Raw genomic sequence first — 42781 nt, 5'->3', positions numbered from 1 at the left:
AAACGGTGATGTGAAGAATCACGTTACTGGCTGCGAGGATGACACCTCAGAAAAAGCGGCAGACAATTTAGCGCAAGCTAACCGAATGCGGAGCGGTAGTTCAGTCGGTTAGAATACCGGCCTGTCACGCCGGGGGTCGCGGGTTCGAGTCCCGTCCGCTCCGCCACTAATTTGAAGGCCTTCCCTGATGGGAAGGCCTTTTTGCTATGGGCGTTTTTGCCCATTGACCTCCAGATTTGCACACAGGAACCAACACAAAGCCCAGTCTCTCGACAGGGCTTTGGTGTTTTTAGCATGTTAAACCGTCAACGTTTGGTTTTTACCTGTCAAGAGAGTGCCAGATAGCCGGTTATTTCCACCATTTTTTGGCTATATCCGAGCCTTATCAGCCATTTGAGCGAGTTTACAGGCGGCTAAATCAGCCTTCTGCCGCCTGCAGGGAAGTTCCATATTGACCACCCCCTCTTCCATCTGGACATCGATCTTGAAGCCAAGCCGTTTGGCGAGGTTGACCATGCCGCGATTGCTGGGCATGGTCATGCCGGATAGCTGGCCAATCCCTTGCTCTTTGGCGTAGCGGATGATCTTCTCCATCATCAATTTGCCGAGACCCACCCCTTTCAGGTCAGATCGCACCAGAATGGCAAACTCGGCATCGCTGAGGTCCGGGGTCGAGATAGCGCGTACCACGCCGAGGATTTGATCCTGCAGCTCGCCATCTTGCCCCACCGCTACGAAGGCCATCTCCCGGTCGTAATCGATCTGGGTCATGCGAGCCAGCTCTTCATGGCCCAGTTCGCCTACATCGGCGAAGAAGCGTTTGTACCTGTCCTCATCGGAAACCTGCAGCACGAACTGTTTGTGGGCCGGCTCATCTTCCGGCCGGATCGGGCGCAGCAGGATATGGCGCTGATCTTTAAGCCAGGCACCCTCCTCCAGTTCGGTAGGATAGGGACGGATCGCCAGTCGGTTGCTGGTCGGGATGGTGGGGTCAGCCAGCATGAGGCTGGCATCCAGCACCACCATTTCGGCACCGCACGCTTGCAGCGGGTGCAGGTCCAGTTCCTGAATCTCAGGAAAGGCGAGTAATAGTTCGGATAGTTGGCAGAGCACTTGACCAAGGGCATCGATATCCAGTCGCTCCGGTGTGGCCTGCTCACGGATCTTGCGACTCTTGAGTGCCCCGATGATCTGGTAACGGGCCAGCGCCTGATTGAGCGGGGGTAGCGCCGCGACCATCTCCTGCGGTTCCGCACCAGATTCACCCAACAGAATGACGGGGCCAAAGATGGCGTCTTGCTGGATACGTACCCGCAGTTCGAGGCCGCCGCTACGGCGAGCCATGCGCTGTACCAGCAGCCCTTCGATACGGGCGCTCGGATCATGCTGTTTGACCCTGTCCAGAATGGCATCTGCAGCTTGCGCCACTTCGGTCGAGGTGCGCAGATTGAGCACCACCCCGTGTACGGCAGACTTGTGCAGGATATCGGGCGAGCGCAGTTTTACCGCTACCGGATAGCCGATCTGCTCGGCGGTCAGGGTCGCCTCGATGGCGTCGGTGACGATCCAGGTTGGCAGGGTCGAGAGACCGGCGGCTTGTAAAATTGGGTGCACCAGATGAATATCCAATCTTAGCTGTTTGCGCTCCTGCGCTTGGCGGATCAGCTGCTGGCACAGCTCGACATTGAGCTGGTTGCCATGTAGTGACGCCGGTGTCTCCATCAACTGCTTCTGGTTGCGGCGGTATTCCACCATGTGCATGAAGGCGGCCATGGCGCTTTCCGGTGTGCGGTAGGTCGGGAAGCCCGCTTCGGTAAAGAGTTTGCGTCCCTCCTGCGCCGAGTATTCACCCGCCCAGTTGGTGAGGATGTTGAAACGGCGCGCTCTGGGGTGCTGTTTCAGATGGGCAATAAGATGGCTGGCCAGCGGCGCGCTCGGTGCCGTGAGCGAGGGGGCGTGGATGATCAGGATGGCGTCGATGCCATCTTCCTGCAACACGTTGTCCAGCGCCTCCTGATAGGTGGTGATGGTAGCATCGCTGCCGATATCGAGCGGCGGGCGAGCCAGCTTGCCGCCTCGCTCCAGCAACACATCCACCGCCATATTGGCCAGCCCGCGGCCGTTGGAGATGATGGCGAGTCGCTCTCCCTTGAGGGTCATGGAGTGGCTCAGGGTTTCCACTGCGGCAAACAGCTCGTGGGTATCCCGCACCCGCAGCATACCGGCGCGGCGGATGGCGGCGTCATAGACATTGTCGAGGCCGTGGGCCGGTTCGTGGCGCCCGCTTTTTAGCACCAGGATTGGCTTGTTGCGCGAGGCCGCCCGCGCCGCCGAGAGAAAGTGGCGGGCGTCGTGCAGCTTGTCCATGTAGATCAAGATGGCGCGGGTGACGCTGTCGCGGGAAAGCTGATCCAGCAGCTGGCCGAAGTCGATGTCGCAGTGATCGCCAAGGGAGATGAAGGCGGAGAAGCCCAGTTCATGCTGCTTGGCCCAATCCAGAATGGTGGTGCTGACGGCGGCGGATTGCGACAGAAAGGCGACCTGCCCCGGCTTTGCGGCAATCGGTGAAAAGCTGGCATTGATCCCCTGGCCGGGCAGCAGCATTCCCATGCTGTTGGGGCCGAGCAGTCGAATGCCATATTGTTGGCAGACCCGTTTCAGCTCCAGCCGCTCCTCGGTGGAAAAGTCGGCGGCCAGTATGATGGCCGCGCCCGTACCCTTTTGGCCGAGCGCCTCCAGCAATGGCAAGACCCGCTCCCGCCGAGTGCAGATGATGGCGAGATCCGGGGTCAGCGGCAGGCTGGCAATATCGGGATAGGCCAGCACGCCGGCGATGGACTTGTTGCGCGGGGTGACGGGGAGGATGGGCCCTTTGAACTGGCCCGCCAGCAGGTGGCGTACGATCACATGACCCGCCTTGAGCGGGTCGGTCGAGGCGCCGATCACGGCGATTGAGTGGGGTTTGAACAGCCGATCCAGACCGCTTGCTTTCATGGGCACTCCCGACAAAAGGGGGAAGATACCAGTCTAATACGCCTTTGTTGCGGGTTCTGTGACCGGATCCTGATCACCGTTTGTTCAGGGCATTGGCACGTAGATAAAAGCGCAGTTCGCCTTGCACCCGGCGAATGGCGCCCAGGTGGCGTTCCTGCAGATAGATATCCTGCTCCCGGTCCAGTGCCGTGCTGGGCACGCCCATGCTCTGCAGATACTCGTCAAACAGGGTTGAACCCTTGATCTCTACCAGATGCTGTTTCATGGCTCTCCTCCCTGCGCCTTGGCGTTTGTTGATGAACGCCCAGTCTGCGATGACCTGCCGGGTTTGCCTATTGTCACTTTTGACACGAGATTTGACACGAGAGTGCTCACACATCTTTCAGAGAGAGCGCCGTTGAGGCGCTGGCTGGCGTTATAGTATGGCGAGGAGTATGAAGCACGGATGGTGCACGGGATGATCAGAGTCTGGTGGTGGTGCATGGCTTTGTGGGCGGTTGGCGTATCGGCAACCGAGCAGCCTATCCGTGCCTGGAATCTGCTGCTGGATCATCCCAATCCCGCCGTCGCCCAGTTGCTACGGCTCTCTCTCGATCTCACCGTGCCCGAGTATGGCCCCTACCAGCTGGTCTCCAGTCCGCAGATGGAGCAGGGGCGGGCGGTGAAAGAGCTGCGTAGTGGCGAGCTGGTTCAGGTCGGTGTCTTTGCCCCGGATGGTGAGCGAGAGCGGGATCTGCTGGCAGTACACATTCCGCTGGCCAAGGGGCTGCTGGGCTGGCGGGTGTGTCTGGTTCGGCAGGGGGATGAGGGGCGATTTGCCGCGATCGGGTCGTTGGCAGACTGGCATCGCGCCGGGCTCTCCATCGGTCAGCACAGATCCTGGCCAGACACCCAGTTGCTGCGGGCTAACGGCCTCAAGGTGACGGTTGGCAATCTTTATGAGGCGCTCTTCAACATGCTGCGTAAGAAGCGTTTTGACTGCTTCCTGCGCTCGGTCATCGAGGTCGAGGATGAGCTAAGGCAGCATCCGAATCTCGCCATCGAGCCCCGTCTGGTGTTTCGCTATCCGCTGGCGCTGCTCTTCTTTGTCTCGCCAAAATATCCGGAGCTGGCGCAGCGCATCGAGCTCGGTCTGCAGCGGGCACGGCAATCGGGCGCTTTTGACCGGGTCTTTGAAGAGGAATTTGGCAGCACCATTCGGCGGCTGAAACTGGATGAACGGGTGCGCCTCGAGCTGCACAATCCCGATCTGCCGTTGTCGAGTCGCAAGATGCTGGCCGACCCGATGCTCATCTACCAGCCCGTCTCAGCGCAGTGAGCTCTGATTCTGTGCGGTATCCCAGAAGGCGCGGATCAGCGGCTCCTCCAGTCGCTTCTTGAGCACCCCGATCCCCACATCAAATGGCTTGAAGGCGGGCTTGAGGTCGATGATCCGCACCTTGTCGCCGAGCGGGCTATGGTCGATCACCGCCGCCGGCACCAACCCCACGCCACAACCGAGCGCCACCATGGCGACGATCCCCTCGTTACCCGCCACTTCGGCATAGATGTTGGGCGCTATCCCTTTGTTGCGAAACCACTGATCGCTGCGTTTGCGGGCCAAGCCCTGCTCGGAGAGGATGACCGGCAGCTGCTCCCAGTCCGGTTCGCCCTGACGGAACCACTGGTTCAGCTGGGGCGCGTTGCGCGGCGCGATAAAGACCAGCGGCACCAGTTGCAGGCTGGCGAACTCCAGCTTGGCGGGCAGGGCATCGGGGCGGGCGGCGATGGCGAGATCGGCCTCATCGGCCAGGATCTTGTCCACCGCCAGCGCCGGGTCGCCGGTCTCCAGCTTGATCTCCAGCTGGGGATAGCGGCGGCGAAAGCGCTCCAGTACCTCGGGCAACAGAAAGTAACTGGCGGTGACCGAACAGAAGACCCGCAGACGACCTTGCAGCGGCTCATCGCTGCGTTTGAGCTCCTGCTTGAGCTGACGCCACTCCTGCAACAGGCCGCCGCCGAATTCGCGCAGCTTCTCGCCGGCGGGGGTGAGCCGTACCGAGCGGTTGTCCCGTTCGAACAGGATGCAGCCGGTCTCCTGCTCCAGTCGCTGGATGGCGCGGCTCAGGGTGGAGGGGCTGACCGCCATTGCATCGGCGCTCTTGCCAAAATGAAGGGAGTCGGCGAGGTGGAGAAACAGCTCGAGATTGCGAAGGTCCATCTTTCAGCTCCTGGCGCGGCTTGTGTGCCCGATATCCAGCGGTTGGCGGCTTGTTTCTGCCATCTCGCGGTACATTCAGCAGGCAATTATGAAGGGTGAGCGTTTCAGTTATTGCAACGTACTGTTTCGAATATATCAGTTCAGGCAATAAGTGTCCCGCGCTATAGTGGTTCAGACAACGCCGCTACCCGGCATGGAATCAATCGAACGGAGCAATCACCATGGCTAACTATTTCAACACCTTGAACCTGCGTCAGCAGTTGGCCCAATTGGGCAAGTGTCGTTTCATGCAGCGCGAAGAGTTCGCGGACGGCTGCAACGTGCTGAAGGGCAAGAAGGTGGTGATTGTGGGCTGTGGTGCCCAGGGTCTGAACCAGGGTCTGAACATGCGTGACTCCGGGCTGGATATCTCCTACGCCCTGCGCAAGGCCGCCATCACCGAGAAGCGTGCCTCCTGGCAGAAAGCCACCGACAACGGCTTCGCGGTCGGTACCTATGAAGAGCTGATCCCGACCGCCGATCTGGTGCTGAACCTGACCCCGGACAAGCAGCACTCCGACGTGGTGAAAACAGTGATGCCGCTGATGAAGCAGGGCGCCGCGCTGGGTTACTCCCACGGCTTCAACGTGGTGGAAGAGGGTCAGCAGATCCGCTCCGACATCACAGTCGTGATGGTTGCGCCCAAGTGCCCGGGTACCGAAGTGCGTGAAGAGTACAAGCGCGGCTTCGGCGTACCGACCCTGATCGCCGTTCACCCGGAAAATGACCCGAAAGGCGAAGGCATGGCCATCGCCAAGGCGTGGGCCTCTGCCACCGGTGGCGACCGTGCCGGCGTGCTGGAGTCCTCCTTCGTAGCGGAAGTGAAATCTGACCTGATGGGCGAGCAGACCATCCTCTGCGGCATGCTGCAGGCCGGTTCCCTGCTCTGCTACGACAAGCTGGTTGCCGAAGGCACAGACCCGGCCTACGCCGGCAAGCTGATCCAGTTCGGCTGGGAGACCATCACCGAAGCCCTGAAACAGGGTGGCATCAGCCTGATGATGGACCGCTTGTCCAACCCGGCCAAGCTGCGCGCCTTCGAGCTCTCCGAGCAGCTCAAGACCCTGATGCGCCCGCTGTTCGAGAAGCACATGGACGACATCATCGCCGGTGAGTTCTCCCGCGGCATGATGGCCGACTGGGCCGAAGACGATGCCAAGCTGTTCGGCTGGCGCGAAGAGACCGGCAAGTCCGCCTTCGAAAACGCCCCGGCGTTTGCAGGCAAGATTGCCGAGCAGGAGTACTTCGACAATGGCGTGGTGATGGTGGCCATGGTCAAGGCGGGTGTCGAGCTGGCGTTCGAGACCATGGTGGCTTCCGGTATCTACGAGGAGTCTGCCTACTACGAATCCCTGCACGAGCTGCCGCTGATCGCCAACACAGTTGCCCGCAAGCGTCTGTACGAGATGAACGTGGTCATCTCCGACACCGCCGAGTACGGCAACTACCTGTTCGCCAACGCCGCCGTGCCCTTGCTGCGCGAGCACTTCATGCCGACCCTGAAAGCGGGCGATCTGGGTGCCAGCAAGGCGGAAGGGCAGAGCGTGGATAACCTGGCGCTGCTGGCGGCCAACGAAGCGACTCGCAACCACCCGATCGAGAAAATCGGTCAGGTACTGCGCGGTTATATGAAAGACATGAAACGCATCGCCGTTGGCGGTTAAGCCTGCATCGGGCTGGATGATGAAGGGGCGGGGATGACGATCCCCGTCGCCGGTCGGACTGGACACCCGCTCGGCCAGCCAGAACAATCAGCCTGACAGTCATAAAAAAGCCCCGCTCATCGAGCGGGGCTTTTGCATTCAGAAAGGCTCGATAAATCAGGCTTTCCACGCTTTCCAGGTGTTGATCAGACCGTTGGTGGAGCAGTCGTGGCTGGTGACAGCCTCGTTGTTGCCCAGCTCCGGCAGGATCTTGTTGGCCAGCTGTTTGCCCAGCTCCACGCCCCACTGGTCGAAGCTGAAGATGTTCCAGATTGCGCCCTGTACGAAGATCTTGTGCTCGTACATGGCGATCAGGGCTCCCAGGGTTTTCGGGGTCAGGCTCTTGAACAGGATGGAGTTGGTCGGGCGGTTGCCTTCGAACACCTTGAACGGCACCAGATCCTTGACCTGCTCCAGGGTTTTGCCAGCCGCCAGGAACTCGGCTTCAACCTCTTCCTTGCTCTTGCCGAAGGCCAGCGCCTCGGTCTGGGCGAAGAAGTTGGCCAGCAGTTTCGGGTGATGGTCACCGATCGGGTTGTGGCTGATGGCCGGCGCCAGGAAGTCACAGGGGATCAGCTTGGTGCCCTGGTGGATCAGCTGGTAGAAGGCGTGCTGGCCATTGGTGCCCGGCTCACCCCAGATGATGGGGCCGGTCTGGTAGTCAACCGGCTTGCCGTTGCGATCCACGTACTTGCCATTGGACTCCATGTTGCCCTGCTGGAAGTAGGCTGGGAAGCGGTGCATGTACTGGTCGTACGGCAGGATGGCTTCGGACTCGGCACCGTAGAAGTTGTTGTACCACAGGCCAATCAGCGCCAGCAGCACCGGCACGTTCTGCTCATAGGAGGCAGTGGCGAAGTGCATATCCATTTCGAAGGCGCCTTGCAGCAGGGCTTCGAAGTTCTCGAAACCGACAGACAGGGCGATGGGCATGCCGATGGCAGACCAGGAGGAGTAGCGGCCGCCAACCCAGTCCCAGAACTCGAACATGTTATTGGTGTCGATACCGAACTCGGCCACGGCCTTGCCGTTGGTGGAGAGCGCAGCGAAGTGCTTGGCAACGTGGGCCTTGTCACCGGCGATGTTGATGAACCAGTCGCGGGCGGTCAGGGCGTTGGTCATGGTCTCCTGAGTGGTGAAGGTCTTGGAGGCCACCAGGAACAGGGTGGTTTCCGGATCGATCTTCTTCAGGGTCTCGGCGATGTGGGTGCCATCGACGTTGGAGACGAAGTGCATCTGCAGGTGGTTTTTGTAGGGGCGCAGTGCCTCGGTGATCATCACCGGGCCCAGATCAGAGCCACCGATACCGATGTTGACCACGTGCTGGATCGCCTTGCCGGTGTAGCCTTTCCACTCGCCGGAGATGATCTTCTCGCAGAAGCCCTTCATCTTGGCCAGTACGGCATTCACTTCCGGCATCACATCCTTGCCGTCGCACTCGATGGGGCGGTCGGAGCGGTTGCGCAGGGCCACGTGCAGCACCGAGCGGCCTTCGGTCATGTTGATCTTGTCGCCATTGAACATGGCATCGATCGCGCTGCGAAGATCGGTCTCTTTGGCCAGATCAACCAGCAACTTGAGGGTTTCTTCGGTGATCAGGTTCTTCGAGTAATCAACCAGGATGTCGCCGCCGAAGGTAAGGGAAAACTTGTCAAAGCGCTTCGGGTCCTGCGCGAACAGATCCTTGAGTCGGGTCTCTTTGTTTGCTGCAAAGTGGGCTTCCAGTGCCTGCCAGGCCTGGGTTTGGGTTGGATTGATATTTTTCATAGGATTCCTGAAATGCCAAGTTGTGTTTGAACCTTGCAGGCAAGGTCCCGCCAAACCTTATTATCCGAGCATTATAGCGAGCCGAACGGGCGGCCCGTGTAACAGATTTTTACCGATTGTCTTTTACCGCAATGGGTCACTGTCGGGAGCATACAACCAGAACATTGGGATTATGTGTCACGAAAGCAAGGCGGATCTTGCGCTTGCTCATGATTGGGGCCACCCCGATAGCCTGAAATTGTTTTCATCCGGTTGGCGTGGTTATGCACCGACATGGCCATGGGCTGGGGCCAGAAACGACAATGCCAGCCCGAAGGCTGGCATTGTCTGTTGCAGCAGAACCGCGATCACGCCTGCGTTTTTTGCATGTGCATCACCATCTGCGGGAAGGGGATCTCGATGCCTTCGGCATCAAAGGTCAGTTTCACCTTCTCGTGGAAGTCGAACCAGACACCCCAGTAGTCGCCGGTCTTGACCCACGGGCGCACCACGATATTGACCGAGGAGTCGGCCAGCGCGGCGACGGCGATGGTAGCGGCCGGATCTTTCAGGATGCGCGGCTCTTCATTCACCAGACGCTCGAGGATCTGCTTGGCCTTGCGCAGGTCGGAGCCGTAGCCGATACCGAAGGTCATATCGACGCGGCGGGTATCCATGCGGGAGTAGTTGACGATGGTGCCGTTGAGGATGGCGGAGTTCGGTACTACCACCATCTTGTTGTCACCGGAGGTGAGGGTGGTGGTGAAGAGCTGAACGGATTGCACCACGCCAGACGTGCCTGCCACTTCGATAAACTCGCCCGCCTTGATGGGGCGGAAGATGATCAGCAGGAAGCCGGCAGCGAAGTTGGAGAGCGAGCCTTGCAGCGCCAGACCGATGGCCAGACCGGCGGCACCGATAATGGCGACGAAGGAGGCGGTCTGCACGCCGACCCGGCCCAGCGCGGCGATTACCACGAACACCAGAATGGCGTATTTGAGAATGCTGCCGACGAAGTGAGTGACGGTGATGTCCAGCTTGCGGGCCTGCATCACCTTGACCACGCCACCGCTGATGAGGTTGGCGGCGATATAGCCGACCAGCAGGGTCAGCAGGGCGGCGGCGATATTGACGCCATATTCGATCAGCAGGCCTTGGTTATTGACCAGCCAGGTCTGCGCTTCGGTAATGATTTCGGGTTCCATAGGATGTCCTGTCAGGTTCTAAAAGGTTCATGGTGGATAAATCTAACACCGCAGCGCGACAGTACGGGTCGCATCTGGTACTTCTTTTCTGCCATAAAAACCTGACACAAAAAAGAAGGGAGGCCAAAGCCTCCCTTCTTTTTGCTGAATGATGCGAAAAAACCATCAGCTCTGCAGCAGCTGGCTGCGGATAAATTGCCACTGATCTTCGAAACCTGCGGTCGGCTTGAGCTTGAACTCGGAGCGCACGAACTGGCTGATGCGACCTTCGGTGTAGGCCAGCAGCAGATTAGCCAGCATGGTCTCGTCTAGCTGGAAGCCTTGACCCTCGCGCAGCCGCTTCTCGCGCAGCACCTGTTTGATCTGGGTCTCCAGCTTGTCGAACAGGATGCTGATGCGATCCCGCAGCCGATCGTGCTCACCCAGCAGGGCGTCGCCATTGAGGATGCGGGTAATGCCGGGATTGCGCTCGGCGAACACCAGCAGCAGCTGCAGGATATGGTGGCAACGCGCCATGGTGTCCTTCTCTTCCGCCATGATCAGATTGACCCGTGACAGCAGGGAATCCTCGATAAAGTCGATCAGCCCCTCGAACATCCGCGCCTTGCTGGGAAAATGTCGATAGAGGGCTGCTTCAGAGACGCCGACCTCGGCCGCCAGACGGGCCGTGGTGATACGCTGACCCGGACTGGTTTCCAGCATATGGGCGAGCGCCTGCAGGATCTGATCGCGCCGACTCTGTTTCTGATTACTGCTTGCCATGGATTCCCCTAAAAAAACAATGGCTTGATTCTATTATTAAGCACCGCCCATCGGGCTGGTGTGGTCTGTTATTGGCGACCAGAAGAACCAAAACCGCCTTCACCCCGTTCGCTCTGATTGAACTCATCGACCAGTTGGAAGCTGGCCTGAACTACCGGCATGATCACCAGCTGGGCGATGCGCTCGCCGGGTTGCATGGTGAACTCATCCTTGCCGCGGTTCCAGACCGATACCATCAGCTGACCCTGGTAATCGGAATCGATGAGACCGACCAGGTTGCCCAGCACGATGCCGTGCTTATGGCCGAGGCCGGAGCGGGGCAGGATGGTGGCACACAGACCCGGATCCTGGATGTGAATGGCCAGACCGGTCGGCACCAGGGTGGTATCACCCGGAGCCAGAGTCAGCGGCGCATCCAGCAGTGCGCGCAGATCCATGCCGGCAGAGCCCGGTGTGGCGTAGGCGGGCAGCGGGTACTCGGTACCGATACGGGCATCCAGAATCTTCAGTTCAATTTGTGTAGTCATGAATCGCTTTTTCAGTTGGATCTTGTATTGGCGCCCCTCTTGGCAAGGCGGGGCGCCGTGAGTCTTGTTCTTTCGGGACGCTCAGTGCCGGTAGTGGCGCGCAATCAGGGCGATCAGGTGACGGGCCAGCGTCAGCTTGTCGGCCAGCGGCAGCGGGGCCTGGCCCCCTTGCCAGAACACGGTCAGGGCGTTGTCATCGGCGTTGAAGCCTTGCCCCTCGCGGGACACATCGTTGGCGGCGATCATGTCCAGCCGCTTACGCTGCAACTTGTCGAGGGCGTATTGTTCCACATCCACGGTTTCGGCGGCAAATCCGACGGTGAAGGGTTTGTCTGAAAGGGCACCGACGGCCGCGATGATGTCGGGGTTTTTCACCAGCTTCACCACCATCTGGTCGTTGTCGCCGCTCTTCTTGATCTTCTGGCTGGCTACCTGCTCAGGACGGTAGTCGGCCACGGCCGCGCAACCGATGAAGAGGTCGCACTCGCCCACCCGGCTCATCACAGCCTGATGCATTTGCTCCGCGCTCTCCACATCGACACGGGTCACGCCAGCAGGCGTAGCCAGCGTCACCGGGCCGCTCACCAGCGTCACTTCGGCGCCCGCTTCGCGGGCCGCGCGGGCGATGGCATAGCCCATCTTGCCGGAGCTGTGATTACTGATGTAGCGCACCGGATCGAGCGCCTCGCGGGTTGGACCTGCGGTGAGCAGCAGCTTGACGTCTGCCAGCAAGGGCTCGGCGGCCAGCTGCTGGCAGCAGCGATCCACCAGTTCGAGGGGATCCAGCATCCGGCCCGGGCCCACATCGCCACAGGCCTGGCTGCCGGCATCCGGCCCCCACAGCAGAATGCCGCGGCTGGCCAGGGTCTTGAGGTTGGCCTGGGTGGCAGCGTTGAGATACATCTGTTGGTTCATGGCGGGCGCCAGCGCGATGGGCGCCGGAGTGGCCAGACAGAGGGTGGTGAGCAGTTCGTCGGCCATGCCGGCGGCCATGCGCGCCATCAGGTTGGCGCTGGCGGGGGCGATCAGTACCAGATCGGCCCACTTGGCCAGCTCGATATGGCCCATGCCTGCCTCGGCAGAGGGATCCAGCAGGCTGTAGGCCACCGGATTACCGGAGACCGCCTGCAGGGTCAGCGGGGTGATGAACTCCTTGGCGGAGCGGGTCATCACCACCCGCACTTCGGCGCCCTGATCTTTCAGGCGGCGTACCAGCTCGGCACTCTTGTAGGCGGCGATCCCGCCACTGACACCCAACAGGATGCGTTTATCGGCCAATCTCATCTGCTGTTTCTCTATCCGGCTCATTCTGACTGGTCGGCTAAGATACCACAGGCAATGGATGACGACAGGGGTTGGCATCAAGGGGTGTGGTCAGGCGCGCGCAATTTTTTGCTATGTTTTTTCTCAACAGGGATGAGGGAGAGACAAATGAGCATCAAAGAGTGGCCGGAAGATGAACGCCCCAGAGAGAAGCTGCTGCGTCAGGGGCCCGCGGCGCTCTCCGATGCCGAGCTGCTCGCCATCTTTCTGCGCACCGGCGTCAATGGCCTGAGTGCAGTGGATCTTTCACGTAATCTATTGAATCAATTCGGCTCTTTGCGCAGCTTGCTGGGGGCGGATCAACGGGCATTCTGCGAGGCGCACGGCCTTGGCCCGGCCAAATATGCCCAGTTGCAGGCGGTGCTTGAGATGGCCAGACGCCATCTGGCCGAGCAGTTGCAACGGGGCGATGCCCTCACCTCGCCCCAGCTGACCCGGGACTATCTGCAGGCCCAGCTGCGGGATCGGCCACGCGAGGTGTTTGCCCTGCTGTTGCTCGACAATCAGCACAGAGTCATTCAATTTGTTGAGCTTTTTTTCGGCACAATCGATTCGGCGAGCGTCTGGCCAAGAGAAATCGTGCAGATCGCGCTCAAACATAATGCAGCCGCGGTGATTCTGGCGCATAATCACCCGTCCGGCGTCGCCGAGCCCAGTAGGGCCGACCGCCAGATCACGGATCGGATCACGGCCGCTTTGGCCCTGATCGATATCAGAGTGCTGGATCACTTGGTGATCGGTGATGGCATCACGGTTTCTTTTGCCGAGCGCGGTTGGCTATAACTGTGCTCTGGCACCGTATTAGTTGATCTTTGATCACGGATGCTGTATAAAATGCCGCCTTCTGTTTGCCCCGCAATCGAAGGCCAGCGGGGCAGATATTTGCTCGAGCAATGAAGTAAGATTTGGAGAGACTGACATGTCTAGAGTATGCCAAGTAACCGGCAAGCGCCCGGCAGTTGGTAACAACCGTTCGCACGCTAACAACGCCACCAAGCGTCGTTTCCTGCCGAACCTGCACACTCACCGTTTCTGGGTTGAGAGTGAAAAACGCTTCGTAAGCCTGCGCGTATCCGCAAAAGGCATGCGTATCATCGACAAGCGTGGCGTTGAAGTGGTTCTGGCTGAACTGCGCGCCAGCGGTGTTAAGGTATAAGGAATTAGATCATGGCTAAAGGTATTCGCGAGAAAATTCGCCTGAACTCCAGCGCCGGTACTGGTCACTTCTATACCACTACCAAAAACAAGCGCACCATGCCCGAAAAAATGGAGATCAAAAAGTTTGATCCCGTTGTTCGTCAGCATGTGATCTACAAGGAAGGCAAAATCAAGTAATTACTTGATGCTGCATTCCCAAAAACCCGGCTTCGTGCCGGGTTTTTTTATGCGCCGAATTCAGTACACTGCCGGTTCAAAGGGAGGCTTGCCATGTTCAAATTGAGCCGCAAAGGCTGGAATAACGTGATCATTGTGGTGGTGCTGATCGTGATCACCCTGTTGCATCGTATGGAGACTGCCCAGCAGGAGAACAGCGCCAAGCGGGCTCGCCCCTTGTTGCCGGATGCGTCCGTAGTGCTCACTTGGCAGGGGCCGAGCTGGCAGATTGAGCGGATCGGTCAGGGCTGGCGCAGTATGCCGGATCTGGGGCTCGACACGGCTCAGCTGGATGCCCGTCTGGCACGCTGGCAGAGCTGGTTGCTGCTCCCCGGCGAGGTGGTGCGCGGTACCCCGGTGACCATCAAGGTGTGGATTGCCGGCCAGAGCGATCCGGTCGAGATCGGCCTCTATCAGAACAGCGGCCAATATGGCGCTCAGCTGCCCTCCGGTCTCTGGCTCGCCCTCACTGCCGAGCAGTATCGCGATCTGCTGCGTCCTGCCCCCTGAGTTCCTTTTCCTTGCGAGGTGCCCATGCCTGAATTGCCAGAAGTTGAAGTCAGTCGTCAGGGGATCTCCCCCTGGCTCACCGGTATCAAGGTGACGCGTGTAGTGGTGCGGGATGGCCGCCTGCGCTGGCCGATCCCCGGTGAGATTCAGGAGCTGGTGGACCTCACCATCCATCGGGTGCGTCGCCGTGCCAAATACCTGCTGCTGGAGACCGATTTCGGCACTGCCATCCTTCATCTGGGGATGTCCGGCAGCCTGCGGGTGCTGGATATCGGCACGCCAGCCGAGAAGCACGACCACGTGGATATCGAGCTGGAGAATGGCAAGCTGCTGCGGCTCAACGATCCGCGCCGCTTCGGCGCCCTGCTCTGGACCCGGGAACCGGCCGAAGCCCATGCGCTGCTCGCCAAGCTGGGGCCCGAGCCGCTCACCGATGCCTTCAGTGCTGATTACCTGCAGGGGCGCGCCAAGGGACGCAGCACCGCCATCAAACAGTTCCTGATGGACAATCAGGTGGTGGTCGGGGTGGGCAACATCTACGCCAACGAGGCGCTCTATGCCGCCGGCATTCACCCCAAGCGGGCGGCAGGCAATATCAGCGCAGAGCGGCTGGGAACCCTGGTGGCCGAGATCAAGCGGGTGTTGGCCGAGGCGATTCGCCAGGGCGGCACTACTCTCAAGGATTTCACCAGCGCCGATGGCAAGCCGGGCTATTTCGTGCAGCAGTTGCAGGTTTATGGCCGTGGCGGTCAGCCCTGTTTCCACTGTCACACCCTGCTGACCGAGACAAGAATGGGCCAGCGCACCACGGTTTTTTGCAGTCATTGCCAGCGCTGAGCGCACTTTTTGCCCCGATCCGAGGGAAGTTGTAACAGCGTATTTCCACTCTGTTGAAGATTTGCACAGCTGTCACTAGTATCCCGACCGTTCAGGCGGTTTGAGAATATAAAAATGACAGTTAAATCAATAGACTGGGAAGATTTATCCCGGCAGGAGCGCTATTGCGCAAAATCCATGGCCCGCTTCCTCTACCCCGAAGGATGTGACCGGAAAACCTTCAATCGCGGCAAGTTCGTGCTGCGCAGCCTGCTCTATCGCAAGTCGCTGAGCCGGGTCTTCAGCCTATTTCAGTGCGACTCGCTCAAGGCGCTGCCAGCGGTCTATCCCGAGCTGCTCGACAAGCCGATGCGCCCCTATCGCTTCGCCTGTGCCAGCGCCCGTGAGCGTGCCGAGATGCTGGAAAATCACTATCGGTTGCTGCTGGAGTGCTACCCGCAGCTGATCGACTCGCTCTATCTGGGCGAGGGGATCGAACTTGGGCACTATCCCCAGAGCGGCTGCCGCATTCTGTTGCGTCACGATGGCACCTTCCGCCGCGAGGCCGAGCTGGCGCTCTCCATCGTCAACGGCGAGGGACAGCGCCTCTACAGCTGCGCCTTTTCGCTGGCGGGTAGCGTGGATCGTTTGATGCTGATGATCGGCTCCATGCAGGGGCCGGAGCCTGCGGTCGACAATGCCCAGGATCGGGTGCGCGAGCTGACCAAAGAGGGGCACGGCCTGCGGCCCAAATCCCTGCTTGTGCAGCTGGTGCTGCAACTGGCGCAGGCCATGGGGGCGGCGGAGGTGCTGGCGGTGCGCAAGCGGGCCCACGTGTTTCAGGCCAGGCGTTACAGCAGCAAGCAGAAAGCCAACCTACAGGCCGATTACGACGAGCTGTGGCAGGAGTTCGACGCGCAGGATGTGGATGCTAACTTCGTCGCTCTGCAAGCCCAGCCGCGCAAGCCGCTGGAGGAGATCGCCTCCAAGAAGCGGGCCATGTATCGGCGCCGCTACGAGTGGCTCGATCTGCTGGTGCAGGAGATGAATGAGCGGTTTGCCCGTCAGTAACCGGCAAGCAGGCTGACCTCTCTATAACGAGAGAGATACAACAAGGGCTACCCGTGGGTAGCCCTTGTTCGTTGTTGCCGTTGGGAATGGCGAGTGTGGAATGTGGAAGGGGATCACCCTTTCTGTTTGGCTGCGATGGCTTGGGCCACCACGGGATCGACAAACTGACGAATGTCGCCACCGTGCAGCGCCACCTCTTTCACCAGAGTGGAGGAGATAAAGGAGTTCTCCTCCGCCGGGGTGAGGAAGACGCTCTCCAGCTCCGGCATCAGGCGGCGGTTCATGTTGGCCAGCTGGAACTCGTACTCGAAGTCGGAGACGGCGCGCAGGCCGCGGATCAGCACGTTGGCCTGATGCTCTTTGGCGAAATCGACCAGCAGACCGGAGAAGCCCACCACCTTGACGTTGGGAAGCGTGCTGGTCACTTGCTGGACAAGCTGGACACGTTCTGCCAGATCGAACAGCGGGCGCTTGCTCGGGCTGTTGGCGACCCCGACCACCACCTCGTCAAACAGCTTGGCGGCGCGGCCGATGAGATCGGCGTGGCCATTGGTAACGGGATCAAAAGTCCCGGGATAGATCACCCTAGTAGTCATCTTTGCGGTCCTGCAACCTGGAAATTTGGTCGCATTATAAGGTCGTCGCTTGAGAATAGCAGTGCATCAGGCAAGAATACGCCATCGCGCATCAAGCCTCCTTGCATTGGTGACAGGGAGCAAAGGGATTTTTTATGAAACGTATTCTGGTCGTTCGCAATGACAAGATTGGTGACTTCATGCTGGCGTGGCCTAGCTTCGCCATGCTCAAAGGCTCCATGGAGTGTCATGTGACTGCCCTGGTTCCGGCCTACACGGCGCCGCTGGCCCGGCTCTGCCCCTGGATTGACGAGGTGATCATCGATCCGGGCGTGCGGGCCGACAAGGAGCAACAGCGAGCGCTGCTGGCGCGGATCAAGGCGGCGGCGTTCGACGCGTCCATCTGCCTCTTCTCCAACTCCCGCAACGCCATGCTGGTGTGGAAGGCGCACATCCCTTACCGGCTGGCGCCGGCGACCAAGCTGGCGCAGGTGCTCTACAACCAGCGACTGGTGCAGCGTCGCTCCCGCTCCCAGAAGCCTGAGTCCGAGTACAATCTGGAGCTGATCCGCCGCTTCCTCGCCGATCAGCAGGTGGCGGTGGTGGAGCCCAAGACCCCCTTCCTGCGGTTCGATGACGAGACTCTGCGGCAGGTGCGCGAGCAGCTGGCGGCCAAGCTTAAGCTCGATGCCAGCCGCCCCTGGCTGATGGTACACGCCGGCAGCGGTGGCTCGGCCAACAACCTCTCCATCGAGCAGTATGCCCGCATCATCATCAAGCTCAATCAGGCCTGCCCCGAGTTGCAGTGCGTGCTGACCGCCGGCCCGGGTGAGGAGAAGATGGCCGAACAGCTGGCGGCCGAGTTGCTGGCCCACGGTGGTAACGGCTGGATCTACCGCTCCAGCGATGGTCTGCCGATGTTCTGTCAGGTGTTGGCTAACGCCGCCCTGTTCGTTGCAGGCAGTACCGGCCCGCTCCATATCGCTGGTGCGCTCGATGTGCCGACCATCGGCTTCTTCCCGATGCGCCGCTCCGCCACTCCGCTGCGCTGGAAGCCCCTCAACAGCGAAGGGCGCCACCTCGCCTTTAGCCCGCCTGAGGATAGCGACCATCCTGAGGATATGAGCCAGCTCGATCCCAAGACCATGGTGCCGGTGATGGCCCGCTGGGCGGCGCCTTTCTGGCGCAAATAACGTATGCAGCAATGCAAACAGGGCCCCGCGGGGCCCTGTTTCGTATGACGGTTATTCCGGCTGCTGCGGTTGCTGGCGCACCCAGAGGTCGGCGTATTTGACGAAGGTGGAGTGGGCGGAGAGGATCGCCAGCAGCAGCCCCTGCCTGCCATCGAGGAAGCCCGCTTTGAGCAGGTACATCTTGAGGAAGCAGCCGACCGCGTGGATCAGCCCCTGACTGAGGGAGCCCTTCTTGCCGCGAGCGGTGCGCTGATCGGCCCAAGCGCGGGCATAACCGGCGGATTTCACCAGATAGTGCTCCAGATCCCGATAGGTGAAGTGGAGCAGGTCGCCATGAATATTGACGATCTTCATGTTGGCCCGCACTTCCACCTTTTCGTGCACCAGCGCCTCGTTGTAGCTGGTGAGCGCCTTGGGATAGAGGCGCAGCACCCGATCCGGATACCAGCCACTGTGGCGGATAAAGCGGCCAAACACCCAGGAGAGGCGCGGGATCGAGTAGATGGTATCGCTGGCCGGATTGGCCATCACGTTGGCTATGGCGGTTTTCAGCTCGGGGGTGAGCCGCTCGTCGGCATCCAGCCACAGCACCCAGTCGGATTGCACGTGGGATTGGGCCAGTCGGCGCTGTTTGCCAAAGCCCGGCCACTTGGCGTTGACGAAGAAGCGGGCGCCAAATTCGGCGGCGATGGCCGGGGTCTCGTCCTGACTGCCGGAGTCCAGAATGACGATCTCGTCCACCAGTCCGTCGAGGGAGGCGAGGCACTTGCGCAGGTTGTCGGCTTCATTCTTGACGATCAGAACGGCAGCCAGAGTCGGTTTTTTCACGAATGTGGGCTCACGGTTATTGCCCGGCTGGCGGGTCGAATGCGTATTGATGGGCCATTCTAACGGAAAAACGGGTCAAAGAGAGAGCCGCCATTGCCCGTTTCTATCAGCTGTTTGCCTGTCTCGTCTCGTCCGGTTGGAAGCGGGGCACTGCTGGAAAAATGGGGTGACGGCAGCGTTTGCCAAGGATCTTCTGTTATTTATCCAGCCATTCTTGGGGCATAATCTCGCCCAGTGATGATTAACCGCCGGGCCAGACCCGAGAGAAGACGCGTAATGAAAATATTGGTGATCGGCCCCTCCTGGGTCGGCGACATGGTGATGTCCCAGAGTCTCTACAAGGCGATCAAGGCCAACCATCCCGAGAGCGAGCTGCAAGTGATGGCCCCCGCCTGGTGCTGCGCCCTGCTGGAGCGGATGCCGGAGGTGGACAAGGCGATCACCATGCCCCTCGGCCACGGTGACTTCAAGCTGGTGGCGCGCCGCCGCCTCGGCAAACAGCTGGCGGCCGAGAAGTACGATCAGGCCATCGTCCAGCCCAACTCCATGAAATCGGCGCTGATCCCCTGGTTTGCCCGCATTCCGGTGCGTACCGGCTGGAAAGGGGAGCACCGCTTCGGCCTGCTCAACGATATGCGCAGCAACAAGTCCGCCTTCCCGCTGATGGTGGAGGGCTATCTGGCGCTCGCTTATCCCAAGGCGCAGATGAAGAGCCGGGCCGATATTCCGACCATTCCCCACCCCTCTCTGCACGTCGATCTGGTCAACCAGAGCAAGGCGCTGGAGCGACTGGGGCTGGATCGCGCCCGCCCGGTGCTGGTGCTCTGCCCCGGTGCCGAGTTTGGCCCGGCCAAGCGCTGGCCGGAGGGGCACTACGCCGTGGTGGCCCAGCAGCATCTGGACGAGGGGTGGCAGGTGTGGATCTTCGGCTCCAACAAGGATGTGCCGGTGGCCAACACCATCCGGGATCGGGTCAACCTGCTGACCCGCCCCAACTGCCACGTGCTGGCGGGCAAGACCAGCCTGCACGAGGCGATCGATCTGATGGCGCTGGCCAGCCGGGTCATCTCCAACGACTCCGGCCTGATGCACATCGCCGCCGCCCTCAACCGGCCGCTGGTGGGCGTCTATGGTTCCACCTCGCCGCTCTATACCCCGCCGCTGGCGGATCGGGTCGAGATCGTTCACACCGACATCGAGTGTCGCCCCTGCTTCAAGCGCACCTGCAAGTTCGGCCATCTCAAGTGCCTGATCGACCTGGCGCCGGAGCAGGTGGTCGATGCCTGCAAGAAGCTGGAGCAGAGTCAGTAAGATGCCCTACCGTCTGCTCTACAACCTGCTGATCCATCTGGGATTGCCGCTGGCGCTGCTGGCCCTCTACAAGCCGAAGAAAGGCAAGCCCGGCTTTGGCAAGCGCTGGGCCGAGCATCTCGGGCGGCTGCCCGCCACCGGACAGGAGGCGCCGCTCTGGATCCATGCGGTGAGCGTGGGGGAGACGCTGGCCATCACGCCGCTCATTCGTGCCCTCAAGGCGGAGCGGCCCGATCTGCCGATCCTGCTCACCACCACCACCCGCACCGGCGCCGATCAGGCTGCCAAGCTGGGGGATCTGGTGATCCATCGCTACGCGCCGCTCGACTACCCCTGGGCCATTGCCGCCTTTCTCGACACCTTCAAGCCGCGCGCGCTCTGGGTAATGGAGACCGAGCTGTGGCCGAACTGGCTGGCCGCCTGCGAGGCGCGCCATCTGCCGGTGACCATCATCAATGCCCGCCTCTCCGAGCGATCCTGCCAGCGCTATGCCCGCTTCCACGGCGCCTTCGACGCCCTGAGTCGGCCACTGACCCATCTGCTCTGCCAGCATCAGGATGACGCCGACCGCTTCGCCCGCCTTGGCATCGATCGTTCGCGGCTGGCGGTGACCGGCTCCATCAAGTTCGATATCCAGTTTGGTGACGAGGTGCAGACCAAGGGGCGCGCCCTGCGCCAGCAGCTGGGGGCGGATCGGCCGGTCTGGATCGCCGCCAGTACCCATCTGGGTGAGGATGAGCAGGTGCTGGCCGCCTTCGATCTGCTGCTCAAACGCCATCCCGACGCGCTGCTCATTCTGGTGCCGCGCCACCCCGAGCGGTTCGACCGGGTGGCCGAGCTGTGTGCCCCTTACGGCTGCGTGCGGCGCACCAGTCATGCTGCGGTTGGAGCACAGGATAAGGTCTATCTCGGCGATACCATGGGCGAGCTGCCGCTGATGCTGGCGGCGGCCGATGTGGCCTTCGTTGGCGGCAGTCTGGTGAAGATCGGCGGTCACAACCTGCTGGAGCCGGCAGCCCTCGGCAAGCCTTGCCTTACCGGCCCCGCCTACTTCAACTTCAGCGACATCACCCGCCAGCTGGTGGCTCAGGGGGGCGCCGCCATCGTGGCCGATGCCGCCGAGCTGGGCGAGCAGGTGAGCCAGCTGTTTGCCGACGGTAACGCCCGCCGCGAGATGGGCGAGCAGGCCCGCGCCGTGGTGCTGCGCAATCAGGGAGCGCTGGCGCGCACTCTCTCGCACTGCCTCACTGCGCTGGAGAACGACTGAACCCATAACTAGCATCGCGCTGGCTCTCGATTTTCAACTGCAAAAGCGTCAAAGCAGCTGATCCCCGTTTCACACGTCATCAAAGAGGCAACCATGTTCAAGGCTCTGTTACTGGAAAACCAAGACGGCAAGACTGTACCGACTCTGACCCGGCTGGCCGAGAGCCAGTTGCCGGAAGGTGAGGTTCGGGTGGCCGTTGCCTACAGCTCCATCAACTACAAGGACGGGCTGGCCATCACCGGCAAGGGCAAGATAGTGCGCCAGTGGCCGCTGGTGCCCGGCATCGACTTCGCCGGTACCGTGCTCGAGTCTGCCGACAGCCGCTATCAGCCCGGCGACAAGGTGGTGCTGACCGGTTGGGGCGTGGGCGAAGGCCACTGGGGCGGTATGGCCGAACAGGCGCGGGTCAAGGGGGACTGGCTGGTGCCGTTGCCCGCCGGGCTGGATGAGCGCCAGGCCATGTGCATCGGTACCGCCGGTCTCACCGCCATGCTCTGTGTGCTGGCACTGGAAGAGGCGGGTATTACTCCCGCAAGTGGCGAGGTGCTGGTCACCGGCGCGGCTGGCGGCGTGGGCTCCACCTCGGTTGCCCTGCTGGCAGCCCTTGGCTATCAGGTGGCGGCGCTGACCGGTCGTCCGGAAGAGCAGGGCGCCATGCTCACTGCGTTGGGTGCCAGCCGCATCGTGCCGCGCAGCGAGCTGCTGGTGCCTGCCAAACCGCTGGAGAAGCAGCTGTGGGCCGCTGCCATCGATACCGTCGGCAGTCAGGTGCTGGCCAAGCTGCTGGCTCAGATGAACTATGGCGGCGCCGTGGCGGCCTGTGGGTTAGCGGGCGGCTTTGATCTGCCTACCAGTGTGATGCCCTTCATCCTGCGCAATGTGCGGCTGCAGGGGGTCGATTCGGTGATGTGCCCGTTTGAACGTCGTCAACTGGCGTGGCAGCGACTGGCACGTGATCTTCCTGCCAGCTTCTTCGCTCAGGCGGTCACCGAGATTGGGTTGGAGCAGGTAGTGGAGGCCGCCGAGGCCATCACGCAAGGCCAGATCGCCGGCCGGACTCTGGTCAAACTTTGAACTCTCTCTGACTGGCGAGCCCGACAATTCCGGATAAAATTGGAGTGCGGGTGAACTATCCAAGGAGAGTGAAGATGGGTGGACACAAGCCGGATTACGACTCCTCTGATGATGATTGGGAGCCGGATTCCTGGGAAGAAGAGCTGGATCAGTGGGAAGATGAAAGCTGGCAGGATGATGACACTTTCGATGACCAGTGAACCACGGTATTGAACGAACAGGCGGGCTTTGGGCCCGCCTGATTTTTTTGCCGCGCTCACATGGCTGAGCGTTCGTCCTTGGTCAGGGGCGGGCCGCTGGGTAGAATGAACTGCCCAAATGACGCTCAAGGATGACTATGCGACTCTTCATCATATTGTTGGCTGCCCTGCTGGGTGGCTGTGTCTCCAACGATGATCCCTGCGAGAAGGTATGGAGTGAGGTTGGGGAGGCGGATGGCAAGCTGGGCTTCACCACCGAGCGGATCGAGTTCCATCAGGGCCAGTGTGGCAAGAAGGTGGATGCCGAACTGTGGAAGCAGGGACATCAGAAGGGATTGGCATGGTATTGCCGCCCCGAGCATCTCTATCTGGCTGGCCGCTCAGGCGAGGAGTATCGCGGCGTTTGCCCGAATGATACCCAGGCACGCAGATTGTTCGAACAGGGGCGTCAGGGGTGGACCGATCAATGATATTTGAGATTGGGGAGAATATCGCTATCTCTATCAGTGACGTGATCTCATTGGTTGCGGGATTCATCGCTGTTGTGGCGGTATGGTATGCGCGGAAATCAGCTAAAGAGGCAGAGCGAGCCAATAATATGGGACGCCTGAATGCTTTGTTGTCTTTTCGAGCTCACTATCTCGAACTGATGCAGAATCAAGCACAAATGGCCGAAGTACTCCGCCAAAGTCCCAGTGGGATGGAAGCTGTCTGGGCAAGACAGGTAGACCTAGACTCGAAATTACGTCAGGTGACCACCGAGCTTGAGCAGTACTACGCCAGACTTGTAAAGGATGAAATCTAGCAAGGTCCTCTTTGAACGGCGGTTAGAGTGGAAAATTACTCCTCTTTCAAGCGCAGCGGCTGGCAGAGGTAACCCTTGTCATTGGCACTGCGGGCGCACTTGCTGCAGACAAACTTGGGTTTGCGGACTATCTTGCGCAACGCCTTGAGATCGGTGGGGATCTCGTGACGGCGCCATTCACACAGGGTTTTGCTGCCCATAACGACTACCTCTACGACTTGACGGCCGTATTGTAATCGATTTTCATTTCGAATAAACCGGCAACGCTCGCTTATTGGCCGATATGCCAATAAGCGATTGTTTTGGTAGGGATTACTGGTAGAGGAACTTGGTGAAGATAAGCTCGCGCACCGCTTTCTTGCCGGTCTCTTTCACCAGCAGTTCGTTGACGGTTGTCTCGCACTCCTTGCGCAGCTCTTCTCGGTTGGTCAGGGACTTCACTTGATCGGCATTTTTGCTGCCAATCAGGCGGATGATGGCATCGCGGATCAGCGGGTCATGCTGCTCCAGCAGCTTGAGATCGGCTTCGTTTTCCGCCATCAGCTCCACCGTGACTCGGATATAACCGAGGGTTTTGCTATCACTCAGGTAGTTAGTGATGATGTCGGGATCGAGCGCGTGGTAGGAGAAACCGGGCTTGGCGGCCCCCTCTGCGCCCTCGGCGGGCGGCTCATCTTCAGCCAGAGCTTGCTGCTGCAGGGCGCCACAGCTCAGTAACAACACCAGCAGAATTTTGAAGATCTTCATATAGATGGCTCATCAGCAAGAGATAACCCATTTTTGATGTTGCCATCGGGGCCGTCAAGCACGGATGTTCTTACATTTCGCTATTGATTTACGGATAATAAACCGGATTTTAACCTGAACACGGAAATCTCTGGATGGTGAAGCTGTGAAGTCCGAGTTGACTGTTCCCCTCACGCCGTTAAGCGGGTGGCTGGCCCCCGAATGTTGCGAATTGCCCGCCAGCTTGCGCCCCTGGCTGCTGGAGCCCGGCTCCATGACCCGGCGGCTGCGTCTGCACAATCGCCACTTTTCGGTGGAGTGGCTGGGCAATCACCCGGTCGCCCTTACTGCCGATGAGCAGTGGCTGGTGGATTCGGCCTCGCCGGCCGGCACCTGCCGCGAGGTGATCCTGCACGGGGATCGTGGGCCAGCCGTGCTGGGCTGGACCCTGTTTGCCGATGACGCACTGCAAGGGAGCGGCATTGCCGAGCTTGGCGAGCAGCCGCTGGGTGAGCGGGTATTTGGCCATGAGCCTGCCCGCCGCGATCATCTGCAACTGGCCCGTTTCGATATTGCCGCCAATTCCCGTTGCCCGGCTGCCACTGTCTGGGGGCGTCGTTCCCGTCTGTTTCTGGGGCAGTGGCCACTGCTGGTGCACGAGCTGTTTCTGCCCTCTCTCGTCTGTGACAAGGAGCTGGAGTGAATCTGTTAACCAAGGAGCGGGGACTTGCCTATATGCAGTTGGCCCGTGTCGACAAACCCATAGGCACTCTGCTGCTGCTGTGGCCAACCCTGTGGGCGCTCTGGCTGGCCGCTGGTGGCCTGCCCAATCTCTGGGTGCTGACCGTATTTGTGGTCGGGGTCTTTCTGATGCGCTCGGCCGGGTGCGTCATCAACGACTATGCGGATCGCAACTTCGACGGCCATGTCAAACGCACCGCTGGCCGACCCTTGCCCACGGGCAGAGTCAAGCCGTGGGAGGTGCTGGCGCTCTTCTTCGTGCTGGCGCTCATCTCGTTTGGTCTGGTGCTGACCATGAATCCGCTCACCATCGGCCTGTCGTTTGTCGCCCTGCTGCTGGCGGTGAGCTACCCCTTCATGAAGCGCTTTATCTCCAATCCCCAGCTGGTGCTCGGGATGGCCTTCTCCTGGTCGATTCCGATGGCCTATGCGGCGCAGGCAGATGCCCTGCCGCTGGTGGCCTGGCTGCTCTTCTTCGCCAACCTGCTCTGGACCGTGGCTTACGATACCCAGTACGCCATGGTGGATCGAGATGACGACCTCAAGATCGGCCTCAAATCCAGCGCCATCCTGTTTGGTCGTTACGACAAGCGGATCATCGGCGCACTGCAACTCTCGACCTTGCTGCTGTTGCTGGCGGTCGGGCAACTGATGACGCTGGGGGGCTGGTATTACTGGGGATTGCTGGGAGCGGCGGTGCTGTTTGTCTATCAGCAGCGGCTTATTCGCGAGCGGCAGCGGGAAGCCTGCTTCCAGGCGTTTCTCAACAACAACTATGTGGGGGCGCTGGTGTTTGCCGGTCTGGTGTTTGACTACCTGCTGGCGTGATTGCGCCCCGAGTAAAACTGGATAAAAAGAAGGCCGCATCATGCGGCCTTCTTTGTTTGCGTTGCAGATCAGAGCTGATTGCCCGCCTGAATGGTGCGGCGGATCTTGTTGCTCAGCAGCGGTACTATGTTGTCGGCCAGCGCCTGGAAGCGGCCGAGATCCGGCTTGCACTCGGGAGAGAGGTAACCCTCCTTGCGCAGCGTGTGGATCAGGGTGCTGAACAGCTTCTGGTCGAAGAACTCGGGGGCGTTGATGCCGTGCAGGGTGCCGAGGCGCTCTGCCATCATCAGGCCGTCCGCTTCCAGCTGTTCCGCCTCGATGTGAGGCTGGGCCAGTACCCGGGTCAGCACGATGGCGTAGCGTTGCAGGGTCTCCTGAATGCTCTCCGCCAGCAGCAGCAGGCGCATCTGGTTGGCCGGATTGACCCAGTAGCCGCCATCACGGGTCTCGATCAGTTGCTGGGACTGCAGGGCGTCGAGCAGGCTGTCGACCAGCGCCGGCAGATCCTCCTCTTCATAACGCAGGAACAGCTCGGTCTTGAGCAGTGGATAGATGTCGATGCAGCGGGCCATGATCTCGCTGCGGGAGATCCCCTCGCACCGTTCGATCAGTGCCGCCACCAGAGAGGGCATGGCGAACAGGTGGAGGATGTTGTTGCGGTAGTAGGTCAGCAGGATCGCCTGATAGCGGTCGAGACTGATGATCTGCCCCAGTTTGTCCTCGCTCACCTCGAACTTGTTGAGCTCCATCGCCTGATCCAGCAAGGTCTTGGCATCCTCATCCGGAATGGTGCTCTGCGGGCTGTAGGGCACCGCTTTGAGCAGATCCAGATAGGTGTTGAGCTGGGCCTGCAATTCGTCGCGAGTCAGGGCGTGGCGCTCGGCGGCCAGCAGCGCCAGCGCGCTCAGGGTCAGGCCGTTGACCGCGGCAGCGCCGTTGATGCGGGTCATCAGCAGTTCGGCCAGATTGTTGACGGTGCCCGCCATCCACTCCGGACGCTCCTCTTCCCCGATGTGCTTTTTCCAGTCGGGGATATGTTCGCTCAGGTAGCTGTTGAGGGTCAGCGGCTCGCCGAAGTTGACGAAACCACGGCCGTAGTTGCGCAGCTTGCGCAGGATGCCGAGCACCTGCAGGAAGCTCTCTTTCTCCTTGCGGCTTCCCTTGAGCTCGTTGTGGTAGGTGTTCACCTCCATCACGTGCTCGTAACCCAGATAGACCGGCACCAGAGTGACCGGCCTGTCCAGCCCGCGCATCATCGCCTGCAGGGTCATCGCCAGCATGCCGGTCTTGGGCGGCAGCAGACGGCCGGTACGGGAGCGACCGCCTTCGGTGAAGAACTCTACCGAGTAACCCTTGGCAAACAGCAGGTTGAGGTATTCCCGGAATACCGTGCTGTAGAGCGGGTTGCCCTTGAAGGTGCGGCGAATGAAGAAGGCGCCGCCGTGGCGGAAGATGGGGCCCGCCGGCCAGAAGTTGAGGTTGATGCCTGCCGCGATATGGGGTGGCACCATCCCCTGGTGGTAGATGACGTAGGAGAGCAGCAGGTAGTCCATGTGGCTGCGGTGGCAGGGAACGTAGACGATCTCGTGCCCCTCCTGCGCCAGTTGGCGTACCTTCTCGGCGCCATTGACCGACAAACCGCGGTAGAGCTTGTTCCACAGCCAGCCGAGGAAGCTCTCGCCAAGGCGGATCAGCCGGTAGGAGAAGTTGGAGGCGATCTCGTCCATGTAGCTATGGGCGCGCTTTTGCGCCTTCTCGAGGCTGATCCCCTCACGCTGGGCCTCTTCTTCAATCGCCTGCTGGATCACCGCGGAGTCGAGCAGCTGCTTAAACAGCAGGTTGCGGTTCGGCAGTTTCGGGCCGGTGGCGGCCAGCTGCTGACGGCTGAAGTGGGTACGGGCCACTCGCGCCAGCTTGTGGGCGATGGCCTCGTCGGTGCCGTGCTTGTCGGCCATGTAGCGCAGGGAGAGCGGCGGCGAGAAGCGCACCAGATTCTCGCGCCCCTTGAGGATAACGATAAGTGCCTTCTTCAGCCGGTTCGGCGCCAGGCTGCTGATGATGTTGAGGCCGGAGGCTTCTTCCCCTTCCCGACCCGGAGCGCGGCCCCAGAACAGGGTGACGGGCACCACCTGGATATCCAGCTCGGGATCCTGCTTGTGCAGATCCAGCAGTTGGTGGAACTCCTGCAGGAAGGGGAGCGGTTTGCTGCGTTTGCCAAACAGGGGAGGCGGACGATCCAGACAGACATAGCGCGGCAGCAGCTGGCCGTTCAGTTCCAGCGGCGTGAAGGGACCGGGCAGACCAAGATCCTCGCAGCACTGCTGCAAGGTCATCAGGTCGGTGATCGAACTGGTTTTCAGGGCATAGACGATGGGTCTGGCCGGATCCAGATTGAGTTCTGTGATGGGATTTTCCGGCAGGCTCTTGTGATTGACCAAGCCGCTGACCGGCCATTGCAAGATGGCTCTGGAAATCTTCTGTCCTAGGGACATGTGCGTCTGCTCTCCAAAAAAATGCGGCGTGAGCATAGCAAATCGACAGCCCCTTGTCGCCGAGAGGTACGATGAGTCGGCTGCGCAGGATCAAAACAGCAGTAAATGAGGGGTTGGTTGCGACAAATGTCAGCTGCGCCTTGCCTTGGCCACTGCACTGTATATACTGCCAGTGTGCTGTATAAAAAGACAGGTGCCAATTCTATGAAACCCCTTACCCCCCGCCAGGCCGAAGTGCTGGAGCTGATCAAGGTGAACATGAGCGAGACCGGTATGCCGCCGACTCGTGCCGAGATTGCCCAGAAGCTTGGTTTCAAGTCGGCCAATGCGGCCGAAGAACATCTGAAGGCCCTGGCCAAAAAAGGGGTCATCGAGATCATGCCGGGCACGTCCCGCGGCATTCGCCTGTTGCTCGAAGAGGAAGAGGAGCTGGAAGAGAGCGGCCTGCCGCTCATCGGCAAGGTTGCCGCCGGTGAACCTATCCTGGCTCAGGAGCATATCGAGAGCCACTATCAGGTTGATCCCGCCCTGTTCCATCCGCGCGCAGATTTTCTGCTGCGGGTACAGGGGATGAGCATGAAGAACATCGGCATTCTGGATGGCGATCTGCTGGCGGTGCACAAGACCCAGGAGGTGCGCAACGGTCAGGTGGTGGTCGCCCGTCTCGATGAGGATGTCACCGTCAAGCGCTTCCAGCGCAAGGGCAGTCAGGTATGGCTGCTGCCAGAGAATGAAGAGCTCTCCCCCATCGAGGTGGATCTCTCCTGCCAGCAGCTCACCATCGAAGGGCTGGCGGTCGGGGTGATCCGCAACGCCGACTGGATGTAATCATCTCCGCCAACTGCGTTTGCCACACGGCCTCCTTCGGGAGGCCGTGCTGTTTCTGGCGCACTTTCCCTGTCATATCAAACAGATCATCGGTGGCGGCATTTTTGTCCTGCGCGACCGGCTACCAATCATCCATTTCAGATATATGCTCAGATCAGTGCCCTGTCGCCGAGACAGGGCTTGGCGCCTCCCTCTGACCATCGCAATGCGCCGTGACGGGAGGGCCGGTAACAACGAGAATCAGGCAGTACACCTTCACGGGATATGAAGGGGGAGTGGGGAGATCCCGAGCCTTGTCGGGCAAAGGGGACCACTCGTAATGGTTGCAGATAGTCGTGACGGGCCTGTTCCCAGTTCAGGCCGACGAAGCAACATGACCTGTCGGTCAAGGAGGACTGGTATGGCATCAAGATCGCCATGGGATTCAGAGGCTGGGGCTGCGCCAGCGGAATCGTCAATCACCCGTTTCGTCAAAGGTAGCCGGATGACCTGGTTTTACGGTCTCTGGCTGCACCATCGTGGTTCGCACTGGACGCTCTGGCTGGGATGCCCGAAAGAGAAGGTGGTGCGTCTGGTATTGCTGTTCAAACGGGGTCACGGTGATCGCCAGGGGGAAGAGGGCTGGCTGGCCCCCGTGATTCCCATCGGCGTGCGGGCCATCGGCAAGATGTTGCAGCAGGGACGCAACGCTCGCCCCTGAGCAGAAGAGACAAACAAATCCATCCATAACCGGCACCCGAGGGGGCCGGTTTTTTTATGGCCGCAACTGGCGATTAATTATGCCAAATGGTCGACTCCTGACAGGGCGTTGCACAAGGTTGAACCACCTTGGCGGCTCGCTGGGGTACAATGACCCCTCTTGTCCGGTCACTGCTGGCCATCTGCCTCGAACTGAAAGGGTCTCTTGTTATGATGAAGCTCCGCTATCCCCTGCTCTTTCTGCTGCTGACAGCCTGTCTGATTCTGGTGTTTTACGCCACGCAGCCAGAGCAGCCGGAACAGGCCGATTATTATCCGGCGGGGCGGGACATCAATGATTTTGCCTTTACCGATGCGGACAACCAGCCGTTCACTCCTGCCAACCTGAAGGGGCACTGGACCTTCCTGTTTGTCGGTTACACCTTCTGCCCCGATATCTGCCCCACCACCCTGGCAGATATGCGCTCCGTCTATGACCAGCTGAAGAAGATGGCGCCCGACAGTCAGGTGGTGTTTATCTCGGCGGATCCCCAGCGTGATGATATTCCACGTCTCAAGACCTATACCGCCTTCTTCAATCCCGAGTTCAAGGCGGCCACCGCCCCCCACGACAAACTGTTCCCGTTCGTGCGCAATCTGGGGCTCATCTACTCCATCGCCAATCAGGGGGAGAAGGATTACCTGATCGATCACTCCGCCTCCATCGTGCTCATCAATCCCAAGGGCAAGCTGCAGGCGGTATTCCGCCCGCAGGTGGCGCCGGGTCAGGTGCCCCGGGTGCAGATGGCCACCATGCTCTCTGACTTCGCCCGCATTCTGAAGCTGGCAGGCCACTGAGCGTGACCCCAGCTGTTGCCCCCTGGTGGCGAGATCCCTCTCGCCACCGCGCCGTCTTTGCGCTCGCTCTGCCCATGGTTTTCTCCAATATCACCACCCCCTTGCTGGGGCTGGTGGACACCTGGGTGATCGGTCATCTCGGTCAGGCCTGGTTTCTGGGGGGCGTCTCGGTCGGTGCGACCCTGATCAACCTCATCTTCTGGTTGCTCGGTTTTTTGCGGATGTCGACCACCGGCCTGACGGCGCAGGCGCACGGCGCCGCCGACGGTCGTGCCCAGCTCGATACCCTGATGCGGGCGCTGGGGCTGGCCATTGCTCTCGGCCTGGCGCTGCTGTTGTTGCTTTTTCCCCTGTTGCCACGACTGATCGCCCTGAGTGGCGGCTCGCCCGAGGTGCAGCTTTATGCGGGCCAATACGTGGCGGTGCGGATCTGGAGCGCCCCGGCGGCGCTCTGCAATCTGGTGATCATGGGCTGGCTGCTGGGGATGCAGGATGCCCGCAGCCCCATGGTGATGCTGATCCTCACCAATCTGGTCAACATGGCGCTCGATGCCCTGTTTGTGCTCGGGCTCGGCTGGCAGGTGCGGGGTGTGGCGGCAGCCTCGGTCATGGCGGACTACTGCGCGCTGGCAGTCGGTATCTGGCTGGTACGCCGTCAGCTGCGGCAACTGGCGCCGACGGTGTGGCAGGATGGTTGGCAGCGCTGGCGGCAGCTCGCGCCCATGGTGCGGCTGCTCGGCCTCAACCGCGATATCTTCCTGCGCTCCCTCTGTTTGCAGCTCTGCTTCGCCTTCATGACTCTGCAAGGGGCGCGGCTGGGGGATGTGGCGGTGGCCGCCAATGCGGTGCTGCTCAACTTCCTGATGCTCATCTCCTACGGACTCGATGGTTTTGCCTATGCGGTGGAGGCCATGGTAGGACGAGCCATCGGTCAGCGGGATCGGCAGAAACTGCGGGAGGCCATCGTGCTCAATCTGGGCTGGGCCGCCCTCATTGCCAGTGGTTTTACCCTGCTGTTTGCCCTCTTTGGTGCCCACCTTATCGGCTATATCACCGACATTCCGGCCGTGGTAGCGGAGGCACATCGTCAGCTTCCCTGGCTGATCGCCATGCCCTTGCTGGCGGTCTGGTGCTTCCTGCTGGATGGCGTATTTATCGGGGCGACCCGGGCGCGGGAGATGCGCAACAGCATGTTGCTGGCCGCGTTTGGCGGCTTCTTCCCGATCTGGTGGCTCTGTCAGTCGTGGGGCGTGGCCGCGTTATGGGCGGCGATGGCGGCGCTGATGGTGGGGCGCGGTCTGTCGCTGGGGGTCACTTGCTGGCGGCTGGAGCGCAGCGGGCATCTGCTCGACGCCCGCCACTGAGCGCATCGGTGGCGCTTACATGGCACCGTCGTAGCCGAGCTGGCGCCAGCTCTCGTAGACAAAGACAGACACCGCGTTGGAGAGGTTCATGCTGCGGCTCTGGGGCACCATAGGGATGCGTAGCCGCTGCTCGAATGGCAGACTCTCGATGATCTCGATGGGCAGGCCGCGACTCTCCGGGCCAAACAGCAGGGCGTCGCCAAGTGCATATTGTGCTGCCGAGTGCGCGGTGCGGCCCTTGGTGGTGCAGGCAAACACCCGCTTGGGCGCCACGGCGGCCAGAAAGGCCTCATAGCTCGGCCAGCGCTTCACCTCGGCAAACTCGTGATAGTCGAGTCCCGCCCGTTTTACCCGCTTGTCATCCCACTCAAATCCCAGCGGCTCGATCAGGTGGAGCCGGTAACCGGTATTGGCGCAAAGCCGGATGATATTGCCGGTATTGGGCGGAATTTCCGGCTGGTAGAGGACGATATCGAGCATGACGAGCTCCTGCAAAGAGATGTAAAGCCAAGAAGGGGCGCCAGCATACCCAGCGCCCGTCCGGATGAAAAGGATCAGGCGATGGGCAAGCGGATGGTGATGGTCAGCCCAGTCGGGTGATTGTTGCTGGCCGCAATGGTGCCGCCGTGGCGCTGGATCGCCTCCGAGGCGATGGCCAGCCCCAACCCGGTGCCGCCAGTCTTGGCGTTGCGGGCATCATCGACCCGGAAGAAGGGCTGGAACAGCAGCGCCTGCTGCTCGTCAGGCACGCCAGGGCCATCATCCCGAATAGTCATCACCCACTCCAGTCCCTCCCGATACCAGTCCACCTTGATGAACTCGCGGGCATACTTGAGGGCGTTGCGCAGGGGGTTCTCCACCGCCCGGGCCAGCAGCTCGGGCCACATCTGGATCGACTCTGCGGGCAGCGGCGGCAGTCTGAGCTGCTTGCCGCTCTGATTCGCTTCGAACATGGCATCTTCGAGGATAGGCTCCAGCAGGTCGGCCAGCGGCTGCACGATGGGGGCCTCAACATGCTGCTGCACTCGCGACAGATCCAGCAGATCGCCGATCAGCTTGTCCAGCCGTCCGATCTCCGATTCGATCCGCGCCAGCTCGGCGCTGTCACCCTGCTTGCGGCGGATCAGCGCCTGCGCCAGTTGCATCCTTGTGAGGGGGCTGCGCAGCTCGTGGGAGATATCGGAAAGCAGCTGTTTCTGTTTCTGGATCATGCTCTTGAGCGTCTCCACCATGCGGCTGACGTTGTCCGCCAGCTGGCCGATCTCGTCGCCCCGTCCCAGGTTGGGGATCTGTACCTCCAGATTGCCGGCCGCCAGTTGGGAGACCGATTTCTGCAACTGCAGGATGGGGCGGGTCAGCCGCCAGGCGAGCAGCAGGCAGAGCGGGGTGCTGACCAGCATCGAGATGCCCAGAATGCGGATCGGGTGATCCAGCACCTGAATAAACAGGAACAGGTAGGGATTCTCGGCATTGAGGCCGAAATAGACGTGATAGCGATGACCGTGGTGCTCCATCAGGAAGGGGCCGGCGATCGCCTTGCGATCCTCGTTGCCCAGCATGGGATTGGCCGGGTCATCGGCATCCACCATAAAGCGCACCACGAACTTGCGCGGATGGGTGGTGGACTGGATCTGCCCCTTCTCGTCGCGCAGGTAGACGTTATCCACCGGCAGCATGGCGATCTTGTCCATCGCCTTGGCCAGATCGAAATCCTGATCCGGCTCAGCGGCGTTGAGCAGGGCTTGCACGTTGTTCTGCATCCGCGCGACTTCGTGGGTCGGCAGCGGGATCTGGTTGCGGGGATCCAGGGTCGGCAGGCTGATCACGGCGGCCAGCATCACCAGCAGCATGAACCAGAACCAGAGGAAGATGTGGGTCGAGATCCCGTTGAGGGAGTTGATGCGCTCTATTCTTGCTCTAGCCACAGGTACCCGCGCCCCCGTACGGTTTTGAAGCGGGGCTGGCCATCGGTGCGGTCCGGCAGCTTCTTGCGCAAATTACTCAGGTGCATGTCGATAGCCCGATCGAAGGGCTCCAGCTTCTTGCCCAGCACCTGCTCGGAGAGGTGGCTCTTGCTGACGATCTGGCCGGGATTGCGCAGCAGGCACTCCAGCAGGCCAAACTCGGTGGCGGTCAGCTCCAGCAGTTGTTCGCCGCAGCGGGCCTGCTGCAGGCCGGGTTGCAGCACGATATCCATGAAGTGCACTTCGTCGGAGGAACTGCCGCGCTGGGGCGGGGCGCTCTGAGTACGGCGCAGGATGGCGCGTACCCGGGCCAGCAGCTCCCTGTCATCGAACGGCTTGGCCAGATAGTCGTCGGCACCCGCTTCCAGACCGTTAACCCGATCCTGGCTGTCACCGCGGGCGGTCAGCATCAGCACCGGGGTATCGTGGGTCTTGCGCAGCTTGGTCAGCATGGCAAAGCCGTTGAGCTTGGGCATCATTACGTCCAGCAGCACCAGATCGAAGCTCTGCTCCGCCAGCCGTTGCAGCCCCTCTTCACCATCCTCGGCGACCGTGACCTGAAATCCCTCCAGGGTCAGAATTTCGGTGAGCAGTTGGGTCAATTCAAGATCGTCATCGACCAGGAGTATTCTGTTCATCTGGTGTTATTCCGCAGATTTTCGCGCCAAACTGACGCCGGGGTCAGGGTATAATAAGTTTTTCATCGCCAGAGGAAAGCCGGTTTTGAGCCATCAACAATATTCCCGTTGGGTGACCTTTGCCAGCATAGCGGCGGTCACCACCGCTACCTTGCTGATCATCGGCAAACTGATCGCCTGGCTGATGACCGACTCGTCGACCCTGCTGGCGTCGCTCACCGACTCCTTCATGGATGTGAGTGCCTCCATCATCAACCTGCTGGCCATTCGCTATGCGCTTGCCCCCGCTGATGACGAGCACCGTTTCGGTCACGGCAAGGCGGAGTCGCTGGCTGGCCTCATCCAGTCGGCCTTTATCTCCGGCTCCGCCCTGCTGCTGGTGATGCACGGAATTTCATCCCTGCTCAATCAGGCGCCGATTCTGCGGCTGGAAGCGGGTCTCTGGGTCAGCGGTGGCTCCATCGTGCTGACCCTGCTGCTGGTCAGCTTCCAGAGCTTTGTCATTCGCAAGACCAACAGCGTGGCGATCAAGGCCGACATGCTGCACTACCGTTCCGATCTGCTGCTCAATGCCGGTGTCTTGCTGGCGCTGGTGCTGGCGGGGCAGGGGTGGTACTGGGCCGATGGCCTGTTTGCCATCCTGATCGGGCTATTCCTGTTGTGGGGGGCGGGACACATCGGCTACGAGTCGGTGCAGGCCCTGCTCGATCGTCAGTTGCCAGCGGAAGAACAAGCGAGAATAATGGCGCTCTGCTGTGCCGTAGAAGGTGTACACGGCGTACATGACCTGCGCACCCGTCAATCCGGGCCGACCCGATTCGTACAGTTGCATCTTGAACTGGATGATCAGATCCCCCTGGTCAAGGCCCATCAGATCGCCGATGAAGCCGAACTGGCGGTACGCCAGGCATTCGAGCGGATGGATGTCATCATCCACATGGACCCCATCTCGGTGCTGACAAAAGAACAACAGAGCCCTCACCCAGAACAACAGTAGGCTGCAACATGGATGAACTGGTTGCCAAAACCTGGCACAAAATTCAGCAAGAAGCGGAGTGCATGGCGGCCCAGGAGCCGATGCTGGCCAGCTTCTTCCACTCCACCATTCTCAATCACAAGAATCTGCGTTCGGCCCTCAGCTTCCAGCTGGCCAACAAGCTCGACAGCGCCACCATGCCGGCCATCGCCCTGCGCGAGGTGATCGAGCTGGCCCTGCGCAGCGAGCCCGAGCTGCTGACGGTAGTGGCGGCCGACATCTGCGCCGTGCAGGAGCGCGATCCGGCGGTCGACCTCTTCTCCACCCCGCTGCTTTATCTCAAGGGATTCCATGCCCTGCAGGGTTATCGGGTCGCCAACTGGCTGTGGCGTCAGGGGCGCCGCTCGCTGGCCCTCTATCTGCAAAACCAGATCTCGGTGGTGTTCGGGGTGGATGTGCACCCGGCCGCCCGCATCGGAAAGGGGATCATGTTCGACCACGCCACCGGCATCGTGGTGGGTGAGACGGCAGTGATTGAAGATGATGTCTCCATCCTGCAGAGCGTGACCCTTGGCGGTACCGGCAAGGAGAGCGGCGATCGCCATCCCAAGATCCGCGAAGGGGTGATGATAGGGGCGGGCGCCAAGGTGCTCGGCAATATCGAAGTGGGCGTGGGTGCCAAAATTGGCGCGGGCAGCGTGGTGATCAACCCGGTGCCGCCTCATACCACGGTCGCTGGCGTACCCGCCAAGATCGTCGGCCGTCCGGAGTGCGACAAGCCTTCACTGGATATGGATCAGTGTCTCTGATCTCCCGGCCGGAGTAGTCGATGGCCAAACGCTGGTCGGGTTATCTGATTTTGGGGATGTGGCTGCTCAACTTGCTGCATCTCTATCTGGGACTCTCCCCCTGGCCAGCGGCCATTGCGGCCTGGGGGGCGTCACTGCTCACCTGGCCCTGGTTGGTGGGGGCCGCCAAGCGGCAGGCGCTGGCCTTGTATGGCGCGGCGCTGTTGCTGCTTATCTTTTCCTGGTGGCAGGGCGCGCCCCTCACCGCCGGTGACTGGCTGCTGCCCAACATCAATATGCTCACCATGTTTGCCGCGGTGAGCACCCTCAACCTCGCCACCTCGGGTCTCTTGACCGGCACCACCTCCTGGACCGGGCGAAAGGGGCTGTGGAGCACCATGGCCAGCCTCAATCTGCTGGGGGCGGTCATCAACCTCTCGGTGTTGTTTATCATCGGCGATCGACTGGAGCGCAATGGCACCCTGGAGCGGCGTCAGGTGATGGTGCTGAGCCGGATCTTCTGTGCCGCCGCCTTCTGGTCACCCTTCTTTGTCGCCATGGCGGTGGCGCTTACCTATGCGCCGGGCTTGCAGCTCTCCCATATTCTGCCGTTCGGAATCCTTGCCGCCTTGTTGGCGATGGGGCTGACCGCCTGGCAGGTGGAGCGGATCGGGGTGGCTGACTTTGCCGGTTATCCGCTGCGGTTGCAGACCCTGGGGTTGCCGGTCACGCTGGCGCTGCTGGTACTGCTCATCAAGCAGATCTGGCCCCAGCTCGGCATTCTGGCGGTGATCGCGCTGGTGGCCCCGCTGCTGGCGCTGCTCTTTATGCCGAGGACCGGGCGCAAGGCGGCCCTCAAGCGGCAGGTGGTGGAGCGCTTTCCCGCCATCGGCGGTCAGCTGGTGCTGTTTCTGGGGGCCGGCTTGCTGGCGGCAGGCATCAACAGTGCGTTGTCGGTCATCGATTTCGGCTCCGGTCACGGCTTGCCGCTGTTCAATCACTTTGGCTGGCTCGAAGCATCCCTCACTCTGCTGCTGATCCTGCTGGTAGCCATCGTCGGGGTGCATCCGCTCATCAGTATCTCCGGGCTGGCGCCACTGCTCTGGCCGCTGGCGCCGGATCCCAGCCTGCTCGGCATGTGTTTCCTGCTGGGGTGGGGGCTTGCCACCGGCACCAGTCCGCTCTCCGGATCCAATCTGGCGCTGGCCTCCCGCTACAACCTCAGTGCTGGGCTGATCCTGCGCTGGAACCTGCTCTACGGCCTGCTAATGTATGTCGTCGCCTGTCTGTTGCTGGGGGCTTATATCGCCTTGCATGGATAACGGCGGCGCCGTCAGGAGGGTGCCAATGATGCGCGGGTGGCGGGGCTTTTTACGCACGGTTCAGTGTGTTGTCGCGGCTCGGGCGCAGGATGCGAGAAAAATAGACGCATATTTAGACAATACATCTATGGAAGGCGCATTTTACAGCGCACTGGCTTGTTTGTGCCGATGCGCTCGGGGTATGCTGGCTTCACGCGCTTGAATCGCCCTCTGTGGGGCATCGCAATTGAACAAACAGGTATGCATATGTCACTAGAAGTCCTTGAGCAACTCGAATCCAAAGTACAATCCGCCGTCGACAACATCTCCCTGCTGAAGATGGAGCTGGACGAGCTGAAAGAGCAGAACAGCAAGCTGCAAGACGAGAACCATCAGCTGCGCAACGAGCACACTGCATGGCAGGAGCGTCTGCGTGCCCTGCTGGGCAAAATGGATCAGATGGGCGAAACCATCTAATTCATCGCCTTCAGGCAGAATTGAAAACGGGCCGCTCCATGAGCGGCCCGTCTGTTTTTGGCAGGGCGGGGATTACAGCGCCAGCAGTTGCTTGACTGTCTTCTCGATGCCGTCTGCCGCTTCGACTATGTTGCTGGCCAGCATGTAGGCGGGGGTTGAGATCACCTTGCGCTCCTGATCCACTACGAACTCGTTGACCGGGCAGTTGAGATGGCTGCCGCCCATCGCCTCGATGGCGTTGGCGGTACCCTCGTCATGGCCGATGGTCGCCAGCGTCCCGGCACCATAGATCAGCGGGATCATGGCGGGGGCGATGCAGATATAGGCGGCCGGTTTGTTGGCTTTGGCAAAGCTCTGGCACGCTTTCAGCACATCGGGCTGGATCTGGCACTCCGCCCCTTTGATAGCGAAGTCGCACAGGTTCTTGGCCGCGCCAAAGCCGCCGGGCACCAGCAGCGCGTCGTAATCGGCCGCATCCAGCTCGGCCACATCCTTTATCTGGCCACGGCAGATACGGGCCGCTTCGACCAGCACATTACGGCTCTCCCCCTCGCTCACTTCACCAGTCAGGTGGTTGATGACATGGAGCTGCGCCACGTTCGGGGCGAAGCACTGGACGGCGGCTCCCTGACGGGCCAACGCCAGCAGGCTGATGACGGCCTCGTGGATTTCGGCCCCGTCAAAGACACCGCAGCCACTCAAAATCACGGCCACTTTTTTCATGGCAAACTCCTCGTTGTTGAAAATGTGAGCCAGGATGGATTGTTGTACTTTTGTATGGTTATCGCTCGCCCTCCGCTGGTCAAGTCATCTTGCTGTGCTAGGATTGTTTCGTTTTGGATCCTGCCGTACCTACTCCCTTAAATCTTTTTCCACATTGATCGAGATCATTCTAACTGTCTCGCGATCGGTTTTTGCGATCTCAATGTATTGTTTTTAATGGCTTTTTGTATTTTTGTGCACAGCTTTATCACTGTTCGCTCTGATGCGCCCCATTTTTGAACACAGAGTTATCCACAGATTGAGTCCCTTTATCAGGCGCTGTGTGCTGTTGTTGCGCCCCTTGGTGTGAGGGGGGCCCTGTGGCATCCTAGCGGCTGTTTATCTCTGGCAGGACGATTTCATGGCCCCTAGCAACCCCCTTATTCTGGTCGACGGCTCCTCTTATCTTTACCGCGCCTTCTTCGCCTCCCAGCAGGCTGATCTGCGCACATCGACCGGTTTGCCGAGCGGCGCCGTCCGTGTCATGGCCAACATGATGCGCAGCCTGCGCAAGCAATATCCTGACTGTCATGTGGCCGTGGTGTTTGATGCCAAGGGCAAGACCTTCCGCGACGACATCTATCCCGAGTACAAGGCGACCCGCGCCAGCATGCCGGACGATCTGCGCAGCCAGGTTGCCCCGATCCACCAGATGATCAAGGCGATGGGTTTCCCCTTCCTGATGGTGGAGGGGGTTGAAGCCGACGATGTGATCGGCACCCTGGCCCGCCAGGCGACCGAGAAGCAGCTGCCGGTCCTGATCAGCACCGGTGACAAGGATATGGCACAGCTGGTCTCCGACCATGTCACCCTGATCGACACCATGAAAGATGTGAAGACCGATCGGGAAGGGGTGATCGAGAAGTTCGGCGTGCCGCCCGAGCTCATCATCGACTACCTGGCCCTGATGGGTGACAAGGTCGACAACATTCCCGGCATGACCGGTGTCGGCGAGAAGACCGCACTGGCTCTGCTGCAGGGGATTGGCAGCATCGACGAGATCGCCGCCAACCTCGACAAGGTTGCCGCCCTCGGCTTCCGAGGCTCCAAGGCGTTCGCCGACAAGTTCCGCGAGCAGGAGGAGCAGGTTCGTCTCTCCTATCGACTGGCGACCATCAAGACCGATGTCGAGCTGGAACAGAGTCTGGAAGAGCTGTTGCTCAAACCGGTCGACAAGGAGTCCCTGCTGGCGGTCTATCGCGAATACGAGCTGCGCAACCTGATCAAGGAGCTGGAATCCGGTGGTGAAGAGGGCAGCGAGAGCGCCGGACAAGACGAGGCTGGCGATGAGAGCGCCGCTCCGGTTGCCGCCATCGAAACCGACTACCGCTGCATTCTGGACGAAGCCGAGTTTGACGGCTGGCTGGAACAGCTGAAAGCGGCACCGCTGTTTGCCTTCGATACCGAAACCACCAGTCTCGACTATATGGAGGCGCGGATCGTCGGTGTCTCCTTTGCGGTTGAACCGGGCAAGGCTGCTTATGTACCGTTTGGCCACGACTATCTGGGGGCACCGGTACAGCTGAGTGAGGCCGTGGTGTTGGGCAAGCTCAAGCCGCTGCTGGAAGATCCGACCCGTCTCAAGGTGGGGCAGAACCTCAAGTACGACCGCAACGTGCTGCTCAACCATGACATCGACCTGCAGGGTATCGCCTACGACACCATGCTCGAGTCCTACGTGCTCAACTCCACCGCCAGTCGCCACGACATGGATTCGCTGGCCAAGCGTTACCTCGGGGTTGAGACCACCTCCTTTGAAGATATCGCCGGCAAAGGAGTGAAACAGCTCACCTTCAACCAGATCGAGCTGGAGCAGGCTGCCCCCTATGCGGCGGAAGATGCCGATATCACTTTGCGCCTGCACCAGACCCTGTGGAGTCAGCTGGAGGCCGTACCGGGCCTTGCCAAGGTATTCAGCGAGATCGAGTTGCCGCTGCTGCCGGTATTGGCGCGGATGGAGTTGCTCGGCACCACCATCGATCCCAAGCTGCTGCACCAGCAGAGCCAGGAGATCGAGCTGCGGTTGGCGGAGCTGGAGAAGCAGGCTCACGAGCTGGCCGGGCAGGAGTTCAACCTCTCCTCACCCAAGCAGCTTGGGGAGATCCTCTTCACCAAGCTGGGCCTGCCGATCATCAAAAAGACGCCGAAGGGGGCACCGTCCACCGCAGAAGAGGTGCTGGCCGAGCTGGCGGAGACCTACGAGCTGCCGCAACTGCTGATGGAGCATCGTGGGCTGGCCAAGCTCAAGTCCACTTACACCGACAAGTTGCCGCTGATGATCAAGCCCCGGACCGGTCGGGTACACACCTCCTATCATCAGGCGGTGGCGGCTACGGGCCGTTTGTCATCATCTGATCCCAACCTGCAGAACATTCCGGTGCGCAACGAACAGGGGCGCCGGATCCGTCAGGCCTTTATTCCTAGCGCCGGTTACAAGCTGGTAGCGGCGGACTACTCCCAGATCGAGCTGCGCATCATGGCGCACCTCTCCGGTGACAAGGGGCTGCTGACCGCCTTTGCCGAGGGCAAGGACATCCACAAGGCGACTGCCGCCGAGGTGTTCGGCGTGGCGCTCGATGCGGTCACCACCGACATGCGCCGCAGCGCCAAGGCGATCAACTTCGGCCTTATCTACGGCATGAGTGCCTTCGGTCTGGCCAAGCAGTTGGGGATTGGCCGCGCCGAAGCGCAGAAGTACATGGATCTCTACTTCGAACGCTACCCGGGCGTGCTGGAGTATATGGAGCGCACCCGTCAGCAGGCGGAAGCCCAGGGGTATGTCGAGACCCTGTTTGGTCGTCGCCTCTATCTGCCGGATATCAAGTCCCGCAACGCCGGTCTGCGCAAGGCAGCCGAACGGGCCGCCATCAACGCGCCCATGCAGGGTACGGCTGCCGACATCATCAAGCGCGCAATGATCAACGTGGACAGCTGGATCCGCGGTATCGAGGATGAGTCGATCCGCATGCTGATGCAGGTACACGATGAACTGGTGTTCGAGATCCGCGAAGAGAAGCTGGAGGAGTACATCGCCATCATCAAGGAGAAGATGTCTGCCGCAGCCGAATTAGATGTGCCGCTGCTGGTGGAGGCGGGCACCGGTGACAACTGGGATCAGGCTCACTGATTTCCGGTCAGCCGTTCTGCACGGTTATATAGCTATATAAGAAGCGAAGCCCGGCATTATGCCGGGCTTCCTGTTTCTGCCAGCCCTATCAGGTCTCTTGCAGATACTCATCCTTGAGCAGCACATAGTTGTCGGCCGAGGTCTTGAGGAAGGCGATCTCGGCGGGCTTGAGCGGGCGAGCCTGTTTGACGGGATTCCCTATATATAGAAAGCCCGACTCGAGTCGCTTGCCCGGTGGCACCAGCGAACCTGCGCCGATCATCACATCATCTTCAACCACGACGCCATCAAGCAGAATGGCACCCATGCCGACCAGCACCCGGTTGCCGATGGTGCAGCCGTGCAACATCGCCTTGTGACCCACAGTGACATCTTCACCGATCAGCAGCGGATAGCCGGTCGGGTTGCTGGCGCTCTTGCGAGTCAGGTGCAGCACAGTGCCGTCCTGAATATTGCTGCGGGCGCCGATGCGGATATGGTTCACATCCCCCCGTGCCGCCACCATGGGCCAGATGCTGGCATCATCGGCCAGCTCGATATCGCCCACCAGTGTTGCGCAGGGGTCTACATACACCCGTTTGCCCAGTTGCGGGCATTTTCCCTTATAGGGTCTCAGTCGCAAGTCCATCTTGGCCTCCTTGTTTTCGGCCATTCTAGCAACCAGAAGGGTGTTTCTGTGGATAAGTTTGTATAAAAGCTGTGGTTGGATA

At 60.6% G+C, this 42781-nt stretch carries 44 protein-coding genes and 1 tRNA gene; 27 read left to right on the top strand and 18 right to left on the bottom strand.

What is annotated here, in order from left to right:
- Positions 1-89: 89 nt before the first annotated feature.
- Positions 90-166, top strand: a tRNA-Asp gene (locus tag A9G06_RS19570).
- A gap of 203 nt (positions 167-369) precedes the next feature.
- Here the strand turns inward: A9G06_RS19570 and A9G06_RS19565 are convergent.
- Both A9G06_RS19565 and A9G06_RS19560 read right to left on the bottom strand, forming a co-directional pair.
- Complete coding sequence (locus A9G06_RS19565; protein WP_069556320.1) at positions 370-2994, bottom strand: bifunctional acetate--CoA ligase family protein/GNAT family N-acetyltransferase; 2625 nt, start codon at positions 2992-2994, stop codon at positions 370-372.
- Positions 2995-3067: 73 nt separating this feature from the next.
- Positions 3068-3259 carry a hypothetical protein gene (locus A9G06_RS19560; protein WP_005339486.1) on the bottom strand — a complete coding sequence of 64 codons (192 nt, stop codon included), beginning with the start codon at positions 3257-3259 and terminating at the stop codon, positions 3068-3070.
- A 192-nt stretch (positions 3260-3451) separates the two neighbouring features.
- Here A9G06_RS19560 and A9G06_RS19555 point away from each other — a divergent pair, with 192 nt between their 5' ends.
- Positions 3452-4312 (top strand): transporter substrate-binding domain-containing protein, encoded by an 861-nt coding sequence (locus A9G06_RS19555; RefSeq protein WP_069556321.1) that lies wholly within the window; start codon positions 3452-3454, stop codon positions 4310-4312.
- Here A9G06_RS19555 and ilvY read toward each other — a convergent pair.
- Positions 4301-5194, bottom strand: coding sequence for an HTH-type transcriptional activator IlvY (gene ilvY / locus A9G06_RS19550; RefSeq protein ID WP_069556319.1), 894 nt, complete (start codon positions 5192-5194; stop codon positions 4301-4303). The genes A9G06_RS19555 and ilvY overlap by 12 nt on opposite strands.
- 221 nt (positions 5195-5415) lie before the next feature.
- Between ilvY and ilvC the strand changes: the two genes are divergently transcribed.
- Positions 5416-6897 (top strand): ketol-acid reductoisomerase, encoded by a 1482-nt coding sequence (ilvC, locus tag A9G06_RS19545; RefSeq protein WP_041210772.1) that lies wholly within the window; start codon positions 5416-5418, stop codon positions 6895-6897.
- A 156-nt stretch (positions 6898-7053) separates the two neighbouring features.
- Here ilvC and pgi read toward each other — a convergent pair whose 3' ends face one another.
- The 5 genes from pgi to coaBC form a co-directional block, all read right to left on the bottom strand.
- The gene (pgi, locus tag A9G06_RS19540) at positions 7054-8703 is read right to left on the bottom strand and encodes a glucose-6-phosphate isomerase (protein WP_005339491.1); all 1650 of its coding nucleotides are present in this window, start codon (positions 8701-8703) and stop codon (positions 7054-7056) included.
- Positions 8704-9050: 347 nt separating this feature from the next.
- On the bottom strand, positions 9051-9887 hold the full coding sequence (locus A9G06_RS19535) for a mechanosensitive ion channel domain-containing protein (protein WP_069556318.1): 837 nt from the start codon (positions 9885-9887) through the stop codon (positions 9051-9053).
- A gap of 165 nt (positions 9888-10052) precedes the next feature.
- Positions 10053-10649 carry a nucleoid occlusion factor SlmA gene (gene slmA / locus A9G06_RS19530; protein ID WP_005339495.1) on the bottom strand — a complete coding sequence of 199 codons (597 nt, stop codon included), beginning with the start codon at positions 10647-10649 and terminating at the stop codon, positions 10053-10055.
- A 68-nt stretch (positions 10650-10717) separates the two neighbouring features.
- Positions 10718-11176 carry a dUTP diphosphatase gene (gene dut / locus A9G06_RS19525; RefSeq protein WP_005339498.1) on the bottom strand — a complete coding sequence of 153 codons (459 nt, stop codon included), beginning with the start codon at positions 11174-11176 and terminating at the stop codon, positions 10718-10720.
- 81 nt (positions 11177-11257) lie between these two features.
- Positions 11258-12460 carry a bifunctional phosphopantothenoylcysteine decarboxylase/phosphopantothenate--cysteine ligase CoaBC gene (gene coaBC / locus A9G06_RS19520; RefSeq protein WP_069556317.1) on the bottom strand — a complete coding sequence of 401 codons (1203 nt, stop codon included), beginning with the start codon at positions 12458-12460 and terminating at the stop codon, positions 11258-11260.
- A 147-nt stretch (positions 12461-12607) separates the two neighbouring features.
- On the opposite strand from coaBC, the gene radC reads away from it, so the two are divergent.
- The 6 genes from radC to A9G06_RS19490 all read left to right on the top strand — a co-directional run bounded on the left by radC (position 12608) and on the right by A9G06_RS19490 (position 16270).
- The gene (gene radC / locus A9G06_RS19515; protein ID WP_005339502.1) at positions 12608-13282 is read left to right on the top strand and encodes a DNA repair protein RadC; all 675 of its coding nucleotides are present in this window, start codon (positions 12608-12610) and stop codon (positions 13280-13282) included.
- A 136-nt stretch (positions 13283-13418) separates the two neighbouring features.
- Positions 13419-13655 (top strand): 50S ribosomal protein L28, encoded by a 237-nt coding sequence (gene rpmB / locus A9G06_RS19510; protein WP_005307492.1) that lies wholly within the window; start codon positions 13419-13421, stop codon positions 13653-13655.
- A gap of 11 nt (positions 13656-13666) precedes the next feature.
- Entirely contained in the window at positions 13667-13834 is a 168-nt protein-coding gene (gene rpmG / locus A9G06_RS19505; protein WP_005307500.1) for a 50S ribosomal protein L33, read from the top strand.
- Between the two features lie 93 nt (positions 13835-13927).
- A complete protein-coding gene (locus A9G06_RS19500) occupies positions 13928-14383 on the top strand; it encodes a hypothetical protein (RefSeq protein ID WP_069556316.1) in 456 nt (151 codons plus the stop codon).
- Positions 14384-14407: 24 nt separating this feature from the next.
- The gene (mutM, locus tag A9G06_RS19495) at positions 14408-15220 is read left to right on the top strand and encodes a bifunctional DNA-formamidopyrimidine glycosylase/DNA-(apurinic or apyrimidinic site) lyase (RefSeq protein ID WP_005357390.1); all 813 of its coding nucleotides are present in this window, start codon (positions 14408-14410) and stop codon (positions 15218-15220) included.
- Between the two features lie 177 nt (positions 15221-15397).
- Complete coding sequence (locus tag A9G06_RS19490) at positions 15398-16270, top strand: VirK/YbjX family protein (RefSeq protein WP_069556315.1); 873 nt, start codon at positions 15398-15400, stop codon at positions 16268-16270.
- 113 nt (positions 16271-16383) lie between these two features.
- Here the strand turns inward: A9G06_RS19490 and coaD are convergent, their stop codons facing one another.
- Complete coding sequence (gene coaD / locus A9G06_RS19485) at positions 16384-16866, bottom strand: pantetheine-phosphate adenylyltransferase (RefSeq protein WP_040069411.1); 483 nt, start codon at positions 16864-16866, stop codon at positions 16384-16386.
- 134 nt (positions 16867-17000) lie between these two features.
- Between coaD and A9G06_RS19480 the strand changes: the two genes are divergently transcribed.
- Positions 17001-18038 (top strand): glycosyltransferase family 9 protein, encoded by a 1038-nt coding sequence (locus tag A9G06_RS19480; protein ID WP_069556314.1) that lies wholly within the window; start codon positions 17001-17003, stop codon positions 18036-18038.
- Between the two features lie 51 nt (positions 18039-18089).
- Here A9G06_RS19480 and A9G06_RS19475 read toward each other — a convergent pair whose 3' ends face one another.
- A complete protein-coding gene (locus A9G06_RS19475; RefSeq protein WP_069556313.1) occupies positions 18090-18866 on the bottom strand; it encodes a glycosyltransferase family 2 protein in 777 nt (258 codons plus the stop codon).
- Between the two features lie 276 nt (positions 18867-19142).
- Between A9G06_RS19475 and waaF the strand changes: the two genes are divergently transcribed.
- From waaF to A9G06_RS19450, 6 genes are all read left to right on the top strand, one after another.
- The gene (waaF, locus tag A9G06_RS19470; protein WP_069556312.1) at positions 19143-20177 is read left to right on the top strand and encodes a lipopolysaccharide heptosyltransferase II; all 1035 of its coding nucleotides are present in this window, start codon (positions 19143-19145) and stop codon (positions 20175-20177) included.
- 1 nt (position 20178) lies between these two features.
- Positions 20179-21444, top strand: coding sequence for a lipid IV(A) 3-deoxy-D-manno-octulosonic acid transferase (waaA, locus tag A9G06_RS19465; RefSeq protein ID WP_069556311.1), 1266 nt, complete (start codon positions 20179-20181; stop codon positions 21442-21444).
- Positions 21445-21537: 93 nt separating this feature from the next.
- Positions 21538-22518, top strand: coding sequence for an MDR family oxidoreductase (locus A9G06_RS19460; RefSeq protein WP_069556310.1), 981 nt, complete (start codon positions 21538-21540; stop codon positions 22516-22518).
- 74 nt (positions 22519-22592) lie between these two features.
- On the top strand, positions 22593-22718 hold the full coding sequence (locus A9G06_RS22525; protein WP_005339521.1) for a hypothetical protein: 126 nt from the start codon (positions 22593-22595) through the stop codon (positions 22716-22718).
- A 137-nt stretch (positions 22719-22855) separates the two neighbouring features.
- On the top strand, positions 22856-23188 hold the full coding sequence (locus A9G06_RS19455; protein ID WP_064335097.1) for a DUF2799 domain-containing protein: 333 nt from the start codon (positions 22856-22858) through the stop codon (positions 23186-23188).
- Positions 23185-23523: a hypothetical protein gene (locus A9G06_RS19450; protein ID WP_064339007.1), complete on the top strand. Its 339-nt coding sequence runs from the start codon at positions 23185-23187 to the stop codon at positions 23521-23523. Before A9G06_RS19455 ends, A9G06_RS19450 begins: the two co-directional genes overlap by 4 nt.
- 35 nt (positions 23524-23558) lie before the next feature.
- On the opposite strand, the gene A9G06_RS22160 is transcribed toward A9G06_RS19450, so the two are convergent.
- Entirely contained in the window at positions 23559-23723 is a 165-nt protein-coding gene (locus A9G06_RS22160; RefSeq protein ID WP_005339525.1) for a hypothetical protein, read from the bottom strand.
- Positions 23724-23835: 112 nt separating this feature from the next.
- On the bottom strand, positions 23836-24270 hold the full coding sequence (locus A9G06_RS19445) for a flagellar basal body-associated protein FliL (protein WP_005339527.1): 435 nt from the start codon (positions 24268-24270) through the stop codon (positions 23836-23838).
- Positions 24271-24415: 145 nt separating this feature from the next.
- On the opposite strand from A9G06_RS19445, the gene A9G06_RS19440 reads away from it, so the two are divergent.
- Both A9G06_RS19440 and ubiA read left to right on the top strand, forming a co-directional pair.
- The gene (locus A9G06_RS19440; RefSeq protein WP_005342060.1) at positions 24416-24952 is read left to right on the top strand and encodes a chorismate lyase; all 537 of its coding nucleotides are present in this window, start codon (positions 24416-24418) and stop codon (positions 24950-24952) included.
- Positions 24949-25818, top strand: coding sequence for a 4-hydroxybenzoate octaprenyltransferase (gene ubiA, locus A9G06_RS19435; protein ID WP_069556309.1), 870 nt, complete (start codon positions 24949-24951; stop codon positions 25816-25818). The genes A9G06_RS19440 and ubiA overlap by 4 nt, the downstream gene beginning before the upstream one ends.
- Before the next feature lie 68 nt (positions 25819-25886).
- On the opposite strand, the gene plsB is transcribed toward ubiA, so the two are convergent.
- On the bottom strand, positions 25887-28310 hold the full coding sequence (gene plsB / locus A9G06_RS19430; protein ID WP_069556308.1) for a glycerol-3-phosphate 1-O-acyltransferase PlsB: 2424 nt from the start codon (positions 28308-28310) through the stop codon (positions 25887-25889).
- 204 nt (positions 28311-28514) lie between these two features.
- On the opposite strand from plsB, the gene lexA reads away from it, so the two are divergent.
- The 4 genes from lexA to dinF all read left to right on the top strand — a co-directional run bounded on the left by lexA (position 28515) and on the right by dinF (position 32038).
- Positions 28515-29138 carry a transcriptional repressor LexA gene (gene lexA, locus A9G06_RS19425; protein WP_069556307.1) on the top strand — a complete coding sequence of 208 codons (624 nt, stop codon included), beginning with the start codon at positions 28515-28517 and terminating at the stop codon, positions 29136-29138.
- Positions 29139-29622: 484 nt separating this feature from the next.
- Entirely contained in the window at positions 29623-29838 is a 216-nt protein-coding gene (locus A9G06_RS19420; protein WP_019446524.1) for a hypothetical protein, read from the top strand.
- A 209-nt stretch (positions 29839-30047) separates the two neighbouring features.
- Positions 30048-30674 carry an SCO family protein gene (locus tag A9G06_RS19415; protein WP_005339543.1) on the top strand — a complete coding sequence of 209 codons (627 nt, stop codon included), beginning with the start codon at positions 30048-30050 and terminating at the stop codon, positions 30672-30674.
- 2 nt (positions 30675-30676) lie between these two features.
- Positions 30677-32038 (top strand): MATE family efflux transporter DinF, encoded by a 1362-nt coding sequence (gene dinF, locus A9G06_RS19410; protein WP_069556306.1) that lies wholly within the window; start codon positions 30677-30679, stop codon positions 32036-32038.
- A 15-nt stretch (positions 32039-32053) separates the two neighbouring features.
- Here the strand turns inward: dinF and trmL are convergent, their stop codons facing one another.
- From trmL to A9G06_RS19395, 3 genes are all read right to left on the bottom strand, one after another.
- Entirely contained in the window at positions 32054-32518 is a 465-nt protein-coding gene (gene trmL / locus A9G06_RS19405; RefSeq protein WP_005339545.1) for a tRNA (uridine(34)/cytosine(34)/5-carboxymethylaminomethyluridine(34)-2'-O)-methyltransferase TrmL, read from the bottom strand.
- 74 nt (positions 32519-32592) lie between these two features.
- Entirely contained in the window at positions 32593-33963 is a 1371-nt protein-coding gene (locus A9G06_RS19400; RefSeq protein WP_005357421.1) for an ATP-binding protein, read from the bottom strand.
- On the bottom strand, positions 33945-34640 hold the full coding sequence (locus A9G06_RS19395; protein ID WP_040069396.1) for a response regulator: 696 nt from the start codon (positions 34638-34640) through the stop codon (positions 33945-33947). The genes A9G06_RS19400 and A9G06_RS19395 overlap by 19 nt, the downstream gene beginning before the upstream one ends.
- An 85-nt stretch (positions 34641-34725) precedes the next feature.
- On the opposite strand from A9G06_RS19395, the gene A9G06_RS19390 reads away from it, so the two are divergent.
- The 4 genes from A9G06_RS19390 (at position 34726) to A9G06_RS22325 (ending at position 38182) form a co-directional block, all read left to right on the top strand.
- On the top strand, positions 34726-35637 hold the full coding sequence (locus A9G06_RS19390) for a cation diffusion facilitator family transporter (protein WP_005339551.1): 912 nt from the start codon (positions 34726-34728) through the stop codon (positions 35635-35637).
- An 8-nt stretch (positions 35638-35645) separates the two neighbouring features.
- Positions 35646-36425: a serine O-acetyltransferase gene (cysE, locus tag A9G06_RS19385; RefSeq protein WP_005339552.1), complete on the top strand. Its 780-nt coding sequence runs from the start codon at positions 35646-35648 to the stop codon at positions 36423-36425.
- A 20-nt stretch (positions 36426-36445) separates the two neighbouring features.
- Positions 36446-37726 carry a hypothetical protein gene (locus A9G06_RS19380; RefSeq protein WP_069556305.1) on the top strand — a complete coding sequence of 427 codons (1281 nt, stop codon included), beginning with the start codon at positions 36446-36448 and terminating at the stop codon, positions 37724-37726.
- 246 nt (positions 37727-37972) lie between these two features.
- Positions 37973-38182 (top strand): cell division protein ZapB, encoded by a 210-nt coding sequence (locus A9G06_RS22325; RefSeq protein ID WP_005339554.1) that lies wholly within the window; start codon positions 37973-37975, stop codon positions 38180-38182.
- A 72-nt stretch (positions 38183-38254) separates the two neighbouring features.
- Here A9G06_RS22325 and elbB read toward each other — a convergent pair whose 3' ends face one another.
- Complete coding sequence (gene elbB, locus A9G06_RS19370) at positions 38255-38905, bottom strand: isoprenoid biosynthesis glyoxalase ElbB (protein WP_069556304.1); 651 nt, start codon at positions 38903-38905, stop codon at positions 38255-38257.
- 400 nt (positions 38906-39305) lie between these two features.
- On the opposite strand from elbB, the gene polA reads away from it, so the two are divergent.
- Entirely contained in the window at positions 39306-42071 is a 2766-nt protein-coding gene (gene polA, locus A9G06_RS19365; RefSeq protein ID WP_069556303.1) for a DNA polymerase I, read from the top strand.
- Between the two features lie 88 nt (positions 42072-42159).
- Here the strand turns inward: polA and A9G06_RS19360 are convergent, their stop codons facing one another.
- The gene (locus A9G06_RS19360; protein WP_005356065.1) at positions 42160-42699 is read right to left on the bottom strand and encodes a gamma carbonic anhydrase family protein; all 540 of its coding nucleotides are present in this window, start codon (positions 42697-42699) and stop codon (positions 42160-42162) included.
- Positions 42700-42781: the final 82 nt, after the last annotated feature.

The organism is Aeromonas sp. DNP9 (genome assembly GCF_001728955.1).
GTDB classification, from domain to species: domain Bacteria; phylum Pseudomonadota; class Gammaproteobacteria; order Enterobacterales; family Aeromonadaceae; genus Aeromonas; species Aeromonas veronii.
Note: the sequence above shows the minus strand (reverse complement) of the source record. Positions and strands in the feature narration are given on the sequence as shown.

Coding starts and splice junctions, on each gene's coding strand:
- A9G06_RS19560 (WP_005339486.1), bottom strand. CDS start 3,259: ATGAAACAGCATCTGGTAGAGATCAAGGGTTCAACCCTGTTTGACGAG.
- slmA (WP_005339495.1), bottom strand. CDS start 10,649: ATGGCAAGCAGTAATCAGAAACAGAGTCGGCGCGATCAGATCCTGCAG.
- cysE (WP_005339552.1), top strand. CDS start 35,646: ATGGATGAACTGGTTGCCAAAACCTGGCACAAAATTCAGCAAGAAGCG.
- A9G06_RS19490 (WP_069556315.1), top strand. CDS start 15,398: ATGGCCCGCTTCCTCTACCCCGAAGGATGTGACCGGAAAACCTTCAAT.
- A9G06_RS19450 (WP_064339007.1), top strand. CDS start 23,185: ATGATATTTGAGATTGGGGAGAATATCGCTATCTCTATCAGTGACGTG.
- coaBC (WP_069556317.1), bottom strand. CDS start 12,460: ATGAGATTGGCCGATAAACGCATCCTGTTGGGTGTCAGTGGCGGGATC.
- waaF (WP_069556312.1), top strand. CDS start 19,143: ATGAAAATATTGGTGATCGGCCCCTCCTGGGTCGGCGACATGGTGATG.
- A9G06_RS22525 (WP_005339521.1), top strand. CDS start 22,593: ATGGGTGGACACAAGCCGGATTACGACTCCTCTGATGATGATTGGGAG.
- A9G06_RS22160 (WP_005339525.1), bottom strand. CDS start 23,723: ATGGGCAGCAAAACCCTGTGTGAATGGCGCCGTCACGAGATCCCCACC.
- radC (WP_005339502.1), top strand. CDS start 12,608: ATGAGCATCAAAGAGTGGCCGGAAGATGAACGCCCCAGAGAGAAGCTG.
- A9G06_RS19455 (WP_064335097.1), top strand. CDS start 22,856: ATGCGACTCTTCATCATATTGTTGGCTGCCCTGCTGGGTGGCTGTGTC.
- A9G06_RS19360 (WP_005356065.1), bottom strand. CDS start 42,699: ATGGACTTGCGACTGAGACCCTATAAGGGAAAATGCCCGCAACTGGGC.
- A9G06_RS19565 (WP_069556320.1), bottom strand. CDS start 2,994: ATGAAAGCAAGCGGTCTGGATCGGCTGTTCAAACCCCACTCAATCGCC.
- A9G06_RS19535 (WP_069556318.1), bottom strand. CDS start 9,887: ATGGAACCCGAAATCATTACCGAAGCGCAGACCTGGCTGGTCAATAAC.
- pgi (WP_005339491.1), bottom strand. CDS start 8,703: ATGAAAAATATCAATCCAACCCAAACCCAGGCCTGGCAGGCACTGGAA.
- A9G06_RS19395 (WP_040069396.1), bottom strand. CDS start 34,640: ATGAACAGAATACTCCTGGTCGATGACGATCTTGAATTGACCCAACTG.
- A9G06_RS19380 (WP_069556305.1), top strand. CDS start 36,446: ATGGCCAAACGCTGGTCGGGTTATCTGATTTTGGGGATGTGGCTGCTC.
- dut (WP_005339498.1), bottom strand. CDS start 11,176: ATGACTACACAAATTGAACTGAAGATTCTGGATGCCCGTATCGGTACC.
- A9G06_RS22325 (WP_005339554.1), top strand. CDS start 37,973: ATGTCACTAGAAGTCCTTGAGCAACTCGAATCCAAAGTACAATCCGCC.
- ilvC (WP_041210772.1), top strand. CDS start 5,416: ATGGCTAACTATTTCAACACCTTGAACCTGCGTCAGCAGTTGGCCCAA.
- plsB (WP_069556308.1), bottom strand. CDS start 28,310: ATGTCCCTAGGACAGAAGATTTCCAGAGCCATCTTGCAATGGCCGGTC.
- lexA (WP_069556307.1), top strand. CDS start 28,515: ATGAAACCCCTTACCCCCCGCCAGGCCGAAGTGCTGGAGCTGATCAAG.
- A9G06_RS19480 (WP_069556314.1), top strand. CDS start 17,001: ATGAAACGTATTCTGGTCGTTCGCAATGACAAGATTGGTGACTTCATG.
- ilvY (WP_069556319.1), bottom strand. CDS start 5,194: ATGGACCTTCGCAATCTCGAGCTGTTTCTCCACCTCGCCGACTCCCTT.
- elbB (WP_069556304.1), bottom strand. CDS start 38,905: ATGAAAAAAGTGGCCGTGATTTTGAGTGGCTGCGGTGTCTTTGACGGG.
- mutM (WP_005357390.1), top strand. CDS start 14,408: ATGCCTGAATTGCCAGAAGTTGAAGTCAGTCGTCAGGGGATCTCCCCC.
- rpmG (WP_005307500.1), top strand. CDS start 13,667: ATGGCTAAAGGTATTCGCGAGAAAATTCGCCTGAACTCCAGCGCCGGT.
- A9G06_RS19420 (WP_019446524.1), top strand. CDS start 29,623: ATGACCTGGTTTTACGGTCTCTGGCTGCACCATCGTGGTTCGCACTGG.
- A9G06_RS19445 (WP_005339527.1), bottom strand. CDS start 24,270: ATGAAGATCTTCAAAATTCTGCTGGTGTTGTTACTGAGCTGTGGCGCC.
- A9G06_RS19500 (WP_069556316.1), top strand. CDS start 13,928: ATGTTCAAATTGAGCCGCAAAGGCTGGAATAACGTGATCATTGTGGTG.
- A9G06_RS19555 (WP_069556321.1), top strand. CDS start 3,452: ATGATCAGAGTCTGGTGGTGGTGCATGGCTTTGTGGGCGGTTGGCGTA.
- polA (WP_069556303.1), top strand. CDS start 39,306: ATGGCCCCTAGCAACCCCCTTATTCTGGTCGACGGCTCCTCTTATCTT.
- coaD (WP_040069411.1), bottom strand. CDS start 16,866: ATGACTACTAGGGTGATCTATCCCGGGACTTTTGATCCCGTTACCAAT.
- A9G06_RS19460 (WP_069556310.1), top strand. CDS start 21,538: ATGTTCAAGGCTCTGTTACTGGAAAACCAAGACGGCAAGACTGTACCG.
- trmL (WP_005339545.1), bottom strand. CDS start 32,518: ATGCTCGATATCGTCCTCTACCAGCCGGAAATTCCGCCCAATACCGGC.
- rpmB (WP_005307492.1), top strand. CDS start 13,419: ATGTCTAGAGTATGCCAAGTAACCGGCAAGCGCCCGGCAGTTGGTAAC.
- A9G06_RS19415 (WP_005339543.1), top strand. CDS start 30,048: ATGATGAAGCTCCGCTATCCCCTGCTCTTTCTGCTGCTGACAGCCTGT.
- waaA (WP_069556311.1), top strand. CDS start 20,179: ATGCCCTACCGTCTGCTCTACAACCTGCTGATCCATCTGGGATTGCCG.